Annotated in this window: 52 protein-coding genes and 2 pseudogenes (1 of these 54 only partly in view); 11 read left to right on the top strand and 43 right to left on the bottom strand. The window is 41.5% G+C overall.

Annotation, left to right across the window (positions count from 1 at the left end; genetic code table 11):
• The 20 genes from HMPREF9378_RS03450 to HMPREF9378_RS03355 form a co-directional block, all read right to left on the bottom strand.
• Nucleotides 1-125, bottom strand: the 5' end (the start) of a protein-coding gene (locus tag HMPREF9378_RS03450; RefSeq protein WP_002898943.1) for an ECF transporter S component. The gene continues 358 nt to the left of window position 1, outside the view; the window shows 125 of its 483 coding nt (coding positions 1-125); its start codon is at nt 123-125; its stop codon lies off the left edge, out of view.
• Nucleotides 115-876 carry a bifunctional hydroxymethylpyrimidine kinase/phosphomethylpyrimidine kinase gene (locus HMPREF9378_RS03445; protein ID WP_002902367.1) on the bottom strand — a complete coding sequence of 254 codons (762 nt, stop codon included), beginning with the start codon at nt 874-876 and terminating at the stop codon, nt 115-117. The genes HMPREF9378_RS03450 and HMPREF9378_RS03445 overlap by 11 nt, the downstream gene beginning before the upstream one ends.
• Entirely contained in the window at nt 866-1,615 is a 750-nt protein-coding gene (truA, locus tag HMPREF9378_RS03440; RefSeq protein ID WP_002902366.1) for a tRNA pseudouridine(38-40) synthase TruA, read from the bottom strand. Before truA ends, HMPREF9378_RS03445 begins: the two co-directional genes overlap by 11 nt.
• 256 nt (nt 1,616-1,871) lie before the next feature.
• Nucleotides 1,872-7,610, bottom strand: a complete 5,739-nt coding sequence (locus HMPREF9378_RS03435; protein ID WP_002913999.1) for a ZmpA/ZmpB/ZmpC family metallo-endopeptidase — start codon at nt 7,608-7,610, stop codon at nt 1,872-1,874.
• Nucleotides 7,611-7,930: 320 nt separating this feature from the next.
• On the bottom strand, nt 7,931-9,064 hold the full coding sequence (gene dnaJ / locus HMPREF9378_RS03430) for a molecular chaperone DnaJ (protein ID WP_002905343.1): 1,134 nt from the start codon (nt 9,062-9,064) through the stop codon (nt 7,931-7,933).
• A gap of 198 nt (nt 9,065-9,262) precedes the next feature.
• Nucleotides 9,263-9,895, bottom strand: coding sequence for a DJ-1/PfpI family protein (locus tag HMPREF9378_RS03425; RefSeq protein ID WP_002914000.1), 633 nt, complete (start codon nt 9,893-9,895; stop codon nt 9,263-9,265).
• A 65-nt stretch (nt 9,896-9,960) separates the two neighbouring features.
• A complete protein-coding gene (locus HMPREF9378_RS03420; RefSeq protein WP_023917214.1) occupies nt 9,961-10,161 on the bottom strand; it encodes a hypothetical protein in 201 nt (66 codons plus the stop codon).
• 12 nt (nt 10,162-10,173) lie between these two features.
• Entirely contained in the window at nt 10,174-11,997 is a 1,824-nt protein-coding gene (gene dnaK, locus HMPREF9378_RS03415) for a molecular chaperone DnaK (RefSeq protein WP_002914005.1), read from the bottom strand.
• A gap of 252 nt (nt 11,998-12,249) precedes the next feature.
• Nucleotides 12,250-12,786 (bottom strand): nucleotide exchange factor GrpE, encoded by a 537-nt coding sequence (gene grpE, locus HMPREF9378_RS03410; protein ID WP_002902359.1) that lies wholly within the window; start codon nt 12,784-12,786, stop codon nt 12,250-12,252.
• A gap of 35 nt (nt 12,787-12,821) precedes the next feature.
• Nucleotides 12,822-13,856, bottom strand: a complete 1,035-nt coding sequence (hrcA, locus tag HMPREF9378_RS03405) for a heat-inducible transcriptional repressor HrcA (protein ID WP_032909614.1) — start codon at nt 13,854-13,856, stop codon at nt 12,822-12,824.
• 163 nt (nt 13,857-14,019) lie between these two features.
• On the bottom strand, nt 14,020-14,748 hold the full coding sequence (locus HMPREF9378_RS03400) for an ABC transporter permease (RefSeq protein WP_002902356.1): 729 nt from the start codon (nt 14,746-14,748) through the stop codon (nt 14,020-14,022).
• Nucleotides 14,741-15,580 carry an ABC transporter ATP-binding protein gene (locus HMPREF9378_RS03395; RefSeq protein WP_032909071.1) on the bottom strand — a complete coding sequence of 280 codons (840 nt, stop codon included), beginning with the start codon at nt 15,578-15,580 and terminating at the stop codon, nt 14,741-14,743. The genes HMPREF9378_RS03400 and HMPREF9378_RS03395 overlap by 8 nt, the downstream gene beginning before the upstream one ends.
• Nucleotides 15,581-15,621: 41 nt before the next feature.
• On the bottom strand, nt 15,622-16,194 hold the full coding sequence (locus HMPREF9378_RS03390) for a DUF2812 domain-containing protein (RefSeq protein WP_002914006.1): 573 nt from the start codon (nt 16,192-16,194) through the stop codon (nt 15,622-15,624).
• A complete protein-coding gene (locus HMPREF9378_RS03385) occupies nt 16,194-16,517 on the bottom strand; it encodes a PadR family transcriptional regulator (RefSeq protein WP_002914007.1) in 324 nt (107 codons plus the stop codon). Before HMPREF9378_RS03385 ends, HMPREF9378_RS03390 begins: the two co-directional genes overlap by 1 nt.
• Nucleotides 16,518-16,736: 219 nt before the next feature.
• The gene (locus HMPREF9378_RS03380; protein ID WP_002902349.1) at nt 16,737-17,525 is read right to left on the bottom strand and encodes a M15 family metallopeptidase; all 789 of its coding nucleotides are present in this window, start codon (nt 17,523-17,525) and stop codon (nt 16,737-16,739) included.
• The gene (locus tag HMPREF9378_RS03375; RefSeq protein ID WP_002914008.1) at nt 17,512-18,210 is read right to left on the bottom strand and encodes a histidine phosphatase family protein; all 699 of its coding nucleotides are present in this window, start codon (nt 18,208-18,210) and stop codon (nt 17,512-17,514) included. Before HMPREF9378_RS03375 ends, HMPREF9378_RS03380 begins: the two co-directional genes overlap by 14 nt.
• Nucleotides 18,211-18,309: 99 nt before the next feature.
• Complete coding sequence (locus tag HMPREF9378_RS03370) at nt 18,310-19,011, bottom strand: histidine phosphatase family protein (protein WP_002902348.1); 702 nt, start codon at nt 19,009-19,011, stop codon at nt 18,310-18,312.
• Between the two features lie 136 nt (nt 19,012-19,147).
• Nucleotides 19,148-20,044, bottom strand: coding sequence for a hypothetical protein (locus HMPREF9378_RS03365; RefSeq protein WP_002908012.1), 897 nt, complete (start codon nt 20,042-20,044; stop codon nt 19,148-19,150).
• Nucleotides 20,045-20,176: 132 nt separating this feature from the next.
• Entirely contained in the window at nt 20,177-21,514 is a 1,338-nt protein-coding gene (locus HMPREF9378_RS03360) for a PFL family protein (RefSeq protein ID WP_002902345.1), read from the bottom strand.
• 10 nt (nt 21,515-21,524) lie between these two features.
• Nucleotides 21,525-21,791, bottom strand: coding sequence for an ACT domain-containing protein (locus HMPREF9378_RS03355; RefSeq protein WP_002893729.1), 267 nt, complete (start codon nt 21,789-21,791; stop codon nt 21,525-21,527).
• Between the two features lie 255 nt (nt 21,792-22,046).
• Here HMPREF9378_RS03355 and HMPREF9378_RS03350 point away from each other — a divergent pair, with 255 nt between their 5' ends.
• Nucleotides 22,047-25,145, top strand: a complete 3,099-nt coding sequence (locus HMPREF9378_RS03350) for an LPXTG-anchored zinc carboxypeptidase (protein ID WP_002914009.1) — start codon at nt 22,047-22,049, stop codon at nt 25,143-25,145.
• Between the two features lie 58 nt (nt 25,146-25,203).
• On the opposite strand, the gene HMPREF9378_RS03345 is transcribed toward HMPREF9378_RS03350, so the two are convergent.
• The gene (locus tag HMPREF9378_RS03345) at nt 25,204-26,238 is read right to left on the bottom strand and encodes an NAD(P)H-dependent amine dehydrogenase family protein (protein ID WP_032909487.1); all 1,035 of its coding nucleotides are present in this window, start codon (nt 26,236-26,238) and stop codon (nt 25,204-25,206) included.
• An 86-nt stretch (nt 26,239-26,324) separates the two neighbouring features.
• On the opposite strand from HMPREF9378_RS03345, the gene HMPREF9378_RS03340 reads away from it, so the two are divergent.
• Entirely contained in the window at nt 26,325-27,161 is an 837-nt protein-coding gene (locus HMPREF9378_RS03340) for a MerR family transcriptional regulator (RefSeq protein WP_002902341.1), read from the top strand.
• Nucleotides 27,162-27,311: 150 nt separating this feature from the next.
• On the opposite strand, the gene HMPREF9378_RS03335 is transcribed toward HMPREF9378_RS03340, so the two are convergent.
• The 4 genes from HMPREF9378_RS03335 to HMPREF9378_RS03320 form a co-directional block, all read right to left on the bottom strand.
• Nucleotides 27,312-31,529 carry a GH32 C-terminal domain-containing protein gene (locus HMPREF9378_RS03335; RefSeq protein ID WP_002914010.1) on the bottom strand — a complete coding sequence of 1,406 codons (4,218 nt, stop codon included), beginning with the start codon at nt 31,527-31,529 and terminating at the stop codon, nt 27,312-27,314.
• Between the two features lie 278 nt (nt 31,530-31,807).
• On the bottom strand, nt 31,808-32,746 hold the full coding sequence (locus HMPREF9378_RS11630) for an ATP-grasp domain-containing protein (RefSeq protein ID WP_002914011.1): 939 nt from the start codon (nt 32,744-32,746) through the stop codon (nt 31,808-31,810).
• 14 nt (nt 32,747-32,760) lie between these two features.
• Nucleotides 32,761-34,011, bottom strand: a complete 1,251-nt coding sequence (locus HMPREF9378_RS03325; RefSeq protein ID WP_002914012.1) for a dicarboxylate/amino acid:cation symporter — start codon at nt 34,009-34,011, stop codon at nt 32,761-32,763.
• A 217-nt stretch (nt 34,012-34,228) separates the two neighbouring features.
• The gene (locus HMPREF9378_RS03320; RefSeq protein WP_002914014.1) at nt 34,229-34,672 is read right to left on the bottom strand and encodes a hypothetical protein; all 444 of its coding nucleotides are present in this window, start codon (nt 34,670-34,672) and stop codon (nt 34,229-34,231) included.
• A gap of 413 nt (nt 34,673-35,085) precedes the next feature.
• On the opposite strand from HMPREF9378_RS03320, the gene HMPREF9378_RS03315 reads away from it, so the two are divergent.
• Both HMPREF9378_RS03315 and HMPREF9378_RS03310 read left to right on the top strand, forming a co-directional pair.
• Nucleotides 35,086-35,313: a hypothetical protein gene (locus HMPREF9378_RS03315; RefSeq protein WP_002914016.1), complete on the top strand. Its 228-nt coding sequence runs from the start codon at nt 35,086-35,088 to the stop codon at nt 35,311-35,313.
• Complete coding sequence (locus tag HMPREF9378_RS03310; protein ID WP_002914017.1) at nt 35,313-36,449, top strand: YcjF family protein; 1,137 nt, start codon at nt 35,313-35,315, stop codon at nt 36,447-36,449. Before HMPREF9378_RS03315 ends, HMPREF9378_RS03310 begins: the two co-directional genes overlap by 1 nt.
• A 140-nt stretch (nt 36,450-36,589) precedes the next feature.
• Here HMPREF9378_RS03310 and HMPREF9378_RS03305 read toward each other — a convergent pair whose 3' ends face one another.
• From HMPREF9378_RS03305 to HMPREF9378_RS03295, 3 genes are all read right to left on the bottom strand, one after another.
• Nucleotides 36,590-37,102 (bottom strand): GNAT family N-acetyltransferase, encoded by a 513-nt coding sequence (locus tag HMPREF9378_RS03305; protein WP_002914019.1) that lies wholly within the window; start codon nt 37,100-37,102, stop codon nt 36,590-36,592.
• A gap of 454 nt (nt 37,103-37,556) precedes the next feature.
• Nucleotides 37,557-38,504, bottom strand: a complete 948-nt coding sequence (locus HMPREF9378_RS03300; RefSeq protein WP_002914021.1) for an AEC family transporter — start codon at nt 38,502-38,504, stop codon at nt 37,557-37,559.
• A gap of 76 nt (nt 38,505-38,580) precedes the next feature.
• Nucleotides 38,581-40,206, bottom strand: a complete 1,626-nt coding sequence (locus tag HMPREF9378_RS03295; protein WP_002914023.1) for a malolactic enzyme — start codon at nt 40,204-40,206, stop codon at nt 38,581-38,583.
• Between the two features lie 370 nt (nt 40,207-40,576).
• On the opposite strand from HMPREF9378_RS03295, the gene HMPREF9378_RS03290 reads away from it, so the two are divergent.
• Both HMPREF9378_RS03290 and HMPREF9378_RS03285 read left to right on the top strand, forming a co-directional pair.
• Nucleotides 40,577-40,927 (top strand): helix-turn-helix domain-containing protein, encoded by a 351-nt coding sequence (locus HMPREF9378_RS03290; protein WP_002914025.1) that lies wholly within the window; start codon nt 40,577-40,579, stop codon nt 40,925-40,927.
• 127 nt (nt 40,928-41,054) lie between these two features.
• On the top strand, nt 41,055-41,933 hold the full coding sequence (locus tag HMPREF9378_RS03285) for a LysR family transcriptional regulator (protein WP_002914026.1): 879 nt from the start codon (nt 41,055-41,057) through the stop codon (nt 41,931-41,933).
• 589 nt (nt 41,934-42,522) lie between these two features.
• On the opposite strand, the pseudogene HMPREF9378_RS11550 reads toward HMPREF9378_RS03285, so the two are convergent.
• The 5 genes and pseudogenes from HMPREF9378_RS11550 to HMPREF9378_RS03265 form a co-directional block, all read right to left on the bottom strand.
• A pseudogene (locus tag HMPREF9378_RS11550) lies at nt 42,523-43,844 on the bottom strand (ISL3 family transposase).
• 159 nt (nt 43,845-44,003) lie between these two features.
• Nucleotides 44,004-45,662: a mercury(II) reductase gene (gene merA / locus HMPREF9378_RS03280; RefSeq protein ID WP_001031943.1), complete on the bottom strand. Its 1,659-nt coding sequence runs from the start codon at nt 45,660-45,662 to the stop codon at nt 44,004-44,006.
• A 28-nt stretch (nt 45,663-45,690) separates the two neighbouring features.
• Nucleotides 45,691-46,083, bottom strand: coding sequence for an Hg(II)-responsive transcriptional regulator (merR, locus tag HMPREF9378_RS03275; RefSeq protein ID WP_001863748.1), 393 nt, complete (start codon nt 46,081-46,083; stop codon nt 45,691-45,693).
• A gap of 269 nt (nt 46,084-46,352) precedes the next feature.
• Nucleotides 46,353-46,691, bottom strand: coding sequence for a Cd(II)/Zn(II)-sensing metalloregulatory transcriptional regulator CadX (gene cadX / locus HMPREF9378_RS03270; protein ID WP_011999882.1), 339 nt, complete (start codon nt 46,689-46,691; stop codon nt 46,353-46,355).
• Between the two features lie 11 nt (nt 46,692-46,702).
• Complete coding sequence (locus HMPREF9378_RS03265) at nt 46,703-47,317, bottom strand: CadD family cadmium resistance transporter (protein WP_000615750.1); 615 nt, start codon at nt 47,315-47,317, stop codon at nt 46,703-46,705.
• 28 nt (nt 47,318-47,345) lie between these two features.
• Here HMPREF9378_RS03265 and HMPREF9378_RS11850 point away from each other — a divergent pair, with 28 nt between their 5' ends.
• Both HMPREF9378_RS11850 and HMPREF9378_RS11890 read left to right on the top strand, forming a co-directional pair.
• Nucleotides 47,346-47,519: a hypothetical protein gene (locus HMPREF9378_RS11850; protein WP_002914036.1), complete on the top strand. Its 174-nt coding sequence runs from the start codon at nt 47,346-47,348 to the stop codon at nt 47,517-47,519.
• Between the two features lie 251 nt (nt 47,520-47,770).
• Nucleotides 47,771-48,148: pseudogene (locus tag HMPREF9378_RS11890) on the top strand (hypothetical protein).
• Nucleotides 48,149-48,608: 460 nt separating this feature from the next.
• Here HMPREF9378_RS11890 and HMPREF9378_RS03260 read toward each other — a convergent pair.
• The 4 genes from HMPREF9378_RS03260 to HMPREF9378_RS03240 form a co-directional block, all read right to left on the bottom strand.
• The gene (locus tag HMPREF9378_RS03260) at nt 48,609-48,803 is read right to left on the bottom strand and encodes a hypothetical protein (protein ID WP_000469564.1); all 195 of its coding nucleotides are present in this window, start codon (nt 48,801-48,803) and stop codon (nt 48,609-48,611) included.
• Nucleotides 48,784-49,116 (bottom strand): hypothetical protein, encoded by a 333-nt coding sequence (locus HMPREF9378_RS03255; protein ID WP_001220782.1) that lies wholly within the window; start codon nt 49,114-49,116, stop codon nt 48,784-48,786. Before HMPREF9378_RS03255 ends, HMPREF9378_RS03260 begins: the two co-directional genes overlap by 20 nt.
• A gap of 358 nt (nt 49,117-49,474) precedes the next feature.
• Entirely contained in the window at nt 49,475-50,314 is an 840-nt protein-coding gene (locus HMPREF9378_RS03245) for a phage replisome organizer N-terminal domain-containing protein (RefSeq protein ID WP_002914039.1), read from the bottom strand.
• Between the two features lie 8 nt (nt 50,315-50,322).
• Nucleotides 50,323-50,604 (bottom strand): hypothetical protein, encoded by a 282-nt coding sequence (locus HMPREF9378_RS03240; protein WP_000005472.1) that lies wholly within the window; start codon nt 50,602-50,604, stop codon nt 50,323-50,325.
• A 147-nt stretch (nt 50,605-50,751) separates the two neighbouring features.
• Between HMPREF9378_RS03240 and HMPREF9378_RS03235 the strand changes: the two genes are divergently transcribed.
• Nucleotides 50,752-51,270, top strand: a complete 519-nt coding sequence (locus HMPREF9378_RS03235) for a helix-turn-helix domain-containing protein (RefSeq protein WP_000181350.1) — start codon at nt 50,752-50,754, stop codon at nt 51,268-51,270.
• A 51-nt stretch (nt 51,271-51,321) separates the two neighbouring features.
• Nucleotides 51,322-52,476, top strand: coding sequence for a site-specific integrase (locus HMPREF9378_RS03230; RefSeq protein WP_002914042.1), 1,155 nt, complete (start codon nt 51,322-51,324; stop codon nt 52,474-52,476).
• A 131-nt stretch (nt 52,477-52,607) separates the two neighbouring features.
• On the opposite strand, the gene rpsI is transcribed toward HMPREF9378_RS03230, so the two are convergent.
• The 5 genes from rpsI to rlmB form a co-directional block, all read right to left on the bottom strand.
• Nucleotides 52,608-53,000, bottom strand: a complete 393-nt coding sequence (gene rpsI, locus HMPREF9378_RS03225) for a 30S ribosomal protein S9 (RefSeq protein ID WP_002902303.1) — start codon at nt 52,998-53,000, stop codon at nt 52,608-52,610.
• 19 nt (nt 53,001-53,019) lie between these two features.
• Nucleotides 53,020-53,466 (bottom strand): 50S ribosomal protein L13, encoded by a 447-nt coding sequence (rplM, locus tag HMPREF9378_RS03220; protein WP_002893769.1) that lies wholly within the window; start codon nt 53,464-53,466, stop codon nt 53,020-53,022.
• Nucleotides 53,467-53,646: 180 nt separating this feature from the next.
• A complete protein-coding gene (locus HMPREF9378_RS03215) occupies nt 53,647-54,510 on the bottom strand; it encodes a DegV family protein (protein ID WP_002914043.1) in 864 nt (287 codons plus the stop codon).
• Complete coding sequence (locus HMPREF9378_RS03210; protein ID WP_002914045.1) at nt 54,500-55,021, bottom strand: NYN domain-containing protein; 522 nt, start codon at nt 55,019-55,021, stop codon at nt 54,500-54,502. The genes HMPREF9378_RS03215 and HMPREF9378_RS03210 overlap by 11 nt, the downstream gene beginning before the upstream one ends.
• Nucleotides 55,018-55,746: a 23S rRNA (guanosine(2251)-2'-O)-methyltransferase RlmB gene (gene rlmB, locus HMPREF9378_RS03205; RefSeq protein WP_002914047.1), complete on the bottom strand. Its 729-nt coding sequence runs from the start codon at nt 55,744-55,746 to the stop codon at nt 55,018-55,020. The genes HMPREF9378_RS03210 and rlmB overlap by 4 nt, the downstream gene beginning before the upstream one ends.
• Nucleotides 55,747-55,897: 151 nt before the next feature.
• Between rlmB and HMPREF9378_RS03200 the strand changes: the two genes are divergently transcribed.
• Nucleotides 55,898-56,854, top strand: coding sequence for an aromatic acid exporter family protein (locus tag HMPREF9378_RS03200; RefSeq protein ID WP_032911302.1), 957 nt, complete (start codon nt 55,898-55,900; stop codon nt 56,852-56,854).
• Between the two features lie 124 nt (nt 56,855-56,978).
• Here the strand turns inward: HMPREF9378_RS03200 and HMPREF9378_RS11855 are convergent, their stop codons facing one another.
• Nucleotides 56,979-57,401, bottom strand: a complete 423-nt coding sequence (locus tag HMPREF9378_RS11855; protein WP_002907990.1) for a hypothetical protein — start codon at nt 57,399-57,401, stop codon at nt 56,979-56,981.
• Nucleotides 57,402-57,671 lie beyond the last annotated feature (270 nt).

Genomic DNA, 57,671 nt, shown 5'->3' on the forward strand with positions numbered 1-57,671 from the left:
ATCCCTGCATCCAGCAGTGTCAAAAATCCTGTCGGAGTTGGGATTTTTAAAAAATTCCCCAAAACCACTGATAGAGCTGTGATGAAAGCTAAGATAACTAATTTTTTAACTTGATTATTTCTCATACTGAACTACCCCATATTGATCTGAGCGCTGAATCGCTCGGTAAACAAAATCTTTAGAAATTTGAACTGCTGCAAGCGGAGACTTGCCTAGAAGCAGCTGACTGGCAATGCTGGAAGCAAATGTGCAACCCGCTCCGGTATTGTTGCTGGCCAGCACTAGCGATTCCATGACCTCAAAATCGCGTCCGTCATAGTAAACATCCACCGCTCGCTCCTTACTTAAGCGATTGCCGCCCTTAATCACCACATGCTTAGCTCCCAAATCATAGAGCTCCTTGGCTGCAGCCCGCATATCCTCCAGAGTTTTGATTTCTTTTTGGGTCAATAGCTGAGCTTCTGCCAGATTTGGCGTGATGATGCTGACATAAGGGAAAAACTTGATGATTTCTTCTCTAAGTGCACTGACTTCCAAGTCATGATTTTCCTTGCAGACCAGAACAGGATCCAGAACTACTGGTATATCCGCATGCTGCCTGACAAAAGCCAATGCCTGCTCTGCTATTTCCAGATTGGGTAAAAGTCCTATCTTAATAGCAGAAAAAGGAACATCTTTGAGACTGGCTAACTGCTGGGCAAAAACCTCTTCCTCAACTGGAATGACCTCAAATCCCTTATCAGTCATGGCTGTCAGGCAAGTCACAGCTACGAATCCATGCAGACCATTGACCGTGTAGGTAGCCAAATCAGCGTGCAGTCCGCCGCCGCTGAAAATATCATTGCCCGAAAGGGCTAAAATCAACTTATTCTTCATAACGAATCTCCTTTAGATAGAGGCCGTTTGGACCGGCTGTTGGTCCTGCCAGATGGCGATCTTTCTCCGCTAAAATCCTCTGAATCTGCTCTACCAGCATGCGCTTATTGCCAATCTTGAGCAGGGTACCGACCATATTACGGATCTGCTTGTAGAGAAAGCCATTGCCCGAAAAAGTAAAGACTAGAAAATTCCGCTCTGCATCATAGCGGACCTTGGCCTCGGTGATGGTCCGAACCTTGTCTTCCACGCTGGTTCCCGAAGCCGTAAATCCTGTAAAATCATGCGTCCCCTCTAGCTGAGCAATCGCTTCTTCTATCAGACCCAGCTCCAAAGGATATGGATAATGCGTGGCATAATGGCGCATCATAGGATTTTTAGGCCGGCCGATGTCCACCAAAAATTCATAGGTTTTGCTGTGCTTATTGTAGCGAGAATGAAAATCATCTGATACCTGCTCCACACTAATAAAATCAATATCTTCCGGCGTCTGGGTATCCAAGGCGAAACGTAATTTTTCTTCATCCCGCTCTTCCGGTAAATCAAAATGCAGCACCTGGCCCAGGGCGTGAACACCGCTGTCGGTCCGACCCGCTCCATGAATCACCACAGGCTGGCCTTTATTGATACGGGTCAGGGTCTTTTCAATCTCTTCCTGAACACTTCTGGCATGGGGCTGTCGCTGAAAACCAGCAAAGCCATAACCATCATAGGATATAATCGCTTTATAACGTGTCATGTGTTTATTTTAGCAGGAAAAAAAGCCCCCAGCAAGCCCTAAAAGCAGGAACTGTCCGGGGACAGATTTTTATGAAAATACCGTATAAGAATTAGGGATAATCGATACTGTTTGTTGCCGTTATGCAACAAAAAAACCCATCTGAATCATACTGTCAGTGACGACACAAACAGAACAAATTCAAATGGGTTATTGATTACATATTGCTAAAGGTCATTATTTGCAGCTACTCATGTAGGCAATTAAACACTTTTTCTTAGGAACCCCAAATGGAGTTTTCATCCATAAAGCTGTTGGTGTTCTTGAGCAACTGCGTAAAGACAGCATACTTGAAGTCCTTGGTTGCACGTTCATCGACACGAGACTTCTTCAGATCCTTGTCAACAGCTTCTGCAAAGCCAGCTTTCAGCTCTTCATAAGTACTATAGACTTTTCCGTTGACAGTCACTGGCTTAATACCTGAGGTTTGTGCTTTATCTACAACTTTTCTGAAGTAAGCTTTCTTGAAGGCTTCCATTGTTTCAAATTCGCCTTCAGAAATTTGCTTGATGATAAAGTTATCGCTCAAACCAGTCACCCCTTGCTCATTGGCTGTCTTACGGTGTTTATTGGAAGCATAGCTTACAAAGCCTTTTTCATAGCCATAGTAACCCCAGATTCTGAAGGTATTATGCTTGAACATCAAGGCACCCGGCGCTCCAGTATTGTTTTGACCACCACCATAGATACCTGTCATAAAGTCGATCGCAATGTAACTAGAGTCATAGTCAGCAGGGTTATAAGTTCGATTGTCAACCGCACGGTTAGACAGCAAGCCTTGGTCAACCAAGTCCTCTACAGAAGAGACTGACATGGCCGCTTTCTCCTCTGCCGTTAACTCTCTCACGACATCATATTGAGTCCGAGCATCTACAACCTTCGGCTCAATCTTCTTGAACCATTTAGCTGCGGCTTCATTTCCTCTATCCACAACCGCTTGGCCCTCAAGGTAATCCAGCAGCATGAGAGTATCATTATACCCCTTCATGTAATGGTCGATGTCTGCTCGGTTCTTGAAGAGTCTTGGCGAGCTATTGAAAATGAGACTGCCATCATTTGGACGATCAAAGGCCATATTGAGACCCAGAGCACCCCAACCTGGCTGACCAGGAACAGGTGATTGGAGCAACCCTTGGGCATAGCCTTCTGGTCCGATACCTTGTCGTCTGCCATGTCCGCCCAGATAAATATCTCTATCGTTGACGTGGGTGAGCTCGTGCGTGAAGACGGACACACCGTATTCCGTCAAGAGGTCAAAGGCCTCGAAGTTCACACGGATTGAACCGGCAGCGTGGGCACCATAGCCATTTGACTTGTACCAGCCACCAGCTCTTCCTCCAACCAGGTTAAAGAACTCACGTGATGGAGCATAAGGATTGCCCTTATTATCATTTCCGTTGACATCAATCCAGCCACGTCCTTCGACATCAAAACCATCCCATACAGCCGTCACATTTTGCTTTACCATTCTGGACTTGATATCATCTGAGAGCAGTTTGTACCAAGTATCTACGTGATTTCGATGCTGGGTCGCTACTTCCTTGATGCCCGCATTAAATCGTTCATCAGACCATGACCGGCGCTTGTCTCTGTTGACAAAGGCCATCGTGCTATAGTTTGACAGAATGGCTAAGCGCGTATTCTTCAAGGTTAGAAGCGGGAGGATATAGTTGCTGAAATATTCAGAGTTGAGGTTATCAAAGACGCGATACTTAGCAGACTTAATCTCCTCGACTTCTGATTGGCGTTCTTCAAACTGAATAAAGCCTCGGGTTGCGTCCTTGAACCAAGAATCCATATCAGCAAAGTCAGTCAAAAGACGACGGTTGTAATCCAAGTAAGCGACCAAATCACTAGACTTGGACTCAGCCTTCAACTGACGCGCAAACATATTGACATTGTCTGCCCCTTTCAGTTGATTTTCTGTCGAACGACCAATCTTAATCAAGCGATCCAGCAATGACACTTTTTCACCATAGAAGTCAGGTTTGAAGAGTACTAGCTCCTTGAGGTTATAGTCGCCAAATTTGAGATCGTAATAACGGTTGAGGTAGGTCAGACCGAGCATGATAGCCGTCTTGTTCTCTTCGATTTTAGCTTTCAGAGCTTCGTTGGCTGCTGGATTATCAGCATGGAATCTTGTCCATTCATTAGCCAAGAGCTTACCAAGCATATCCTGCAAGTTGGCTTTCACTTCAGCCAGAGATTCATCTAGGAAGAGACGCTTCACTTTGTTGACCTTGTCATTATCATTAGGCAGACCAACAGAACGATAGACTTCATCACTATACAGTTCAAAGCTCTTCAAGCTCTCAGTCAGCTGAGTCAGCAAGTCTTCTTTGACTGCGGTTGAGTGATTTGGAGTATAGACCGTACCAAGCTCTGCGATTTGATATTCTGGCAGGGCAGTCTGCTCAAATCGTGCTTGATTTTGAAGATTGAAGATGGTCTTGCTTCCGTCTGCAAAATGGACTAAGATCTTATCTGCATCCGTTCCGCCAGTAACAAATTGGTTGCCTTTCAGGGCTTGAACTGATAGAACTTTCTTAGTCAACAGGTCGCCCGCCTTACCAGCATCCACCAGCTTATTGGCCTCATGAATCAAGAACTCTTGGTTGTAGAAAGGCATAAAGCGCTCGAGGTTCTGATAAAGCTGTTCATTTTCTGCCTTGTAACCTGGCTTATCTTGATAAGTACTTGTTCTCAGGATAGCAGCATTTAGCTTCTCAGTTGTTACTTCATTTGCGCTGGTTTGCTCAAGAGCCGTAATCTGATAGCTCTTGACTTTTTGCTCAGCTTCTGCTTCTGTCAAGCGACGGAACTTAGCATCTTTACCTGTCTTGGTTCCAGAGCTTTGTCCCTGAACACCAAAGAGGTTTTGGAGTTTTTGTCCCATCCAAGCATCGGTAATCTCATTATCTGAGCTAAAGAGCTCTTTACCGTTCACTACCGTTGCATAGCTGACAGTGTCATTGATGGTTCCATACGGCCAAATGGAAGCAGCGATACCAGCTGAATTTCTTGAGCCTGCATCCTCTAACTTACCTTTGGCAACTGATTGCATCAATCTGCCCCAGTTACCCCAGCCTGAACCTGAATAGTCAGTGAAGTTTTGAGCGACCAGCATACCTGCATTTTGGCCACTCTTAACCCAAATATCCGCTTCAACGTAGGCACGTTTCACCAAGGACATGGCGTTGGTTCCAGCGATACCAGCTGTTACAGAATTTCCGCCTTTAGACTTAATCTGACCCTTAAAGGAGACATTTTCAACTCGAGATTGGCCTTCTATATTGTTAACCAGACCGGCTATATGGTCTCTTCCTTCCAAGTATCCTTGTACATTGACGTTTTCGATTACTCCTTTATTCTTCAAGCGGGCAGCAATTGTCGCAATTGTATCGCCCGCTTGCGAATCTGGATAAACCATATTGACCCGCTTAAAGTCAATATCCTTGACCGTTCCGCCAGTAATCGTATCAAATAAAGGATGCGCCAAGTCTAAAATCGCATGGCGCTCGCCATTTTGACCGCCAATCAGCTGACCTTTGAACTCACCTGGCAAGTAAGATTTGCTGTTGGCAGGTTTGTCAATCAGCTTGGCACTGATACTGCGGCCCAAAATAAAGGTTCCAGAAGGATCTTCCTTGATACCGTCCAAAAGATCTTGGAAGTCATAGTAGACATTTCCTTCACGCTTCTTAGCCTTTTCCAGATAGAAATCAAAGCTGTTTTGAAGACCAGTTGCGCTTCTTTGCAGCAAGTCTGGCAGCTGAGCCTGAATCTTGAAGACAGGCTGGTTATCAACGACCACTTCCTCAATAGAGGTAACTGGTAGGACAGTGTCCTTGAACTGGTCGGATGTAAAGTGCAGATAATATTGGTCCAGATTTGCTGGCTTTTCAGCCAGAGTAGGCATCAATTTTGTCTGGCCATTTTCAACCTTCATCAAAGCGACATTAGTGATGGACTTGAGTTCTACCTTCTTCAGGTCAAGCTGGACTGTCTCTTGAGCTAATTCCTGACTTTCAGAGCCATTTCCTAAGTCATAAGACAGAGTCGTCTCAATCTTATATGGTGTATAGTAGTCCAAACCACTGAAGCTAGCAGTCAACTGGCCTGCCGCCAAGTTCTGCTCTGCTATCAGCTGGCCATCCTTCTTCAGACGAACATGAGCACTAGTAAAGGCTTGATCCCTGTCCGTCAGCTGGTATTGAATCTGAACTGATTTCTGCAATTCATCCTTCTTAACCGCTGAAACAGTCAGAGTTGGTGCTGCTTTAAGGGCCAATAAGTCGGACAAAGCTTGCTTAAGTTGGTTGACACCCGCATCTATTTCATCTTGACTTGACGAAGTTTGATAAACCGTCGCAGCCATATTCTTAATTGCTTGCAGCTGCTGATAGGATTGATTGGTGTAAACTCCTGGATCTACAGCCGCTGCTAAAGCTAGCTGCTTGCTCAATTCTTCTTTATTGATGCGAGCCTTGCTACCCCGAGTGACCACTGTATCAACTGCTTCATGCAAGATTCTTTCAGTTATTTGCGGCTCTGATATGCGATTACCACCCAAGACTTCATAGCTGGTAACAATTTCTTTTTGTCCTGGAGTTCCATCGACAGTGGTCTCCTCATCAAGATACTTGCTATCATCTGTCTTGTTGACAACTTGAGGTTCAATCGTTTCTAGCTTGATGTCTGTATGCAGACTAGGCTGTTCTGGCTGAACTGTTGACTCACCATTAACGCCACCTGTGTATTCTGGCAAAGCTGGCTCAACTGGAGCCACGTCACTAACTGTAGCTACTGGAGCATCATAGACTGGATTGTCTGCTTGAACTGCCGATTCGCCGTTAACGCCGCCTGTATATTCTGGGAGGGCGGGCTCAACCGGAGCCACGTCACTAACTGTAGCTACTGGAGCATCATAGACCGGATTGTCTGCTTGAACTAGCGATTCGCCATTAACTCCGCCTGTGTATTCTGGGAGGGCTGGCTCGACTGGGGCTGTGTCTCCAACTGTACCAACTGGAGCAGTATAGACTGGAGTTTCCGCTTGAACTAGCGACTCACCGTTCACAGCACCGCTGTACTCTGGCAAGGCAGGTTCTTGTAAACTTTCCCCTTTTGCCGTTTCTATAGGTGGATTTGACGGCTGAGGAGCTGGACTAGGATTTGGAGTTGGAGCTGGAGTTGGAGTTGGAAGATTCCCTATCTGGCCAGAATCACTTTCATCAGGATTCAGCTGATACTGCAACCCTGCCTGAGCAGCTCGATCAATAGAATCAGAATCCTCTTTTGCAGCTTCTGATAATTCTGCTTGCGCTTGAGCCTCTTGACCAGCCGGCAGAGAGGTTGTCTTGGTCTCTGTCAAAGTACGCAAATCAGAAGCTGTAAAGTAACCGATATAGTTATAGCCTGCAATGGTCACATCCGCTTCAGAGACTGTTGACGAAACCGCAACTTGACGGTTATATGAAAGCAATTCCCGATTTTCTAGCGCAAACGCTTGAGGAGACTGTAACACAGTTTGTCCCAAACTACCTAGCAAAAGCACTCCTAGTAACTTACCAGATTTCTTTCGTGAGAATACCAAGACAGCCAAAATAGCCGTTCCCGCAAATAAGCCGAGAAGCGGCTGACCGTTATTTCCTGTACTCGGCAAGACAGTTTGCCCATCTTGCTTCCGATAAATCAGGTAATAATTTTCCCCTGTTTGCAGATTTTCAGGCAGACCTTTCTTAATCAGCCCTTTTTCCTGCTCTGTTAGCTCTTGCTCTTCAACATAAGTATAGTGAGCAGTCGCACCGCCTCCAACTTCATCCGCAGCAACAGTCGAACTGGACAAAGAGCTCCCAAAAATCAGAGCTGCAATGGCAACTGAGCCCACACCGACAGACAATTTGCGAATCGAATATTTCTGAATTCGCTCCTGCACTTTTTCAAAACGTTTCACTTTATAAATCCCCTTTTTCCTAAAATGTATAAAGTTAATCTCCCATTATCTTCCTAACCAACTCCCCAGCAGGCTAAAAAGATGCGTTTTATACATATAGTATTATCATATATCTTTTAGGAAATTTTTACAATAGATTTTACTTAAAAAAACAATTAATTTTTGTAAAAGTAAATAGAGAAAATCTCTTTACGCTTTTTATTGTGAATTTCTTTTAATTAAAAGGCTGATTAGAGCGGCTCTCTTACTTGACTACATTTGCCAAATGTCCTTCTAGAAAACATAAAAAGAACAGCATTAGGCTGCTCCTTTTTATATGATTACAAATCTTCCAAGGCATCTTTCATTTTGTCGAAGAAGCCTTTTTTCTTAGGATTGACCGAGATATTGCCAGCTTCCGCAAATTCTTTGAGGGCCGCTTTTTGACGGTCGTTGAGGCCAGTCGGCGTCACAACATTGACAGTTACATACTGGTCACCCATGCTTCCACCACGCAGACTCGGTGCTCCCTTGCCACGCAGACGGAAACGCTTGCCAGTCTGTGTTCCTTCTGGGATATTCAGCTCCACATCCCCGTGAACAGTTGGAATATCCACACTGTCACCAAGAGCTGCTTGGACAAAGTTGAGATTGAGCTTGTAGTAAATGGTAGAGCCATCTCGCTCAAACTTGTCACTCGGCTCAACTTGGACCACAACATAAAGATCACCATAAGGACCGCCATTAAAGCCTGCTTCACCTTGACCAGACAGACGGACCTGCTGACCAGTTTCCACACCAGCTGGGATTTTTACCTTAACGCTGTGAGCCTGTTTTTCATGACCCGTTCCGTGACAGGTTTCACAAGGACTTTTGATTTCTTTTCCTCGGCCATGACAGACATCACAGGTCACTTGCCGACGCATCATGCCAAGCGGTGTTTGGGTATCAACATTGATGACACCTGAGCCATGGCAGCGACCACAGGTAACAGGGCTAGTTCCTGGCTTAGCACCAGACCCGTCACAGGTACGACAAGTCGCTTCGCGGTTATACTTGATTTCCTTCTCAGCTCCGAAAATCGCTTCTTCAAAGCGGAGATTTACACGATACTGAAGATCATCCCCTTGGCGCGGAGCATTAGGATTACGCGAAGCGCCACCACCAAAGAAGCTGGAGAAGATATCTTCAAAGCCGCCAAAGCCGGAGCCATCAAAGCCACCGAAGCCGCCTGCACCACCGCCAAAGCCACCATTAGCTCCCGCTGCACCGTATTGATCATAGGCTGCCCGCTTTTGCTCGTCGCTCAGCGTTTCATAAGCCTCTTGGACTTCTTTATATTTGTCCTCCGCCCCAGCTTCCTTATTAATGTCGGGGTGGTACTTTTTAGATAATTTCCGATAGGCTCTCTTGATCTCATCCTGAGAAGCATTCTTAGAGACACCTAGACGGTCGTAATATTCTGTATTGTTCATGTAAGATACCAAGACCGTAAAATTCGACTGAAAAATAGGAAATCAGGCGACGGAGCGATGCTCCTAGACAGACTTCTCTCTTTTCCGAGAATTTAGGTCGGGTTCAGTTCCTTTCTTTTATATTGAGTCAGAATTTTTGGAACCCGTGTTCAGTTGCGAACACCCATGTTCCTTTCTTTAAATTTTAGAAAATATTGATCAGAGGGTATTTTCAAATTCATGCTTCATTTCAGCAAACTCTTCTTCTGATAAAGTGAATATCAAGTTCTTTTCTGAATACTGATTCCGTTCTTTAAAATAGTCGTCAGCATTATCTACCAAACCTAGACTAAGAAGCACTTTTCTCGCAAACGCTTGATGGGCAAAACCGATAGCCGTAATGATTTGTTTATCTTGCACAAGGACTTTCAGTTGGAAATTTTCACGTGGAAGAAATTCAAAATAGTCAAAGAAGTTTTGCCATATTCCACCTGTAAATTTCGTGTCCTTCAACAGACCTGCTTTCGCTAATAAAAGAGGCGCTGAAGAAATGGCTGATATTAAGATATCTTGCTCACCAAGGTCCCTCAAAAACGAAATCAATTTCTCATCCTGTAGAGCAGGTCCTATGTTTACCATTCCTGGCAAAATCACACAAGAATACTCTTCTATACAGATTTGATCTAGTGTTTTGGTCGGTTGACAGAGCAAGCCATCCTCAGAGCCCACCATCGAATGATCTGAAGCGACATAATCAATCGTGGCGTCAAAAGACAGAGCTAAAGTACTCGTTAAAGCAGTTATCTCATAAAGAGAAAAATTAGGATAAATCAAACAAAGTACTTTTTTCATACGCAACATCCTCTATTTTACCGAAAAACAGAGGTTGGTTTATCAACCCCTGTGATTGGACTCATTTAACTTAGTACATTTACTAGAATACCTATAGCAATGGGAAATGCCATTAGTTCTAGAAATTTTTGAAGTAAATATTTTGGTTTCATACCCAGTAATGTCTTATCTCCACCTTCTTTAACAGGATAGGCAATAAGAATCAAACTTCCGTAGATAATGACATACCAAAATAACGTTTTCATGATATCTGCTACGTTATCCAAAAATAACTCCTCCTATTTCTCCGTAAACTCACCGTCTACGACATCGTCGCCTGAGTTATCTGCTGCTTGTGCGCCTTCTGCTCCTGCTTGGGCTTGTTGAGCCGCAGCAGCTTGCTCATAGAGTTTCACTGCCAACGCTTGAGCTTTTTCGTTGAGAGCTTCCAATTTCGCTTTCATGTCGTCCAAGTTATTATCTTCTTGCGCTTTCTTAAGTTCATCAAGAGCAGCTTGGGCAGCGTCACGCTCTGCGTCGAAGCCTTTGCCTTCAGTTTCCTTGATAGTCTTTTCAGTCGCAAAGATAGCTTGGTCAACTTCGTTACGAAGATCAACTTCTTCCTTACGTTTCTTATCTGCTTCAGCATTTGCTTCCGCATCCTTCATCATGCGGTCGATTTCTTCGTCAGTAAGGCCGCTGTTAGATTGGATGACAATGTGTTGTTCTTTTTGAGTTCCAAGGTCTTTAGCCTTAACTGATACAATACCGTTCTTATCAATGTCAAAGGTTACTTCGATTTGAGGGATTCCACGAGGAGCAGCTGGAATATCTGTCAATTGGAAACGTCCAAGAGTCTTGTTATCTGCTGCCATTGGGCGTTCACCTTGAAGAACGTGGATATCAACGGCTGGTTGATTGTCTGCTGCAGTAGAGAAGACTTGTGATTTAGAAGTTGGAATCGTTGTGTTGCGGTCGATCAGCTTAGTGAAGACACCACCCATTGTTTCGATACCAAGTGACAATGGTGTTACGTCAAGAAGGACAACGTCTTTGACATCACCAGTGATAACACCACCTTGGATAGCTGCTCCCATAGCAACTACTTCATCAGGGTTCACTGATTTGTTTGGCTCTTTACCAGTTTCAGCCTTAACAGCTTCTACAACAGCTGGAATACGAGTTGAACCACCAACCAAGATTACTTCGTCAATTTCTGACAAGCTCAGACCTGCGTCAGAAAGAGCACGACGAACTGGTTCTTTAGTGCGCTCTACCAAGTCACGAGTCAAATCGTCGAATTTAGCACGAGTCAGAGTCATTTCCAAGTGGAGAGGTCCAGCGTCGCCAGCTGTGATAAACGGCAAGCTGATTTGAGTAGAAGTCACACCTGAAAGGTCTTTCTTAGCCTTTTCAGCTGCATCTTTCAAACGTTGAAGCGCCATCTTGTCATTTGACAAGTCGATGCCATTTTCTTTCTTGAACTCAGCTACCATGTGGTCGATAATCTTTTGGTCAAAGTCGTCACCACCGAGTTTGTTGTCACCAGCAGTTGCCAGTACATCAAAGACACCATCACCCAACTCAAGAATTGAAACGTCGAAGGTACCACCACCCAAGTCAAAGACCAAGATTTTTTCTTCTTTATCTTGTTTGTCAAGACCATAAGCAAGGGCTGCTGCAGTTGGTTCGTTGACAATACGTTCTACTTCAAGACCAGCGATTTTACCAGCGTCTTTAGTCGCTTGACGTTGTGCATCGTTAAAGTAAGCTGGTACTGTGATAACTGCTTTGCTTACTTTTTCACCAAGGTACTCTTCTGCATAGCCTTTCAAGTATTGCAGAATCATAGCTGAGATTTCTTGCGGAGTGTATTCTTTGCCATTGGCAGCTACTTTTTCAGATGTTCCCATTTTTGATTTGATGGAAATGATTGTATCTGGATTTGTCACTGCTTGACGTTTTGCCGCATCACCAACGATGATTTCACCATTTTTGAATGACACTACAGATGGTGTTGTACGGTTTCCTTCTGGGTTTGCAATGATTTTGCTCTCAGTTCCTTCAAGAACTGCAACTGCTGAGTTTGTTGTACCTAAGTCAATACCGATAATTTTAGACATGTGTTTTTCTCCTTAAATTTTATATTCTATTTTCTTTTTGATACTCTTATTAGGCTGCGCCACCGTCAGAGTTTGACTTTATCAATCTCTTTGACTAAACTTTGAGCCTAAGGTCTCAAAGTTTGCGCGAATAGCGCCACGGCGAAGAGTATCGTCTTTGGTTCGTTCGCTCATTAAAAGCAAAGCTAAACGAATGTTTTCTTTCTTCATAGTTTATTGTCGTTTCGGACAAGATTTTTCAAGTTTTCTAGCCTAGTTATAGACCACTACCATTGCTGGGCGCAAAATACGATCATGAAGTTTGTAGCCTTTTTGGAAGACCTGCGCAATAGTGTCAGCTGGGTGCTCATCGTCGGCTGGAACTGTTTGAATGGCCATGTGATAGTTATGGTCAAAAGTTCCGTCAGCTGGGATTTCTTCGATGCCCTCTTCTTTGAGAGCATGAATCAAGCTTTCCTGCACCATTTCCAGTCCTTTTTTGACATCATCTGTCAGACCTTCAACGGCAAGCGCGCGCTCCAGATTATCTATCGAAGGCAAGATAGCTTTTGCCAAGTCCTGGCTGCGGTACCTTTGCAGCTGCTGGCGTTCTTCATTTGCTCGGCGCTGGATGTTCTGCATTTCTGCATGAGCACGGAGATATTTGTTTTCAAAATCTTCTGCCCGCTCATTAGCTAGTTCTAATTCTGATTTTTCAGGGCTTGCTGATTCAGCTTGCTCAGCTGTTTCTACAGCTTCCTCTTTTACTTCTACATCTTCTGGATGTTCTTCTTGTTTATGTTTTGCCACAAGGCACCTCCTTTTTAGGAATATTTATACTATATTTAGTGGACTTCGTAGTGATTACTGCTAAGGTATCGATAGAAGTCGGTCAGTTTCATGGTCAGCACGCGGTTGACGACATTCATCTGACTGACCAGCCGTTGGTAATCAAGATTGACCGGACCGACAACTGCCAGCACCCCAAAGCCTCGATAAGGAATCAGGAATTTGCTGGAAATTAGTGTCAAATCAACCAAACAGCTTTCTCTACTGTCTGCCACGCGCACGCTTTGCATCTGATCTTCGGCCAAACTGTCGCGAATCTCAAAAGCTACTTTCTGCGGGTCATCAAAAAACTGATAGGCCGTCAGGTCTGAGAATTCCAAGAGCTGAACCTTGCCAGACAGAATCACATTTTCCTTGAAAATATCACCAAAGATATGCTCAAAAAGCTGAATGACATTGTCCGTCGTAGTGAAATAGCGTTGGATAATCTGCGGAATTTCCGTTCGAATCTTGTAATGGATGTCCAGCACTGTCTGTCCCAAGAACCGCTCCCTTACTAGGCCTTTAAGCCTGTCCAGATCTTCTCTTAGGAAGTTGCGCGGAATCATAAACTGACTGGTAATGGTATTGGACTCATCCAAGGTGAAGACCGCCAGAGCCGTGTGCTGACTGAGCACAACGATGTCAAAAGCTGTCAAACGCTGCCGACTGGGTTCTACATCCAGTGCAACAACCGTGCATCCACTGAGCTTGGTCAAAAGGTCTGCTGCCTGTTGAAGAATGTCCTCCAAGTTGAAAAACTCATGGTCAAAGGCTTTGATAACCTCATAAAGTTCATTCTCAGCGAGACGATCAAAGGACAGAGAATGCTTGACAAAGTACTGAAAACCAGCCACGCTAGGCTTACGGCCGCTGGACGTATGCGCCTTTTCCAGAAGCCCCTGCTTTTCCAAAGCTGCCATATCGTTTCGGATAGTAGCACTACTGGAATTGATGGAATCCTGCAGGGCTTTGGAGCCGACCGGCTCGTGAGTCTTAGTAAAGATATCAATAATCAAATTCAAAATCTCATTTTGACGCTCCGTGACCACGGCATCACCTCCAATCAAGATTCTGCTGTCAATTAGCACTCAATCACCTCGAGTGCTAACTCATGATTCTATTATACACTCTTCTACTCCAAAGTCAAGACAAAAACTCAAAAAATTAGCACTCTTTTTACAAGAGTGCTAAAAATCAGTCTAGCGACCTAGATTAGTCGTCCAAGATTTGCAAACGGCGCATCAAATAGAAAGAAATTCCTGTAAAAAGAAGCAGCCAAAGTAGCAGAGCCAAAAATTCTCCGCTCCATAAATGGAAATGAGACCAATCTTTCATATAACTAGTAAAGAGGCCCATAAAGCTATAACGCAGCACCTTAAATAAATCCTCGCTCATATTTGAAAACATAGGAATAAATGCCGCCAAGAGCATGGCTGGAACACTAAGAGATTGTGCCATGACCTGATTTTTACAAAACAGACCAACCATTAAAAAGAAGAAAATTAAGACCAGCATGGTCAATAAGAGTACCAAACTATAGCTAAATACATGATTAGAAAGCTTAGCTCCTACCAAAAGTGGGGTAATGACGATATAAAAGCTCCCAATAATCGCTGGCCAGATTAAGGCGGAGAGAATGTATTGACCCGCTGTCACACCAGCCAAGCGCAAACTTTGCAAATTATGTTTTTCTCTTTCCTCAGCTAGGATGATGATGATAGGTGTCCCAACTGACATGGCTAGAGAGAAAGGCAGAGAGATCGTAAGCAACATAATAGCTAGTTTATCCACTCCAATTTCCTTACCTACTCCATTCAGAGAAAAAATAAATTTATAGAGAAAAACAAGGAAAATCGGCATAAAAACCTGCAATAGAATACTTTTATTAGCTAGTGTCACTTGACCTCTCAGCCAAATCATACCTTTGAATTTATTAGACATTTAAGGTACCTCCTGTCAACGTGATAAAAACATCTTCCAAAGTTGGTTCGCAGGAATGAATACTGATAACGTTGGACAAATCCAAACCACCTTGCAGTTCATCAAAGGTAACTGTCTTCGTCGTCAAATCTTCATATTCTAAACGAACCTTCTTATCTGTATTATACTTTTGGATTATCTCATGCGGACTGCCCACTTCGACTAATTTTCCTTTACTTAGCAAGGCCAAGCGATCACACAAGAGGGTAGCTTCTTGCATATCATGAGTCGTCAAAAAAATAGTTGTCCCCTGAGCTTTTAGTTCTAGCAGTAGTTCATGAATGGTGCGAGAGGTTGACGGATCCAAACCACTGGTTGGCTCATCCAAGAAGAGCAATTTAGGTCGATTAATCAAGGCGCGAACCAGTAACATGCGCTGCTTCATACCGGTAGATAGTTTTTCAGCCACCTTGTTGCGGCTATCATAGAGTCCCACTTTCCGGAGAAGTTCATCGACTTCTGTCATCTTAACACCAAAGAGCATAGCATAGGCCTTGAGATTCTTATAAAGTGACATCTTTTCATAAAAACCACTGCCATCGCTGACAATCCCAATCTGCTCCAGGACTTCTACCTTTAAATCCTCAACCGGTGCAGACAGCACATGAGCTGTCCCAGCATCTGCAGACAACTGACCAGTCAAAATATTGATAGTCGTGGTTTTACCAGATCCAGATGGTCCTAGGAAGCCAAAAATCTCTCCCTCTTGGATGGAAAAATCGATTCCTGCCAAGGCTTCTTGTTCCTTGAATTTCTTTTTCAAGCCTTGCACTTCAATAATGGTCTTTTTCATTGTTTTCCTCGCTTTCACAACAGTATTTAACAAAACTGCAATCAATCTTTCAGTTCCTGCCTCATTTTCCAAAAACGCAAGGCAATATGGACCAGTTGACAGAACAGAATGAGCAATATGACACAGTCTATTGCTAAGATTGATTTGAATAATAGACTTGCTTTCAAACTTTTCTGGGAAATATCTAGAATGAGATAGGTAGTGACACACAAAACCATGATGGCCGGCAAAAATCGCCATACAAGTAAACGCTTGACCATTTCTAGCTTAGACCATGCGTCATTATAGATTTCAAGATCGCTGTCTGCATCAAGCTGAGAAAACGGCTTGCGGAAATAAGAAAATTGATTAAAGTTTGCAATATGCTCCCAGCCACAATCCTCAAACAGTTGATAATAGGATTCTTGCTCCGCCTTCTTTATGGGGCGAAAATCTAATTGATAGGCCACGTCCTGAGGCGGACAGGATTCAAATGTATAACGAACCGCAACAAGAAAGGGAGAATAACTTACTTTTTTCAATTTCCAGCCTTGGCTGTGCATTTGTTTAAAATAAGCTGCTTCTCTGTCATAGTCTGCAATGGTAAAGATTTTATAGACAATTTTCTTTTCCATCAAACTTCCTCCTTACTATTGCGGTAAAGGCGCTCAATCCGCTGGATTTCCAACTCTAAAATCTGCTTCCCAAGCTCCGTGATAGAATAGAGCTTTCTCTTTTCTTCCTCACGAACAAAGGCAATCAGACCATCTTTTCCCATCTTTGCCAAGGTTCCGTACATGGTTCCAGGGCTGATAGATAGCTGTCCTTCTGTCAGATCCTTGACTTTTTGAGTAATACTGTAGCCATGCCTTTCTTTCTGAAGACAGAAGAGGATATAAAAACCTGTCTCTGTCATTGGCACATAGACTCTCCTAAGCTTTTCTGTCAGTCCACTCATCTTTTTATCTCACTTTCACCTCGATATATCGAACCTTGATATAAAAATTATATCGCAGTTCGATATAGTTGTCAAGGATTTATAAATATTTTTTTACAAAAAGTAATTCATTTTTATCTATCAATACTTGCAGCTGATTTGATCAGAAGCTAAAAGGATTAGAGACCTGCATCCTGATAAATCAGCATAAAAAAAGCCAGGAACACCTGACTTACTTATTTATTTTCCTGCTTCCTTGAGCAGGGCGATGTATTCTTCCAGAACCAGATTGTGCTTCTGCATATACTGGGCATTCTCCACACCGACATAGCGGTAATGCCAATTCTCAAAGTCAACTCCGGTAATATCACTCTTGCCATCCGGATAGCGAAGGACAAAACCATACTGGGGAGCTAGCTCCGCAATCTTGGCAGCCAATTCATCCTCCTGACCTTCTGGTGCGCTCATATCAATAGCCAAGCCCGTTTGATGCTCGCTGGCTCCTGGAAGCTGCACCTGCTTCAGCACGATGCTGACTGCTTCTTCATTTGACAAGCCTTTGGCGACTTCCCCAGCAACTTTTTCGTTATAGAGCTCCTCCTGCTCCGCTCGGCTGCGATAGCCAGAGATTAGAGTTTCTTCAGGAGCTATCGCCTGGGCTGCTGCTAGGAATTGCCGAGTATTTTCAGCAATGCGGCTGTCCACCTGCACCTCTCCAATCTGAGTCAGTTCAGGTGTCTTTTCTTCTTGCTGGTTGTCTCGATTGACCAATATCAAATTCCAATCAGTAGAAGAAACCTTGGGCAAATCAGACTGCGAGCTCTCTGAGCCAGAAGAGCCTTTCGTAGCAGAACTGCTAGATGAACCCGAAAACTGAATCTTTGCAAGCAGATCTTGTAACAAGGACGGACGGAAATAAATCACCGTCCCTCCAGCTACTAGACACAAGACGATTAACAATAAAAACGTTAACCCAATCTTCTTAGACTTCGATTTTCTCTTTTCTTTGCGATGTTTAGCGCGCTTCAACTTCTTCCTCCATTACTTTGGCACCGGCCTCTCGATAAGACATGTCTCCGACGCAAGCTACTGTGAATTTACCGTCTTCATAGTCTACAACCGTCACACTGCCATTGTCCAAACCATGAGGCCGAGTTCGATTGATTAGATAGACAAAGGTTCCGATGGTCATGCCGTGGCTGACTACAAGAGCATTGCCACCACCAGTAGCTTCCAACTCCTCAGCTATGGCTGAAAAGCCTTCCCAAATTCGGCCGCTAAGCTTTTCCCAATTTTCTGCCCAGCCTGCTGTATCGACTTCTACAAGGCCTTCTGCCAACTCAGCATAGCTAAGCTGATGAACATGCTCAATATTGAAAACCCGGGGCATCACACCCATAAAGAGCTCTCCATCATAACCACCATCAAAACTGCCAAAGCACCATTCGCGAATCCGTTTGTCAAAGGTATAAGGAATCTGATCTGTCAGGCCCAGTTCCTCTAGAATAATGCCCATGGTCTGAATAGTCCGGCCGCTGTCGCTGGAGCGGGCCAATTTGAAATCAAGTCCAGCTTCTCTCAAGCCAATGCCCAACTCATGAATGCCACGTTCCCCAACTTCAGTCAAAGGGGTATCAGACCAGCCTTGAGCTCGACCGATAGTATTAAACATGGTTTTGCCATGACGAACCAAGTATAATCTTGTTTTTGCCATTTCATTTCCTCCGTTGTTCTTTTCACATTATACCATTTTATGAAGAAATTGGCGCCATCTGGCTTTCAAAGCAAAAAGCAGGAGTCTCAAAACTCCCGCTCATTCTTGATTTTCTCGGTCCAATATAGCTGCGCCGATCTGACGGTAAGACACATCGCCCAGAGCTTGAATGCTGAAGCGACCATTTTCATACTCCAACACTGTGACACTGCCATTGTCGACATTAGGATTTTTCGTGATATTCTCATCAACCAGATAAGCCAAAGTACCAATGGTCATGCTGTGGCTGACGACCAGAGCATTGCCACCGCCAGAGGACTCCACCTCTCTAGCAATGGCTTCAAATCCTTCTAAAATCCGACCGCTAAGCTTGTCCCAAGGCTCAGCCCAGCCAGCCGAATCCACTTCTACCAGACCATTCGCCAAATCCGGCCAACTGAGCTCTTTGTAATTATCTGTCTCAAGAACTCGTGGGATAACGCCATGAAAGAGCTCACCCCCATAGGCACCATCAAAACTTCCGAAACACCACTCCCGGATGCGCTTGTCATAGCGATAGGGAATCTGGCCAGTCAAACCCAGCTCCTCTAGGATAATCCCCATGGTCTGAATGGTCCTGCCGCTATCACTGGAAAAAGCCTTGATAAAAGGCAAGCCAGACTCTCGCAATCCGATACCCAGCTCACGAATACCGCGCTCGCCTTCGGCAGTCAGCGGCGTATCAGACCAGCCCTGTGCCCGGCCGATAGTATTAAACATGGTCTTGCCATGACGGATAACATAGAGTCTTGTTTTGGACATAGTTTACCTCTTTTATTTTTGTTTGTTGTAGTAAATTTTGAAAAAGGCCTTCGAATTCTTTAGGATAAAGAAGAGGGAGAAGTCAGTTCTCCGCTATGATGGACAGCGGCTCACCGTGAAGCCGGCATCTAATCAACTATAGAGACTTAATATGAACTTTGACGGCACTGACACACCCAAGAATAATGTACAGATAATGGAGCCAATAATTAAGACCAAACTGTCCGGATAAAGCGGCTTTATTAATAGCGATAACGGCTTGCAAAATATGGCCTTCCCCCTGATAAAAAGAATTAGCATAACCGATTTGAACAGCTAAAAAGCTCATCGTTAAAGTAAAAAAGAAACTTGCCACAATGCCTAAAACAGAAATCCCTTTTACAAACTTTTCATAGCAAGCAATGCTAAATAGCAGTGTAAAACCTGATATGAAGCCCATGGCCAAGGATGCACCTGTCAGGAAGAAGACAAGGCATGCACCAAACAAACTAGTCAAGAAAGCCCCGACAATCCCCAGGAAATAATGTATTTTCTGCGGACTTTGATGAGGAAGGGAGCGCTTTGTCACCTTATCCTGTGAGATGGAAATCATTCGCTCATAGCTAGATGGCGTGAGATAGAGCCAATCTCCTTTGAACTGATACAGGTCCACATCTCCAGTTTCACCGGTTTTCTCACAGGCGCTGACCAGCCCTTGTTCCTCAAAGTAGCGGGTGCAATCTTCGATAGCCTCCTCCAAAATATCCGGCAGCAAATCTCGGTCTTGATTAGCCAAAATCTGACAGGCTAGGCTATAGCCAGCTCTCTCAAAATCAATCAAGACCTCGGAATCGTTGATCAGAGCTTCTAAGGTATCTCGACCAATATAACCCTGCTCACATCTGACTGAAAAGAAAATCGCAAATTCATCGCCATCTGTTATGGTCTCTAGATAAAAAGCATAATCTCTTCTACAGCCATATATAATTCCGCTCTCTTTATCAAAATCCAAACCTAAATCAAGGGCCAGCTCAGCTAGCTCTCTTTTATTCATAACCTAAACAATCTCCTTATAATCTCCTACATTTCAAGCATCCAGCTAGACTCAATCCCGCAAACCCCTACTCGGAAACTGAATAGCTGTCCTTTATAATGCTTTCTTAAAAGCTGTTTCAAATCTAGCTTTTTAATTTTTAAAGCTGTGAATAGGCGCTGGAATTTGACCGCCCCGCGCGATAAAGGCTGCTGACGAAGCCTGATTGACCTTCATGACCGGAGCTGTTCCCAAGAGCCCGCCAAATTCAATCATATCACCTTCCTTGCCCTTCGGAATAATCCGCACAGCTGTCGTCTTCTGATTGATAACGCCAATCGCTGCCTCATCCGCAATCATGGCTGCGATGGTTTCAGCTGGTGTCGTCTCTGGAATGGCAATCATATCCAAACCTACCGAGCAGATAGCTGTCATAGCTTCTAGCTTTTCTAGATTGAGCGAGCCGTTTTGCACAGCCGCAATCATTCCCTCGTCTTCTGAAACAGGAATGAAAGCACCAGATAGACCACCAACCTGATTGCAGGCCATAACACCGCCTTTTTTGACTTGGTCATTGAGTAAGGCAAGCGCCGCCGTCGTACCATGAGTACCGACTGTTTCTAAGCCCATTTCTTCTAAGACACGGGCCACTGAATCCCCGACCGCCGGTGTTGGAGCCAGACTCAAGTCAACAATCCCGAACTTGACGCCCAGACGCTGGCTGGCCATCTGACCGACTAACTGACCGATACGGGTGATTTTGAAGGCTGTTTTCTTGACTGTTTCAGCCACCACGTCAAAGCTCTCACCACGGACCTTTTCCAGAGCTCGCTTGACAACACCCGGCCCAGAAACACCGACATTGATGACCACATCTGCTTCACCGACACCATGGAAGGCGCCCGCCATGAAAGGATTATCCTCCACCGCATTGGCAAAGACGACTAGCTTGGCCGCACCCATGTCAGAAAGCTGGGCCGTTTCCTTGATAATCCGCCCCATATCCGCAACCGCCGTCATGTTAATACCTGTCTTGGTCGAGCCGATATTGACAGAGGAGCAGACCTTATCCGTCTCAGCCAAAGCACGTGGAATAGAATTAATGAGGATTTCATCCCCTTTTTGATAGCCCTTTTGAACCAAGGCAGAGAAACCACCGATAAAGTCAACACCGATTTCCTTGGCTGCCTTGTCTAAAGCCTTGGCCAACGGAACATAGTCACTGCTGTCTGTCGCTGCCCCAATCAGAGAAATCGGAGTCACTGAGACCCGCTTATTGACGATGGGAATCCCAAGCTCTGCAGCAATTTCATCCCCAACTGCCACCAGGTCTTTCGCTTTGGTCGTGATTTTTTGGTAAATCTTCTCCGCTGCCCGTTCAATATCTGTGTCGATACAGTCTAAGAGTGAAATGCCCATGGTGATGGTCCGAATATCAAAATTCTGCTCCTCAATCATGGCAATGGTTTCTGTTACTTGTCTAATATCCATCCTTCACTCCTTAGATATTGTACATGGCATCAAAAATAGCTGCGCTTTGAATGTTGATTTTGACATTGAGCTCTTGTCCGAAAGCTTCAAACTCATTGCGAAGGGCCGTAAAATCTTGCTTTTCATCACTTGATACCAAGGCCATCATGGTAAAATATTCCTCCAAAACGGTTTGGGAAATATCGTCAATATTCAGCCCCAGCTCCGCAATTTTAGTGGAAACTCCGGCTACAATCCCTGTTTTATCTTTTCCGACAACGGTAATAATTGCTTTCATGCTTGGCTCCAATCATTTTTAGTTTGTCTCATTGTAGCATAAATTCGAGGATTTTGTATACTATTTCAGAAAATAAAGACAGAAGGTTCGGATATTGCAAATAGCGCTCGAAACAAGGAAAATTCTCCTACGCTCAGCAATTCATCTGAGAGACCATTTTGGGCAACTTTGTATGTTTTTTCTATTTTCATTTGAAAGCGCTTTCGATATTTGTTATACTAAATATAGAATATTTTACACAAAGGAGATTTCCTAATGAACGATTCATACAAGAAGCGTCTCTATACTCAGGTCTTGAGTTTATCAGCCGCTGTATTGATGGCTGTCTTAGCTCAGGGCAAGGCCGCAGCTGACCAGCAGAACAGCACTGAGTCACAGCCAGCCGCCAATCAGATAGAGGCTGTAACTCCTGCGACAGAAGCTGCTCCAAATCAGACAGGAGAAAAAGAGCAGGCTCCTGCTCCTGCAGCGGACAATCCAGCTGTCTCTGCAGCAGCTCAAACAAGAGCAGCTGCTTCTGAAGAAGCCAAGACACAGCTAGCTGACAGCACTGTCTATATGTCCGAGCCTGCAGAGCTCAAGGAAACCGTCCAAGGACAGGCTTCTCAGGCGGGCAAACTGACCTGGACTCTGGACAATAAACCGATTGCCGACTGGAAAACCTGGAACATGGACAGCGGCACCTTTACCGGCCAACCCTTTGTCACAATTGAGGAAAAGGCTGACGGGAACAATCTTCATCTGAATCTGCAGTTTCAAAAGCTTTTCGGAGACGATCTCAGCCTGCGCTCTCCCCATAATATCCGCCGGACCTATCGAAACTTCATTGGCAGCCATGAACTGATCGGTACGAGCCAGGACTTGAGCTTGACCATTCGCAAAAATATCGTCTTGCGTCCTTATGAAGACTTTCACAGCCATGAAGAGATGCTGGCATCTATCGAAAAGAGCAGACAGGACGCCAAGACCGATCGCTTGGTACAGATTGAGAACATTGGAAAGAGCGCTCAGGGCCGCGATATCAAGCTGGGTATCATCAGTTCTGACCAAAAGAGCATCGACGACTACCTCAGCACAACTAATCCGCAGGCCTTGACCAAACCAGCAGAAATGCTGGCAGCTCTCAAAAATGGCAACTTAGACTATAAACTGCCTGTGCTCATTAACAACACCCACGCCGATGAACAGCCTGCTATTGATATTATCACAGGTCTCTTTAAAACTTTTGCAACTAAAGACCAAGTCAGCTTCAAAACAACCGCTGCCGATGGTTCTGAAAAACTTGTCACTCTCAAAATCCAAGATTTACTGAAGAAGTTTATCTTTCTCTTTGACTTTACGGAGAATCCTGACGGCGATGTCCTCAACACTCGGGCTCTGGCCAATGGACTTGACCCTAACCGTGATACTGGCTACCAAGCCAATCCTGAAACCCGTACTGTTGCTGGATTGATTAACAAATGGAACCCAATTGCCCTCTATGATATCCACGGATTTGTCAAGGAATTCCTGATTGAGCCGGCAACCCCGCCTCACGATCCTAACTTTGAATATGACCTTTTAGCTGACCTCATGCTGGACAATGCCCATCATATGGGACGGGCCGGCGTTGCCAACTCTGGCTACGACAAATACATCATTCCAAAACTGGACTGGGGAGACGGATGGGACGATTCCTTCTCCGGCTACACAGCGGTTTATTCTATGTACCATGGCATCCTGGGACATACCATCGAAATTCCGGAGGGCAATCAAGAGTCCTACAAGGCTGGATATTATGCAGTTCTAGGAGGCCTTGACTATCTAGCTCAGAACCCAGATAAACTCATGGAGATGCGTCTCAACTTCTACCTGCGCGGCATCAATAAAGTCGAAGATCCTAAGGCAGAAAATGAACTCGTCGGACCTGATGGTCAGGTCGTAGGCCGGATTAAAAAAGGCCAGGAAAAATTCTTCCCAGACTACTATGTCATCCCAATGGGAGTGGACAAGGACAACGATACCCAAGAAGCCTTTAATATGATTGACTATTTCAAGCGCAACGGTGTCCTGGTCAAAGAACTCAAGGAAGACAGCGGCAACTATAAAAAAGGCGATTTGGTTGTCGATATGGCGCAGGCTAAGCGTGGCTATGCCAACCATGTCCTCTACAAAGGCTCAAATGAATCCAAGTGGGCTGCCATGTATGCGGAATTGGTCGTCAATTTCCCTGATATGAAAGGATTCAAAGCCCAGCCAGTCTTTGGCGACAAGCTCTTTGAAGGCAAGTTAGGCGACGTGACAGCTCTCCGTGCTGCACGTACCAGTCAGGTTGATTATAAAGCGCCTTATTACGTCATTGCCAATACGTCTGAAAGTGCCGTTAAGGCCGTCAATCAAGCTCTTGCAGAAGGCAAAAAGGTCTATCTGACAGACGACGGCTATATTGTTGATACGCCGACCTTTACCAGCCTTCTGGATCACTATGCCATTTACGGTGATGCTCTCTATAAGATTCCACAGGGACCAACTCTGAAGCCTCTCAAGGTCTACGCACCGCCACATCAGTTTTACTGGGCAGGTATGGACTCGCCAGCTCACACTGCTTTAGCTCTGAAAAATATGGGCTTTGAAATCGTTGACAGCCCAGAAGAAGCGGACGTCATCGTCCTTGAAAGCAACAACTATGACAAGTCTCTTGTCGGACTTAAGCCAACCATCGTCGTCGGAGGCTCTGCTATGCAGCGCTTGGAAAAACTAGGAATCCTAGATGGATTTGACGCTGAGCGCTTCAAGAACGGCAGTGACTACGAGGGCTTGATGAAGGCCATTATACAAGACCAAGACCCGCTGACCAGCGGCTACAAGAAGGATGGACTCTTTTACTCCAACTCTGGTAACTGGATTGCTAAGATTCCTGCCAATTTTAGGACTCTTGCCAGCATTGCCGGAAGTGACTTCTATATCGCTGGCTGGTGGCCTGGCAATGAACAGCTGGCCAACAAAGTCGTAGCAATTGCCGGTACTTATAAAGAACAGCCTCTCTTTGTCTATGCTGGCAATCCGACTAACCGCCTTCACCCTGTTCATTTCTACCGCTGGATTTCCAATGCTATCTTTGGCAGCCAGTTGGCCGAGCTGACTGACTTGTCAAGTCCTGCGACACCTGACCCAACCTACCAAGCTCCAAGTCAGACTGTCCTTGACTGGAAGCCTGCTACAGTGAATCCACCAGCTCAAACGGTAGTCCTGACCTACAAGAGTCAGACTCTGCCAGAGACCGGAAACCAAGAAACAAGTGCTAGCTTCGCGCTAGCTGGACTTCTGGTTGCAGGAGCAGCTGGACTCTTCCTCTTAAAGAAAAAAGAAGACTAATACTAAAAAACACACTTCCCAAACTAGATGGGAGGTGTGTTTTTGTATATAAGCTCTGCTATTTTTCAACATAGGTATGAAGCGGATAGGTCGGATAGGCCAAGTCACGCGCCAACTCTGAAGTTACATAACCTGCTGGTGCATCTAGCACAGAAGGGATTCGATTGACGATAGTGGCACAGGTCAAGGCGACGGTATCAGGCTTGCTGACTGAGAAGACTAGATTTGGCTCACCAGTAATTTCCCAATCACACATATCTCCGTCATTTTCACGATAGACCTTGCCAATACACTCTACTTCCAACTCAATTCCCTGATGGGTATGAATGGTTGTCACAGCTGACATACCCGTTACTTGCCCCGCCGGAACTGTGCGACCCAGCGTTTCAGAATAAACATCTTCATCCAAAATATAAGGCACGCTCTTTTGCGAAATATCCTGAATAGTCCAGTTCATCTTAGAGCAAATAGCTTCAGCAGCATTCCACATATAGGACGGCAGGCTCTCAGCACTGGCAATTTCCTTTTCAAATCGCTCTGAATCGTAACCAGCACCATGCGCTTCTGCCAAAGCCAGACCATAATCTTCCACATTATAGCTGACAACCCCTTTCACCTTTTGAATGCGATTAAGGCCAGCCATAGCCAAGCAAGGCATATTAATCCAGTAAATATCCTGCATACCAGATCCCATTACAGTGACACCATATTCTTTCGCCAGCTTGTCCAAGCGGTTTGTTTCAGATGGCGACGTCGTCCAAGGGTAGATAGCTTCCTCACAGGTCGTGATGATATTCACCCCATGCTTGATAGCTGTTTCAAAAAAATCATACATTTCCGGCATATAGGAAGCAATGGTGACAATGGCAATGTCTGCGTCACACTCTCCAAAGACATGTTCAGCATTATCAGAAATCAGGACACCAGTCTTATGGCCTAGCTCTGCAAAATCACCAACATCCTGTCCTACTACAGCAGGATTGTTATCAATAGCTCCGACGATTTCCACACCGTGATCCAGTAGGTACTTGAAAATCACTTTAGACATCTTACCGCAGCCATATTGGACAGCACGAATTTTTATATTTCTCATAGCAAACCCTCCATTAATTGTTATTATTTTCACAATTATAGTATAATATCTCTAGTAACTAGAGAGTCAATAGAGGGTTTTAAAAAATGAAAAAAATTTTGCGTATTGGAGAATTTTCCCACATAAACCAGATTTCCATCCAAACTCTAAGATTCTATGACCAAATCGGTCTTTTAAAACCCTATAAAGTCGATCCAGAAACCAACTATCGCTACTACCACATCAATCAATCTTCTCTGGTTGACTCCATTCAGTACCTGCGTCAACTGAATTTTTCTCTAGAAGACATTAAAGAAATCCTATCTGAGAAAGACCATTTTCAACTGCACCAGCTTATCGAGGAGCGCTATCAGCGCCTTCTAGAGGAAAAAGAGAATTTAGAAAAACAAATCCAAGAAATCGAAATCTTTCGGTCTGGTGCCCGTATCTATGGCGAAAAACAGAGCGAGCAAGAACTAGAAATCCAAACTTTTCCTGAACGGCAGCTGCTTACTTTTGAAATCGATCAAAATATTTATCAAATGAAAAGTGAGGAATACGAACTTGCTCTCCGCTGCTTCAAACAAGAAATCCTGCGTTACAGTCCTTTTTTCACTCATTTCAGCCGTGTTGGCTCCATTATGAAACAAGAAGATTTCCAAAAAGAAAGATGGATTTCCAAACAACTCTGTCTCTTCCATCATACTCCCAATGAACTCCCTCACTTAAATCGAATATTGCTGCCGGCAGGAACTTATGCTGTTGCTTACTGCTCTTCCTTTGCAGATGAACTTAAAGCCCTGCCGCATTTTCACCAAGCTCTTATCCAAGCTGGATATACTCCTGTGGGCGATTATATCTGCGAGGTCATTCATGAACAACCACAAATCCAGGAACAGCACCGCGATATGTTCATCCGGATGCAAGTTCGGATAGAGGATTAAGAAAGGAGGAAAGAGGATGTAGCGAAATTTCTTACCAAATACTGGAGCATGCTCAGCTAGAAACGAATCATTTCGCAAGCCATAATTATATCAAAAAAGGACGGGAAAACACCCATCCTTTTTATGTGCCAATAACCATTGCTTGGCATCTTAGTCTCCTTGTTTCTTCCTTCCAGCTAGAAGACCCATTCCCAGAAAAGCTAAACCAGCCAGAGGCAAAAACTTATCTTCTTGAGTGCCAGTCTTAGGCAGAGCTGAGTCGGGAGCTGGCTGCAATCTTGGCGTCGGAATAACTTTTCCTTTCTCACCTTGCTTCAGAGCTTGTGGCTGGGTCCTTGTCAAAGGCTGTTTAGCACTTTCAGCCACCACCTTGCTGCCAACTTCTACTAGTTCGTCAACTGCTAGAGAGAGCACTTCCTGACCGAGGATGGTTCGCTGACCGTTCAAGACTTCTACAAAGACTCGCTTTTGACCTTTTTGGCCGGCTACAAGTATCCGCCGCTGCCCTCTTTCCAGTTCTGGATTTTCCTGTTCTTGAGTCTGATATGCAATCTCTTCCATTACGACTTCTAAGAACGGCTTTTCTTCCACTAGGTCCTTTATCCCTTCTTCCGGAGTGACCTGATGACTTGGCTTCAGAGCTAGGGCTGCAAGAGCTGTCTTCAGATCCTGCTCTGCTCTATCTAAATCTGCCTGCTCCGCTTTTTCATTTGCCAAAAGAGATTGAGCTCGAGCCAAGGCTGACTGGTAAGCCTGAACTGTCTCATCTGTGTAGAGGCTCGGATCTAGACTAGATGTACTGTCTACCACTTTCTGCAGAGAAGTCTTATTAACCGCTGGCGCATGAAGATTGGTCACAAAGAAATTGCGCGCTTCCAAATCTCCATCCCAAAGCCCCAGACCGACGTAGGCATCATTATAATAAGGCTCAACCGTATCAAATTGGTGGTTCAGGTATTCTACACCGTCCACAGATACACTGACACCATTTTTAGTTTTCACTAGCTTAACATGGTGGAACTGGCCGTCATTAAGATGCTTGCCATTCATGCTACTTTCTGCAATCGTTTCTCCCATAAAGCGGTAAAGTCGAATCTTATCATTATCGCCAAATTGAATAGAATAAGCATTGCGAGGGTCAACATTTTCAGACGCATAGAAGATGTTAATCAAGCCTTTTTGATACTTGAGATCCACATCCAAGTTATACTCAGGGAAAGGTATCTTCTGACCTCCCATATAATAATCATTGGCGCTGGTATTCTGATTATAGAGGCTTTCACCGTCAACATACCATTTACCGGAAACAGCTTTTAGATCTGGAACATTGGTCTTAAAGTCATTACGGCTGATATTGATAGTGAAGACCTTGGAAAGGCTTGGATTTTCCTTAGAGGCCGCCGTTACCTTAACCACACCCCTTTGCAGAGCAATCACTCGCAGCTTATTGCCTTCTTCCGTGACAGAGACCAGGTCTGGCTGATCCACACTCCAGCTGACCGCTTGAGAGACACTTGCTGGCATGACATATGCTTTCAAATCCAAACTATCACCGACATAAATATTATTTGTTACAGGAGAAGCCTGCACCAGTTCCAGTGGTTTGGTCACTGCCTGCTTGTCTTTCCAGATGCCCTTCAGCGGATAAAGAGCAATGTCAGCCTTAGCAGCACCACCTTCTACAAAAACACTAGCCGCAAGGCTATTTGGCGCAGGGAAAATCTGATTGGCACCCGCCACAGTATATCCTTTTGCAAAGACTTCTAGGCTGGAACGATCCACATAGAGATGCAGATCTATGCTGCCATCCGCATTGCGTTTGACGGACTGACTATCCACCTGAACAAATTTATTACTGAGAATAATGCCGGACCGGCTGCGGTCAATAGAGAGAGTTTCCTTTTCTAAATCATAGATAACTCTAGTCACTTCTCCATCCCCAACCCGCAGGTTAAAACCGACTTTCTTGGTCGTTTCACTCGGCCGGAAAGTAGAGACAATTTCATACTGAACACCGGAAAAATCTTTCAACAGCCCATTCTTCTCACTAACTTCTACGTCTTTATACAATACAGCCTTGTCTTCCTGACGCAGAGACTGATAAGCTGTAATTGGTGTCTGAGTCAGCCGATAACTACCGTCTTGCTTGATAAGGCCTAGTTTGAGGTTAAGGTTGAAGGTGCCGTTAAACTTCTGACCGACGGTATCGGCTACCAGATTGCAGTAGTCTTCCCAGGTATTCATCCAGTTAGACTCAATAATGTCGGGCAGGGTTGGATTAGCCTTGCTGCCAAAGTCCTGAACGTAGTAAGTCATGGCCGCATAAGAGTCTTTACCAAAGTTCATGACCTGATCAGCCTGAACAAACTCAGCATCTGGGACGAAGGTCCACTTGCCCTCCACCTGTCTAAAATCACCGACCTTATAGGAGCGCCCGCCACGAGACAGGACCCATTTTAGGCTACCATCGTCTGCCAGTAGAGGATAGAGATCTGGGCACTCCGTATGGAGATCCGCATAAGTTGACTCGACCTTCCAATTACGCAGATTATCAGACGAATAAATTCTCAGCGGTCCGCCTGCAACGACCATAAACCATTTACCCTCCCAACGGAAGACCTTGGGGTCACGGAAATCCTGAGATTGCAGTGGATCATCCGTCCAGTCAGCTGCAATTTGATTAAGCTTCGTCCAAGTCCGGCCCTCATCCTTACTGTAGGCTAGCTTAATGCGCTGACCGTTTCCGTCGGCAGTAATCAGTGCGACTAAACCGCCCTGGTCATTGTCAAATAAACCAGAGGAATTGGTTGTATCTGCTACAATAGAGCCTGAGAACATAGCCCCATTAGCATCCGGATAAAAGGCAATCGGCTGTTCTTCCCAATGAATCAAATCCTTGCTGGTCGCATGGCTCCAGTGCATAGGCCCCCACTTGGTATCGTCATAAAACTGATAGAAGAAATGATAGACTCCCTTGTAATAAACCAGCCCGTTGGGATCATTGGCCCAACCGTCCTTGACCGAATAATGATACTGACCGCGATAGAGCTCATTGTAGTATACCTCATCTGCCTGCCGACGATGGACATTGAGCCGGTAAGTCAGGCTGACCTCCTGCCCATCCGCATCCGTCACAGTACTGGTCACAGTCAGATAGTTTGCCCCCACTGCCAGCGGGATACTCTTCAAATCACTATAAACCCTACCCGCAGCATCGGTCACGCTTACCTTGGCAGCAGGATTTTTCGCTACGACAGTCAAGTCTACAGTCTCAGCATCATGCTTGACATACTGGATAGTGATAGGAGCAGTAAACTGACCTTTCTGCTCCACTTTCCCAACCGAAGAAGTCACACTTATATCCTCCAACTCGGGATTAGACTGAGGAGTGATTTCTTTATAAAAGGTATTTTGAAAAAGCAGCTCGCTATTCCAGTTAAGTAAGCCAAAATAACCTTCTGACAGATAAGTATTCTGCCCCTTATCATCTCTCTGGAGCGTGTAATCTCCTGAGCTGGCCACTAGGATATCATTGACATAGTAGGATACCCAAGAGCCGATAGAAACAACCTTGAGCCGATATTTATTATCATCCGTTGGCTCGATATGTTTTTCATTGATAAACTGATAGTCCCGACCGCCTTGCCAACGCCAAAACTTCACATTGTTGCTGCCACCATCAATATTAACTGCATAGCTGCTCTTGTCATCCGGATTATTATTACTGCGGAAAATGAGGGCTGCCGCCCCTTCCTTACTGAGGAAGGTTACATCCGTTGAGTAAACAAAATCCTTGCCCTGACTTTGAGAGTAAAGGAAACTATCACCTTTGCCTCTGGCATCACTATAAAGTCCTTGCTCCCGGACTTCCCAAACTCCATTTTTGTCTCCCTTGGCTTCTGCCAAATTAGTATTGAAGCCTGACTGTTTATCTACAGTCTCTGCGGCAGGGAGTTTTTCCGAAACAACTTCCTTCGCTGCTGTCTGTTCGTCTTCTTCCTGCTTGGTCTCTCTAGCATTTGCTGTGACTTGATCTTCCTTATCAGCCTTTTGATTAGCTGACTCTACTGCTGCATCCTGACTACCCACTTCCGTCGTTGCAGTCTCCCCGGCTACAGAGTTTTCTACCTTATCGGCATTCATTGTAAGAGCAGCTGTTTGCCCACTCTCAGGCTCCGAGACAGCTGATGAGTCAGTCTGCAAGACCTGAGCAGGAGCTGGATTAGCCTTACCCTCATCCGCATAAACCACTCCGCCGCCATCTAACAAGAAAGCCCCAAAAGCAAGCAGAGCACACCCAAAAACCCAACGCTTGCCACTTTTTCTCATAAACCAATTTTTACACACTTTTTCCTGATGATTGTTCATGACACACCTCAATATTCTAAAAATAAAATCAGACTCCTCACAACCAAATTACTGCTACATAACGCACTCCTTTCACCTTTTCTTGTTCAAAATGAACACCTCGTTTAGCACCTAACTCCTTTATAAAAAAGAAGCAATCTCAATAATCTAAATATAACAAATTTTTGTAAGCGCTTCACCTAACGTTTGTCACAAAAACAAAATGACAGATGTCATATTTTGGAAACGAAGTAAAAACAAAAAGCCTCCAAAACGGAAAGCTTTTGTTTGTTTTAAATTTATTCTGAATAGGATGCTGCCAGCTCGTTCTTTAGATATTCTGCCAAGTGCTGATGAGCAAAAATTCCTGCTTTTTCTTCTGCTGTCGGATTATAGTTGGTATTAGTGTTCACATCATAGACATAAATCTGACCTGCCTCCGACTCTACCCACTCAATAGCTGCCACATCAATACCAGCTTGAGCTAGAAATGTCTCGTAAGCCTGTCTTTGACTAGCAGGCAGTGGCTCCGTGATTTGAAACTTATCCGATGTTTCCAACTGAGCAGGTCTTTGTCCAATCTGACACCCATCTGCCGGGCAAAGCTGAAAGCCTTCTGATGAATCGATGGACACTGTATAAAGAAACTTCTGGTTAATGAACTCCGAACGACGAATGCGACCATCCGCAGGCTTGATATAGGCCTGAAGCAGGGTAATCCCATCCACAGAAGGTTCAAAAGCAGGACTGTCTACATAGGCTTCCAACTCTTCCTCACTATTGAAGAGCTGCACTCCCAAACCTTTCCCAGCCCGATTATGTTTGGTAATCAGAGGATAAATATTAAGCTTTCTAGCTGCCTCAAGAATATTCTCCTGTCCCAAAACGGCTACTGTATCCGGATAAGCAATTCCAACTTCAGAAAGCTTCAAATACTGTTTAATTTTGCTGATTTCCAGATTAATAGCCCCACTTCCGTTGATGACCTTGCGACCGTGAGCTTCCAGCCAAGCTAGAACTTGTTCTGTAAATTCCGGTGCATAGCGGTGTCCACGCGTATGAGAAGAAGCAGACATCCGATTGTAGAAAATTCCTGTTGGGGGCGGACTCTGCAGATCTAGGATCCCGCTGGACAAATCCCACAGTTCATAGGGCACATCTTTTTCCTCCAGCCACTTGACCAAGTGCTGCGTCCACTCCAAATTTTCATGAATAACGTATACTTTTGCTTGACTCATAAGTCTTCTCTCCTTTAGGAATACCGAACAGCCAGCTTGCTGCTTTTCGATTCTTCTACTACATTGCCTTCCGTCTTTTCAATAACACTGACGGCCAAGACTTGACCTAGAACATTGAGGGCAGTTCGACCGGCATTGACAAAGAAATCAACCGCAAAAATCAAAGCAACGCCTTCCACCGGTAGGCCTAGCTGAGGCGCAGCTGCCAGCAAGACAACAATCGCTCCTGAAGGCACAGTCGCAGCCGTTTTACCAATCAAAGTCAAAAGCAAAACAGTGAAGAAGAGTCCTGACACAGAAAAAGCAATCCCATAAGCATGCGCAATAAAAATGGTTGCTACAGAGAAATAAACAGCAGCCCCTTCAAGATTAAAAGTGTAACCCAAAGGCACAACCAAATCTATGACATGCTCATCATACCCCTGCTTCTTTAAATCCTTCAACAGTGGCGGCAGGACAACACTAGAACTGCCAGAGACAAAAGCCAAAGTCAGAAGGCTCCAAATCCGTTGTAAACTTGTCAGATAAGGAACTCTAAAAGCAAAAGCAATCAAAGGAAAAATCACTAAAGCTAGAACCGCATAAGCCAGATAAGTTCCTGCTACAAATTGCCCCAAACCGACCAACTTGTCAACTCCTGTCGTCGCCACATCCTTAGCAATAAAACCAAAAATACCAATCGGAGACAGCTTCACAATCACACCGACAATTTTATAAATAGCCTCAATCCAAATCTGCAGCAGCTCAACAGCTTTCTGAGTCTTTTCTTCCTTGAGACTTCCAAGCCCAAATCCTAAAAATATAGCAAAAACAATAATAGGAAGCAGAGCTCCTTCTGAAAGCGACTTGACAATATTGGAGGGAATGAAGCTAAGCAAGAACTCATCCAGCTGAATACTTTTGGCAATCCCGTCAATGCTGGCTCCCGCCTGACCGATATTGACTCCCTTACCAAAGCCCAGATAATAAGATGCAAAGACAAAAATAAAGGTAATCGCCGTCGTGACCCCAAAGAAATAGAGCAGACTCTTTGACAAAAGCTTCCCGAAAGATTTCTTACCAATCACACTGGCTACTGCTACGACTACAACCGGAAAGACCAGCGGAATAATCACCATATTAATCAAACTGATAAAAGCTTGACCCAGAAACTGGTAAAAAGCCGAAAACTGCGGCCAAATAAGAGCAACAAGAACACCCAAAATTAAAGCAATCAAGAGTTGTAAGCCCAGAGAAACCTTTGACCATAAAGAAACGATTTTCATTCCAAACTCCTTTAGTCTATTTTGATAGCTATTTTACTATGATTGCCCCTATCTGGCTAATATATATTTTCTATGAAAGTAATAGAAGAATTTTATAGGTGAGTTGAATAGCGTAAAAAAGCCATCCAAGAAATAACTCCTGAATGTCTATTAGTTTTATCCCTATAGAATGATTCCTCTAACGAAGCATATATTATTAAAACTTTTCAAATTCCAATTAGTCAATCGGTTCACCTCCGACACTTATGTAATTACCTATAATCATTTCTTCAAGATTTACACTTTCATCATCATTAATCGGTATATCCACTCCCCACCCCGATTCTTCAATATTATTGATACGCCCAAAAACATTAATATAATACTCGGGATTTGTAAGACCGCCATCACTCCATTGCGTCTCTTCCCAATCAATCTGAACTGATTCGACTTTTGGACTTTGAGCTTTCACCAAATCTATAATTTCTTGCTCATGCTTTTTTAGATAAGCGAGCTGTTTTTGCTTGATAGCTTCTTTATCATCTTTGATAGCCTTTTTTGAATAAGCAACTTTCTGATTTTCTTTATTACTTTCTTTTTGGGTAAGGGTACATCCTCCCAGACTTACGAGCGCCACTATTGATGAAATTGTTGCAATTATGCTTTTCGTTCGTTTTTTCATAACGTCTCCTTAAATTTTTTGATACCACACTAATTTTCTAAAACAGCTAGTAACATCCATACTAATTTTTCAATCACTCAAAACCCAATGTTACACATCTAGTTTACTATATAAATTTTTAAAAATCTATAAATTACTAAATCTATGAACCACACCCGCAAGGCAGGTGGTTTATTTTTCTTGTACCTTGGAGAGTGAGACAAGCTGAAAGCCACATAACTACTTTTCTATCTTCAATATCTTTGCCCCCTCTTCATTACACCTAATAGATCACTGCTAACATTACTTCAATTTCTATCAAAGAAGTTGTTCTAAAATCTTTAAAACAAAGAGATAAGCAAAATCATTAAATTGACTCTTTTAATTTCTTATATGATATAATTATTTAAAAAAACATATTAGTGAGAAATATTATGTCAAAGACAAAAGGTAACAAAAAAAGAAATTCTTCTAAAGTCAAATATATCTTAGGAAGCGGAGCTTTAATTTTAGCCTCTACAGTTCTTCTGCCTAGAGTATTGAAAAAAACTAGAAATTATGTATATAAAAAACAAGTAACACTAACCAATCATCTAAAAACTAGTTTTGATGGGAAGGACATGTTAGTTAAAAAATCTGACTATAACAAAGGTAGAAGATAATGCAAATCAATACAGATAATATTGCGCAGCAATGTCTCAACGCGATTAATGATAAAATTAATAATTTAAAAAGATTAAACATCATCGTCATTGGCAAATCAGGTGTTGGCAAAAGCACACTAATTAATAGTTTGTTTAGAGGGAATTTTGCTGATACTGGACTAGGCCGACCAGTAACTCAGGAAATTCGCAAAATTGAAAAAAATGGATATCCTTTGGCTATCTATGATACACCCGGCTTTGAATTGTCATATACCCAACAGGAGAGTGTCAAAGATGAAGTCATTAAACTAATTAACAACGGTTACTCTTCTAATGATATCAATGAGGTCATTCACTGCATTTGGTATTGTATTAATGTTGGTTCAAACCGTACTTTCGATAGTTCGGAAGTGGAATGGCTCAGAGAGTTTTCTGAGAAGAATAAAACGTCTAAGGTGCCAATCATCGTTGTCCTTACTCAATCTGTACCTAAAAAGAAAGCACTAGAAATGAAAGCTCATGTTGAGCAGGAAAACTTAGATGTTTGTAAAGTTGTGCCAATTTTAGCTCAGGATATGGATTTTGATGAGGAATATGTCGCTAAAGCTTTTGGATTAGATACTTTGATTGATGTAATGTCTGAGGTCTTGCCAACTGAACTACAGGATACACTGCAAAACATCCAAAAAGTATCTCTGGAATCTAAAAAAAAACATGCTAGGGCAGTCATTGCAACTGCAGTAGCAGCAAGTTTTGGTGAAGGTTTCGCTCCAGTTCCTTTTGCGGATGCCTTCATGCTTGTGCCGACCCAGATAAGCATGATTACTGGCATTACTGTAATTTTTGGGCTTGATATAAATAAAACTTTTCTAACCGCCTTTGTATCCTCAACTTTAGGATCAGGGGGAGCAACATTCCTTGGAAAAACAATTGTCTCTAATATACTGAAATTTATCCCAGGAGTAGGCACAGCAGTTGGCGGAACGATTTCTGGAACCACTGCTGGATTAATTACAACAGCTTTGGGTGAAGCTTACCTGTTTTTAATGGAACAAATATTTAAAGGAGAAATAAGCAAAGAAGCACTATCTACTCCTGCCGGACAAAAACAAATGACAAAACTCTTTAGAGAACGATTATCTAAAAAAAGATAATACACCAAGATTTTGAATCTTGGTGTATTTTTAGGTTAAATTCCTTTTTACATAAAAAAAGACATCCAAGAGAAAACTTTTGAATGTTAGTAAAGTTTGATAACTCCATTGATTCTACCAGTAAACTGGGAATGATAATACTATAGATTCCTTATCTCAAATACTGCTGTATGCACCCACTCATTATTAATTTGTAAATCATTTTCTATAATCCTAATAAAAGTGAAACCATTTTTCAAAAGCACTCTCTTAGAGGACAGATTATCCGTTGCTGTTCCCGCAATGATTCTATTTAAACCATAAGTATGAAATGCCTTGTCTAAAACGAGTTTAACCGCTTCGCTTGCATAGCCTAAATTAGTAACATTTTCTCCAATCCTATATCCAAGTTCTGCTGTTTTTCTATCACTCCCTAAAACACTTAAATTGATCCTTCCGACCATATCGCCTTGCACATCTCTAATAAGATGCATGTATACGTTATGATTATCTTGTTCAGCTAACAATTCTGCTGTAATTTCCTTAAAACTTTCTGGATCAAAAAAGTTACCTGGTCTAGGAGGTAAATTTCGCTCAAAATACTCCCGATTTTCTTTTTCAAAAGAATATACATCTATACTATTTTCTTCAGACATCAGCTCTAAACTTATCATTGTAAAACATCTCCCATCATTATCTACATTCAAATTTTCTTATCTTTACACAAAATGAAATTTACAGAATTCAAACAAATACTTTTATTTTTTCATATCGTTTTTACATTATAACACAAAAGACTATTAACAAAATAATATTCAAGATCAAGGTAAAACTAAGGTGTATTTTGAGGTGAATTTTTCAAAAAAACATGAAAAAAGCACCCCGTATGTTGGATACGAAATGCTTTCAATAAATGTAAATAAGTTTTAACGTTTACTAAATTGTGATGCTTTACGAGCTTTCTTAAGACCTGGTTTGGAAAGTATGAGTTTCAGTTGGACTAAAAACAGCGTAATATCAAGGTTTTTCAGAACGATATCTACTGATTAATTTCATAAAATTTGAATCAATATTTTTTAAATAAGGAAATTTCTTAGCGCATAACTTTCAATCCTATCCTCTTCCTTCTTATCCTAATAAAGTTTGTAATATTGGAATAACAACGATAAATAGAACCGTACTTAGAGTCACTACATTCGTAGAGAATTCCACATCTCCTTTTCCTTGATTAGCAAGGATCGGGAGAACGGCTAGAGCTGGTGTCGCGGACTGAATCATAAAGGTCTTAAATTCTACTGTTGCCATATTTGGGGAAAAGAACTTCAATACAAGAAGCATGATCAGAGGAGCTAGGATAAAGCGCCCAACCAAAGTGACAATTGTATCTTTATCAAAAGCAATGGTATTCAAGCCTGCCTTAGCAAGAACGATACCAATATAAATCAGAGATAGGGGAGTGACGATATTTCCAACATAGGTCAAGGTATTCGTTGCGAAATCTGGAATAGGAATTCGGAGAATCAAAAATAGTAGGGCGACAAGAAAACCTACAAGCGGAGCTGGTAGCAATTTCTTCCAGTCAAATTTAGTTGTCTCCTTGCTTTGACCCGATTTACTGTCGCTCGTCATCAAATACACGCCCAATGTCCAGGTGGAAATCGTATTGGTGATATAGTAAATTAAGAAATAAGGAAGAGCCTGATCCCCAAAAAGAGCAACGTTTAATGGTAAACCGATAAAAATAGTATTGGCATTCACAAAGGTATTAATCATGGTCCCTCGCCGTCCTGGACGGACCTTGAAAAGTATAACTGCAATATAAGCTACCATATATCCTAAGATAAATGCCACAAAAGTATAAAGGAGGCCTCCAGAAAGACTGATTAGTTTATCTAGTGTTAGGTATTTCATCACCGACACAAAAATTGACGCTGGCAAGGCTACATTCATGATCAAACGAGACAGATTGGGACCAAAGTCATCTCCAAACCATCCCCTCACCTGAAGAATATACCCCAAAACAATAATAGCGATAATCGGAATGATACTCGTAATCGAGGTTAAAAAGAGTGACATAGGTATCCTTTCTAAATTTCTTAAGTCCACAGCCTATATAAATCTGTCGGTATAGAAGGATAGCAGCAGAAATGAATTATTTATACTCTGGATACCACTTCAAATCACGAACTGCTTTGGCCATATCTGTTTCCTTAGCGCGTGCAAGACCTTGCTCTTGCGCTTTTTTAGCGACTGCTTCCGCTACTTTAATAGAAACATCTGCTACATATTTGAACGGCGGCAAAACAGGAGCTCCTGGTTGGCCTGGATTGACAATACCACTCAATGAATGAGCCGCTGCTCCAATCATTTCATCAGTCAAAAGACTTGCTTCAGAAGCCAGCATACCTAGACCAAGACCTGGGTAAATCAAGGCATTATTTGCTTGACCAATCACATAGTCTACACCTTTATAAGAAACCATATCAGCAGGAATTCCCGTTGCAACAAACGCTTTGCCATCTGACCATTCGATCAAATCTTTGGCACTTGCTTCTGCCAATTTGGTTGGATTTGACAAGGGGAAGATCATTGGACGTTCTGTGTTTTCACACATAGCTTCTACTACTTCTTTAGTGAAGGTATTAGGTTGAGTTGACGTTCCTACAAGAATGGTTGGCTTCACAGTCTTCACTACTTCAAGCAGGTCAGTCAACTTGTCTGCGTTAGTAAAGTCAACACGTTTCTTAGCAAACGGTTTTTGCTCAGGAGTTAGGTCATCCATGTCATCAAAGAGAAGTCCTTGCTTATCAACCATAAAGAAGCGCTTATAGGCTTCTTCTTCAGAAAGACCTTCACTAACCATTTCACGAAGAACACGAGAAGCAATCCCTGCACCAGCTGTTCCCCCACCATAGCAGAGATAAACTTGATCTGTTAATTTTTCGCCACTAATATCTAGTGAACCAAAGATGCCACCTAAGGTAACGATTCCTGTACCTTGAATATCATCGTTAAAGGTTGGAATTTGTTTTCGGTATTTTTCAAGAATATTGGCAGCATTCAAGCGACCGAAGTCTTCCCAGTGAAGGTAGAGTTTAGGAAAGAGACGTTCTGCTGTTTGAACGAATTGGTCAATGAAGTCGTAGTAACGATCTCCGCGAACCCGTTCGTGACGATTCCCTAAGTAATTAGGATTGTTACGAAGTTCTTCACGGTTAGTCCCTGCATCAATGACTAAAGGAAGAACCATAGAAGGATCGATTCCAGCAGCACCCGTGTAGACCATTAATTTCCCAACAGAAATATCGACACCATTTGTTCCCCAGTCTCCAATTCCAAGGATTCCTTCTGCATCTGTTACAACAATGAGACGAATCTCGCGATCACCAGCAGCATTTTTCAAAGTGGTTTCAATATTTTCAGGATGATTGATATCAAGATATCCCGCATATTGTGGATCTACAAAGAGGTCACTATAGCCTTCAATGGTATCTGCAATGGTTGGATCGTATACAATTGGATTGAATTCCTCCAAATGTTGAGAAAAGAGGTAATAGAAAAGAGTCCGGTTGGTATTAAAAATTTCCATTAGGAAAAGACGCTTTTCCAAATCATTGGCTTTTGTTTGCATTTGCGCATAAGTTTGCGCCGCTTGTTCTTCAATGGTTTGAACATAAGGTGGCAATAAACCAATAAGACCAAGTTCCTTCCGCTCCTCTAAGGTAAAGGCAGTCCCTTTATTAAGGAAAGGATTGTTTAAAATATCATGTGCAGTCATAGTGCAACCTCCTTTTTGATAATATTATACCACTTAATATGTATCTTGAGACGAACTTTGTTATTTAAAAAATATAATCCTTGGTGTATATGTTATAATGAGTCTAGAAGTAAAGTGTTATTGAAAACTCTTTATTCTGTAGATTATTACTCAAAGCACCATTTTGTGATTCTTTAACCTCTTTATGTTATAAATTTCTATACTCATAAGATTTTCGGTAATCGCTCTTTACCATCGGACAAATAAAGCCATACTAAAATATAAATCCATAAGGCAAATTACAATAGATAAATATCATTTAAGTTTTTTATACAATACTTCGTATTTTTTAAGGTGTTTTTTTGTCATACAAAACTTGTATTCTATTTATATGACAACTAAAAACTATTTACAACAATATATTTCCAAAAAAGTGAAATATTTTCGAACACAAAACAAAATGAGCCAGGAAGAACTTTCGGAACAAGCGGGACTTGGGCTTAAGTATATCAACCAACTCGAAAACCAAAATGTGAATCTGACCATTCACAGTCTTGAAAAAGTGATTGACGCCCTAGAGATGACCCCAGAGGAATTTTTCAATTTTGATAGCCTTGAATCAACCTCTGATAAGACCGACAATCTTTCACTCAAAAGAATCAACATGAAGATTAAACAGCTCCCTATTGATAAACGAGAAAAGATGTTGGTCATTTTTGAAAGTATCTTAGATAACCTTTGATATCCCTGACTCACTTACATTTTAACCGGTGAATACTCGTATAGTCAAATTGTAGGATACGGATAAAAAGTATTTATCTGGTGATTTCCACTTATTTTCCTTCTCCAACTAATGAAAGTGAGCCCATATGAATTTAAAAGATCTACAATATTTTTATGACCTCTGCCAGCTTCAATCCTATACGGAAGTAGCAAAACAACATAAAGTCAGCCAACCATCTATTTCTTATGCCATCAAGCGCTTAGAGGAATCTTTTAATTGCAAATTGATTCACCATGATCCTTCACATCGCTCCTTTAAACTAACTAATCAAGGACAAATCCTTCTGAAGCATACAGAACTGATTTTACCTGAGGTCATTTCTACTCGCAAAGAAATTAATCGCTCTTTGGCGCATTGCTCTACTGTAGGATTCCCTCCTATTATCATTCAGTATCTTTTCTCTGTCTTAAATAAAGAAACTGAATTTGATTTTTTAAAAAAGGTACGTCCTATTCGTGGTGGATCCGTAGAATTATTAAACCTTCTCCTTAAGGGAGAACTAGATGCGAGCTTACTCGGATTGATTGAACCACTCAATCATCCTTCAATAGAGACACATGAACTCTTTCATAAAGAACTGTATGTCGTTTTATCTAAGAACCATCCTCTTGCTACTGCTCTTTCCCTCACTTTTGAAGATTTAGTAGATCAATCCTTTATACTTTTAGACGAACACTTTGTTCACCTGAAAGCTTTTGAACTACTTAATCAAAAGCATCAAAACAAGGCAGAAATATTCTTCAAGAGTGACGACATTGTCATCATTAAAGAACTTTTAAAGAAAGGGATTGGCGTTAGTTTACTGGCTGATATCGCACTTTCTGATGAAGATGATGATTTAATAAAAATCCCTCTAATACCGGAGGACCAGATAACATTTACAGTTTATTACGCTTATCTCAAATCAGCTACACTGTCATCAGAAGTAGAAGCCTTATTTAATCTCATTAAATCATATGAATAGAAAAAGACTCTAACTATCAACTACCTGATAGCTAGAGTTTTTTACATTATAGGTATTAGACTAAAGCACGAAGAAATAGAATATGATCGCCGAATTTTTCATTTACCTGATACCATTCAACGAGATTCCCAATTATAAATCTACAAAGTGTCGATAAAAAAGAACACCCCGAAAGGTGCTCTTTGTATGTACTGTAATTCTCTCGAATTAACGTTTACTAAATTGTGATGCTTTACGAGCTTTCTTAAGACCTGGTTTTTTCTACATTATGATATTTATGGTAAATTATCACTAAAATCAAGTAATTTTAAGAGATAAATCCTCAATATTTACATATATAATCCTTTTGAAAATCGAGAGGTTATCAAAGGGTTATCACATTTTAGTTTTCGGAGCTTATGTTGTTGAGAAATACGAAATACCGTATCATAAAGATGATGTACAGTTTAGCAACAAATATACAGTTTCTTCGTGCCTGGACAATTTCTTTTTCTATCCTGAAGATATTTAAACAGTTCTATATATTATTTCTTGTGAGTAATTTTCATCAAAAAATTTCGGGTATTCGGATTTTATGGTGGAAAAGGGCTTATAAATCACCCTTCTCCAAATTCTTAATAAGTGTGGAAAAATCGACACCTAAGTTGTCTGTAATGTCGTGATCATTCACTTCATACCAATTGAAAGTATCGTATAACATAGCTTTATTGAAAGCACTTGAATTAAATCGTGGCTTACGCTTTTTATGGAGCTTCTCATTGAAAAGGATTTTGGCTCGTAAGGCATCAAACGAGTAACCTCTACCCATTCGCTCTACCTGCCTAATAATGCTGTTAATTGACTCCGTATAAGCATTAGTGAGCCTTTTATCAAAGTAGTTGAATATTTCAACATGCCAGTTGTCTACGGCTCTCACGAGGTCTTTATATGCGTCTTTAGAGTTGCTGAATATACAACGGTGTCTCCATTGACTATAACGAAGATGACCTTCATCTGGATCAGGAGTATCCCATATCCAGTAAAACTCTTCTTTGAGTTCATAGGCTTCTTTTAAAGCAGGAAGATTACCTAACCAAGTATCTAAGAGGAATGATTCACGTTCATTTAGATCGTGTTTACGCTTTAGAAGGATAAACCTTTCACGCATAAGGTACGTCTTTCTTTTTGGCTCATATGGGCTTTCAAAGACTTTCTGACGTTATCTAAGGCTTGATTAGCCATTCTAACTACATGAAACTTATCTACGACAACTTTAGCGTGTGGAAGGATAGTGTTCACTGCGTCTTTGTAGGGCTTCCACATATCCATTGTGACGTACTCAATGTAAGTCCTGTCACTGATTTCTGAAAGACGTTGGATGACTGTTTCCTTGTTACGGTTAGGCTTGATGTCATAAATAGTCCTGCGTTCAATATTAGTCAATACAAGCCGAGGTCTACGGATAATATGTATCTCGTCTATCCCAAGCCACTTAGGAGTTTCAAACTGGTATTCACGTTCTTTGAGTGCCACATAGTCCTTAAAAACGTTCCTAATGGTTTTTTCGTCAACACCAACGCTTTCTGCGACTTCTACAAAGGTCTTAGACATGGATTGCTCTTGAATGGACTTTAAAAGCCTTTTGGTCATACTACGCTTTTCATCTACAGATATTAGGCGTTCCCAGAAGGTAGATCCGCATTCACGACACTTGTATCGTCTACGGTTCAATTGTAAGCCCACTCGCTTTAAACGAATGGGCAAATCCATAATTAGTTGATTTCTTGAACTGTGTTTGTACAACTTGTCAAAACCACATTCAGGACAACATTCAGGTGGTCCGACTGCTTCAACTTTAAACATCATATCGGTTTCATTTTCTTGTGGCGGTTCTATTGTTTTAATGTCTGGTAAGGATAATAAGTCTGACATATTATTCATCCTTTATTACTCTGCGGTGTTAAGGTATCAATTATAGATTTGATGTCGAAATCATCAGTGTTAAATTATTTTTGTGACCACAAATGCACTTAGAAAATCCCTTAAAGCATTAGCTGGTTCACTTGAATAGGGAGTTGTAAAAAAGTTCCCTTAGCCTGCACAGCAAGATAATTTCGAAACATCTTTATCAAAAGTTAGGACAGCCAGCTTCAATCCTTCTGCCATTGTTAGATATGGAGCCATCGTTTCTCTCAGATCTCCAACAGTTAAACCGAATTTCACAGCTAATGTTGCTGCATAAATTACGTCTCCTGCGTTTTCTGCCACTACATGCGCCCCTAACACTTTCAATGTTTTCGCGTCTGCCACTAATTTGAAAACACCTGTTGTTTCCCGATTAACGAGCGCTCTTGGAACAGCATCCAACGGCAATACCGATGTTTTCACTTCATATCCTTTTTCTTTTGCCTGTTGCTCCGTTAAACCAACCGTTGCAATCGATGGAGAAGTAAACGTAACGCCTGGAACCACTTCTAAATTGACCTTTTGATTTAGTCCTCCGATTGCATTACGAGCAGCAAGTCCACCTTCATAAGCAGCTACATAAACAAATTGGGGACCGAGAGTGACATCTCCAGCTGAATAAATTCGGGAATTGGTCGTTTTAAGATAATCATCAATGACAATTTCACCACGGGAACCAACTTCAACGCCTGCTGCATGTAAGTTTAATGATTCTGTATTTGGTTTTCTTCCAGTGGCAATTAGCAATTGTTCTGCTTCAATAATTCGCTTTTTACCATTTATCTCAACATGAACTTTTTTAATGTCTCCATCTTGCTCAACTCGTTCATAGGTTGCACCTGTTACTAAATTAATTCCCTGTTCTGTTAAGGCCTTAGTAATGGCTTCTGAAATTTCAGGATCGTATTCTTTTAATAGACGCTCGCTTCTTTGAATCAAAGTGACTTCTGACCCGAGGTTATGAAATAGTTGTCCTAATTCCATGCCGATATATCCTGAACCAATTACGGTAAGACGATTTGGAACCTTCTTTAATTCCAATAAGCTAGTGCTTGTTAAATAATCTACTTCATCTAATCCGGGAATATTAGGTGCAGTTGAAGAAGCACCTGTAGCTATTAAAAATCTTTTGGCTGTGATTTGATTGCCATTTACTTCAACTGTATTTTCATTTACGAATTTTGCTTCACCTTTTATTAATTCAAAACCATAATCATCAATTAAATTCACATATTTTTCATTTCGCATCTCGGTTACTAAATCATTCTTTTGTTTTACTAATGGCGCTAAATCAACATTTGAAGCCGAAGTGTGTAATCCCACAAATGGATTATTTTTTGCTAGATGATTGATTTCCCCTGCTCTTAATAAGGTCTTAGAAGGAACGCATCCGACATTAACGCAAGTTCCACCCACCGTTCCACGCTCAATCATAGCCACTTTTGCGTTCAAAGTAACGGCTTCAATGGCAGATGAAAAGGCAGCTCCACCAGAACCGATGATGATGTAATCATAATCATAGTTACCTTCATCATTTAAACTTACATCTGTCCTTTTTTCCGATTGCACTTGTATTTCTTCTGCTTCGCCCGGGTGATAATTTGCGTCAGCAATCGCCTTTATTGCACTTTCAACCTCAATATCATCGGACAGTTCAAATACTGCTTCACCACGACGATAACTAGACTCAATATTTTTAGCACCTATCTTTTCAAGTGCTGATTCTACGTGTTTTTCACAACCCGTACAAGTCATTCCTGAAATGTTTACCTTAAATTTATTCATAAAAAAGCTCCTTTCGTTAATTAATCTCTCATGTTAATGTTTCTATTATTGGACACGAATGTAATTGCTTTTCATCTGGACATCGTTGTTTTAAGTCGTCTAACATAGTTTCAATTCGTTTTAAATCCTCTATTTGTTTTTGCACTTCCTTTTGTTTTTTAGAAACAAATTCGAACATATCTTGACAACGAACTTCATCTTTATCTACAACACCAAGTAATTTATAAATCTCGCTTAAAGAGAAACCAAGTTCCTGTATTCGTTTAATAAACCCAACACGCTTAACGTCATCATATGAATATATCCGATAACCAGCTTCCGTTCGGTGAGGTTCTTGTAATAAATTTTTTCGCTCGTAATATCTGATCGTTTCTTTATTAACTCCACATTTATCTGCAAACTCACTAATGCGATAAATCATCTTATTTCACCCCCTGAATATTATAAACCATGTACCATAGTACACGGTCAAGTAAATTGGACTATTTTATTTTTTTCCCAAAGTATCACTCGTATGTGATTGATACTTTTATATAATACTATTGATTATCCTAACATCCCACCAGAAAATCCGATTTAAACACCAGTTGTTTTTAAACTATTAAGAAAGTAATTCCACTATATATTCCGAAGACCCGAAATTTCATAGAGTAGCTCCCTAGAATCATGGAAAAGTAGTAAAAATAGTTGTTATCCTAGTTGATTAAAAAAATCCCTGATTTCCTCATCTTTTATAAAATAATATATAATTTTCCCCTCTCTTCTAGTGCCCAAGATGTTTTGATTGGCTAGTTTACGAAGATGGTGGGAAGTAGATGCCATACTGAGATCTAGTAAACAGGCTATATCACAGACACAGAGTTCTTCAACAGCAAGAAGATAGAAGATGATATTTATCTGTTTATTATCGGTAAATTTTGTTAAAATGCGAAGTGATTTTTGGACTTTTTCCTTTTCAAGGTAGTTCGTTGCGGTTGTAACATTTTGTTGATTTATAATATTCACTTGGCATATACTATCTTTTTTCATAATATTTTCTCCTAGCCTAATATAGTCCATAGTATGTCAAAACTGTTATTTTCAATCAGGATATATATCCCCAATCCTAAATAAACAACGGCAATAAACCATCTGCTATATTTTTCCAAAATTTCTCCAACAGAAGAGACTTGTGCCAATTTTTGGGCAGAAAAAACCAAGAGATAAATCATGACTAGAAAGGTAAGTAAAGCTACTATCAAATTTGCTAAATTTAAGGTAGTAAAATATGGAACAAAGACACCAATATTGTCAGCACCACAACTTGCAAAAGTAATCATAGCGACTAGAAATATCAGGTTTTTATTATCTTTGCGCAAACCTTCTTTGGCAATAGCTTCTCCATCAGAATCTCCTAAAAGCAAAACTTTGAGACCTAGGAAAATTGGAATCAAACCGAGTAAACCTAAAATCTCTTTACTAGGAATATAATTTAAGACAAATGCAAAAAGCAAACTTAGCAATATTAGACTAACAGAGCCTAGAAATTGTCCTAAATAGATGTTAATGATGTCTTTTCTGCTTTTTCTTTTGGCAAAAAATAACATTAGGATAATAAGTAAGTCTACGGCTGTCCCAGAATACAGGATTATTGAAGTAACAACATTTTGAATCATAAAACACCTCATTCAAATATATTTTTGAATGTATTCTAACATTAAACTTTGTAGATGTCAACTTAAAATCCACCAAAATATAGATAAGAAGTTAGTGTACCAAATATTAAAAAGCCCTGCCATCGAAATGATAGCAGGGCTTAACTTCAATATCCAGATAATATATTTATCTAAAAAAGGTACAGTTTTTATTGATTTGTAGTGCGATATAATGAGTTTCCAAAAATCAAAAATCGCTTAAAATCAATATTTTGACATCTATTGGCGTGTACTGAAACCCTTACTTAACCTCTGTAAGGATATAATTACGGTACCAGTATATCATAAATAATAACAAAATCTTGACTTTCCGAAACATAATGATTTTCCCGAAAGAAAGAGATCAACCTAAAAAATTACTTTCTTACTTATGTAATGTTTCTTTAATATAATATAGAAATAAAAAGTATGTAAATGAAAAGATTTATCACATTACTTTTAGTGTCTCTATCTACAATTTTATTAATTGCATGTTCTAACCAATCAAGCAATTCTTTAGATGGCGAATACCGTTGAATAAACGAGAGTAGAAATGAAGTTGCCTTTACCATTTCAGGTAACAAAGGAAATAGCAACAAAGGAGAGGCCGACACCTTTACAATTGATAAAGACAGTGCAACAATCGAACCGACTGGCTCTAATATCATAAACCGAAAAGAGAATTATACCTTCAAGGATGACGTATTCACTGTAGATATTTCAGGAACAAAGCAGGAGTATTACAAAAAGGATAGTGAAGAAATACAGCGACAAGTAAAACCCTCAAACTATTTGATATTCTTTATACAATAAAAACGCTTTTGTACTGACCCCAAAAGTTAGATTTTTTCTGTCTAACTTTTGGGGGTCAGTACACACCCGCATAGCGGGTATTTTTTTGTCTCGTACCTAGCAGAGTGAGACAGGCTAATAGTCACATAATAAAAAATTTACTTAAAGTCAGATTTTAAATACTGTAGAATAGTTCTTTCTAAAACTTACTCCCAAATTTTTTTGCTCGTATAATTCATCAGGGGTTTGGGGATTCCCCAAAATTCAAATCATCCCAAAAAGTACATACACTTTGTGTATACAAATTTTGGGATGATTTTGGGAGTGTGTGTATACAGACTCTGAGCTCGCAAAGTCATATTATGAGAAATCTTTCCTTCTCGATAAAATAATCCCAAAAATCAATTTGACTGTCATTTGTGTGTACAAATATTTTAAGAAGATATATAAAAAACGCTGCAAAATTTTTAACAGCGTTTCCTTATTTTAAAATTCTCATATGTCTTTCTTTTTTATGGTTAGCATCATAGTATTCCAGCATCGCATGATACAAACGAGCCTTCGTTTTATCTTGTTGTTTAATTCCATGAAGAAATAATTCTGCTCGCTTTAATTTCAATATGTATTCGCATATCTGATCAAAATCCTTATCCATATTACTTTTGAAAATAAACATCTTTTTCCTCCATCACATCAACTATTTTTTGCATCAAAATAGACATATCCATTTTGTTTTCATAGCTTATTCTCCCAACTACAGTTGCAAGACGGGCTATAGAATTGATATTCTTTCCGACTTGTTCCAACTCTTCTGTTAAAGGAACTAAACCTTCAAAAGAGACTTTTTGGATGTTCAAATCTGTTCGTATTAATTTTTGTCTAGCAAACTCAGAAAAATTACGAATATTTTCCTTCCTCATACAATCATTTAATTTTTTATTTTCTTCTTCCGTCAAAAAAACCTGTTTCAACACAGATTTTATTCTCATGTCCTATCACCTCGTTTTCTTATTTAGTCGTTTTACAAGTTCTTTCACTTGTTTACTTGTCTTCTTTTCATATTCTATCATCAGCTCAACGCAGTAGTGAAATATCCTTACATTATCCAAATCCTCACTTTGTTCTGCTATTCTTTCTAACTGACGTAAGTTATTGATAATTCTTCTAACTTGAAATATAAAGTCATGATAAGATTCAAAATCAAATTGAAGATAAATAGGCGAGCTCTTAAATAACATTTTTCTGGCATAAGAGGAAAAACTTAGATGATTTGTCATTTCAATCAAGTTATTCACTATTTCATTTTGCTCCTCAGTGATGTAACATTTCTTTAGAACAGTCCTATATCTACTCATTTATCATATACTTCTTTCGGGCATTTTCATGGGCAATAGCTTTGCACTCCAGCATACGTTCCTGCTTTAAATTCTCCATAGACTTAAATAAATACGCCAAAGGAGACGTCGCATCCTCAGGAATCCGTTCAATCATGCTAATGACTTCATCACTAGTTACATACCCACTAACCAAATACTCGCCTATCTTCATCTTCTGAGCATGTGTTAAAGTGTAATTGTTAGGATACAAAAATCTATCATTGTACTTATAAGAAATGGATTCTAACAAAGAATAATATTTGGGTGGAATATAAGTTTCAGGCTTTCTAGAACTATTATCCAGTATATTCTCAATCTCTTTCTTATTCTTACTCTTGTTCTTAATCTCTTGCGTTACATTATCATTTTCATCCGTTACTGTAACGTTACAGTCTAAAACGAGTTGTGGCTCGCCTGTAATTAGTGCTTTTTGTTTTTGTCTATGACGAGCAACACGTTCCCTAGTTTGTTTTCTAATCTTTTCTAGTCCATCTATATTCTGATGTTTCTCCCATTTTGGAATGGTAATAGCGCCATCTATGATTTCTATCATGCCAAATTCTTCAAACATGCTGAGAGCTAATTTTACAGATGTAGCCTTTCGCCTAAACACTGTTGAAAGCATCTCTTCTGTGTAATAAACCTTGTTCCCTAGACTTAATATGCCACTATTGTTTTGCTTTCCTGCAAGCACCAGAATTTTAAACCATATTACAATAAGAGTATCTCCTTCTGGCATTGATTCTATTAGCTGAATTTTTTCATCATCAAATATATCTGTTGTTATCTTGATCCACTGAACACCATTCATACGAGTACCTATCTTTCATATTGCTTCAACCATCGTGTTACTGCTCTTTTATCGTATAAAGTCACTCCATCAATCACCATGGTTGGCATTCCTTCTTTCGTCCATTTTTGGATTGTTGTCGTAGATACATCTAACCACCTAGACAAACCTGACATACGAACCATAGGTTTATAAAGTTCTTTATCTTCAAATACTCTTGCTACAGCATTTGAAATCATCTCATCATAGTGAGCACGTAATTGCTTCTCTAATTCTTTAGGAAGCTGGACAACTAAAGTAGTTTCCGACATAAATTCACACCTCATTTCTAAATTAAATAAGCTCCGAAACCATTTAATTTGTTATTCATTTTGAATTATATATCCTTTTTGAATTTTTGTCAAGCTTTTTTATTCAAAAAGAATAAAATGTGTTATAATGATAAAAAGGAGGTTCTTATGACGAATCATATTACTAAACTGATAGAAAATAGCGGAAAAAAATTGACAGAAATTAGCGAAGCTACAAATATAGCCTATCCTACACTTTCTGGATACAATCAAGGAATCCGCAAACCTAAAAAAGATAATGCTGAAAAATTGGCAAAATACTTTAATGTTTCCGTCGCTTACATTATGGGACTTGATAGCAACCCACACGCTCCATCAAATCTTAAAATTGTTACAGATAGTTTCAAAACATCTAAAATTGGTTCTGTGACACCTTTTAAAAGCGATATGGAGAAGTTAAAGAAGAGTATCGAATTTGGCGAAAGGGCATTAACACTACCACTTGATGATAGTTTTTCAGATGAATTTCGTCATATATTCTCAGAATACCTAGCTGAGAAAAACAAACGTTTTATGTCTGAGTTTATAGATTATATGAATCACCAAAATAAAGATTCTAAAGTTTGGCAGAGCTGGATTAAAACAGACGAATACGCTATCCGCCAAGAAGATAGAAAAAATAGATAGACACTCATTTCTCAATTACATAAGCTCCGAAAACTTAGATACGGAGAAAAAATGTCTATACACAAATACAAAACAAAAAAAGGAATCCTATACTATGTCAGCTTTTACATTGGCTTAGATGCTTATGGAAAGAAAAAAAGGCACTTAAAGAGAGGGTTCAAAACCAAAAAAGAGGCAAAATTGTACGAAGCTCGTTTAGAAGCTGGTGTCGTTGCCCCCACAGTAAGTACCGACAAACCTAACCCCAAAGTCACTTATAAAGAACTTTATCAAGAATGGTTTAATGCCTATGTTGGTACCGTTGAAGAAACAACTTCTTCCCAAACTAAGAATATCTATCGAATACATATTCTACCAATATTTGGCGATAAATTTATTGACCAAATCAGTCCTTTAGACTGTCAAAACTTTATTACACAAAAATCTCAGACTTTCAAAAATATCAAACAGATAAAATCCTATACCTCAAAAATTTTTGATTTTGCAATCAACATGAACTACATTGATCGAAATCCAATGAAGAATGTTATCATGCCTAAAATCAAAAAAACTAGATCAGATAATTTTTGGTCTCTGGAGGAATTACATCATTTCCTTGATATAGTGAAAGAAACTGAGCCATTTAAACATTTTGCTTTATTTAGACTGCTTGCATTTAGTGGACTACGAAAAGGGGAGTTATACGCTTTAAAATGGGCTGATATTAACTTTGACAGCAATCTATTGAACATAGATAAAAGTCTAGGAAGAATTGACGGTAAAGCGATTGAAAAGAGCACAAAGAATGAATCTTCAGTTCGTACAATCTATCTTGATGATGAGACAATCGATCTTATTAAGCAATGGAGAAATTTCTATCTGAAAGAACAATCTCAGCTTCCTCTTACAAAGCTGAATATTAGTGATGAATATATGTTCTCTTACATATCAAGTAATGACAAAATTGAACCTTTGCATGCTGATTACATTAATAACGTACTGAATCGAATTATTAAAAAGCATAAATTAAAACCAATTAGCCCACATGGGTTTAGACATACACATGCAACACTTATGTCTGAAATTGGAATCGATCCTTCTAATACATCAAAACGTCTCGGTCATGCAAGCAGTCAGGTGACATTAGATGTCTATACTCACACCACAAAAACTGGTGAGAAAAACTCTATTGACAAATTTGCAGACTATCTCAATAAAGCAAAATAAATCATGATTTTAAAAATTTAGAAGAGGTTATCAGAAGGTTATCACAAAGCTATTTGAGCTCAAAAATCGACAAAAAAGCACTTTGCAAAATTTTTGCAAAGTGCTTTGAAACGTTGATATAATCGTATTGATTAACGTTTTGAGAATTGTGATGCTTTACGAGCTTTCTTAAGACCTGGTTTCTTACGTTCTACCATGCGGGCATCACGAGTAAGAAGGCCTGCGCGTTTCAATGAATCGCGGAAGTCAGGGTCTACTTGAAGAAGGGCACGAGCGATACCGTGACGGATAGCGCCTGATTGACCAGCGTAGCCACCACCATCAACGTTTACGAAAACGTCGTATTGACCAACAGTTGAAGTAACTGCGAATGGTTGGTTGATAACCAAACGAAGATCAGCGTGTGGGATGTACTCTTCAACATCTTTTTTGTTTACAGTGATTTTACCAGTTCCTGGAACAAGGCGAACGCGTGCAACAGCGTTTTTACGACGTCCAGTACCTGCATATTGTGCTTGTGACATAGCTTATTTGTTCCTTTCCTTAGATAAGTCCTGAAATATCAAGAACTTCTGGTTGTTGTGCAGCGTGAGTGTGCTCAGCGCCTACAAATACTTTCAGCTTCATACCTTGAGCGCGGCCAAGAGTATTGTGCGGAAGCATACCTTTAACAGATTTTTCGATCAAACGAACAGCGTTCTTAGAGCGAAGCTCACCTGCTGAGATTTGTTTCAATCCACCTGGGTACATAGAGTGAGTGTAATAGATCTTATCAGTCGCTTTTTTACCAGTCAATTTTACTTTTTCAGCGTTGATAACGATTACGAAGTCACCTGTATCAGTGTGAGGTGTAAAGGTTGGTTTGTTTTTTCCGCGAAGTACGCTTGCTACAACAGCAGAAAGGCGTCCAAGAGGGACATCAGTAGCGTCCACTACATACCATTTGCGTTCAACTTCACCTGGCTTAGCCATGTATGTTGTTTTGTTCATGATTTCTCCTATGAATATCGTTTTTGTTTACAGGGCGGATGTTCCAGTCCGCGAGTTATTTGAAAGGTTCCGGGGCCTTACAAATGGGGTAAACAATACCGCCTACTATCATATCAAAAATAGTAGGCAAAAGCAATAGATTTGAAGCAATTATTTATGAAATAGCGATTTCATGTTTTCTTAGTCTTGAATGTCTTGGGCAATACTAAAGAGTCCCAAAGTTCCAGGACCAGTATGGGTAGAAATGACAGGTCCCAGAGGCATAAGGAGAACTTCCTCCACTTGGTCGCTTTCCAGCAGCTGGACTTTTAAACTCTCGGCAATCTCTTTTGCACCTGCATAGGCGATGACCACCCGCGGGTCAGCAACTCCCTCCAGAGTCATGTGGACAACTTCAGCCTGTGCCTTCTTCTTGCCGCGAACCTTAGCGACCGAGTCCAGAGTCCCATCTCCCTTGACAGCGATAATCGGCTTGATATTGACTAAGGTCCCCATAAGCGCAGCAGTTTTGGAAATCCGACCGCCCCGCATGAGGTGATTGAGGTCATCAACCAGAAAATATGTCTTGACCTTAGGCACCAAACTCTCAATCAAGTCCGCTGTCTGCTCCAAGGTCTGGCCTGTCGCTCTAGCTTCTGCCGCCTTCATGACTAAAAGTCCTTCCCCCATAGAAGCCGCTTTGGTATCAATGATACGAATCAGTGCACCTGGAAAATCTTCCAAGACTATCTCCCGTGCCATGACTGCACTCTGATAAGTACCCGATAGGGCTGAAGCAAAGGCTACATAGAGAACCGGCGTCCCTTCCTTGGCATAGCTTCGAAAAACATCTTCAAACTGGCCGACATTGATCTGACTAGTAGTTGGCTTACTGCCGGACTCCATCTTATCCAGAAGTTCTTGGCTAGTCAGTTTGCCTGCACCTACTGTCTCATGGGTTTCTCCATCTAGCTGAATGGTCAGGCCTAGGACCTGCACATCATTTTCCTGAGTCCAGTTTTCTGGCAAGTCTGCTGTTGAATCGGTTAAAATTTTAAAGGTCATCTTTTTTCTCCATCATTTTTTGTAAATCGCGCAAAGATTGGCTGTCCATCGGTCGCAAGGGTGGTCTTTGCAGGTTGATTTGCCCGCTCAGTTGATTGAGGTCTGATTTGGTAACAGCCACTCGCTTCTCTAGCTCTCTAGCGGACACTCTCAAAGCCCCTTGGGCAAAGACAGTCCACTGCTCATTGAGATCGCTGGTCGCAACCGACACCTGATTTTTGGGTGTATTGAGCTTAGCTGCTAAGCGCTCGATATAGTCATCCGCCGTTTCCTCCTCCTCAGTGAAAACGACCGTTACATTAAACTCCTCATAGGTCTGCCGAACTCCCGGCATATACTGGGCATCAAAGACGCAGATAACTTCCAGTCCTTCAAAACTGGCATAATTACTGAGCTTCTGAAGCAGAATTGTTCGCGCTGCATCTAGCTCTCCGCGGTTAAAGTAAGGACGAGTCTCCCGCCAAAAGGCCGTCATATTGTAGCCGTCCACCAGTAAGATTTTTCTTTTCATAGGCGATTGCGAAAGACTTCATACATGAGAATAGCCGCTGCGACACTGGCATTGAGGCTCTGGACATGGCCATTCATGGGAATGGAAATCATCTCATCCACCTGCTTTTTAATATTGCTTGAAATCCCCTTACCTTCGTTACCAATGATGAGGGCTAGCTTGCCTGCTGTATTCCACTTATGAGAAGGCGTCCCCTGCATATCTGTACCGAAAATCCAGAAACCAGCTTCCTTGAGCTTATCCAAGGTCTGGCTGAGATTGGTCACACGGGCAATGGGAATGTGCTCAATAGCACCCGTTGAAGTCTTGGCCACGACTGGTGTCACACCGACTGCCCGGTGTTTGGGAATGATGACTCCTGCCACGTTTGTCGCGTCAGCCGTCCGCAAGATAGAGCCTAGATTATGCGGATCAGTCAGTCCGTCCAAAATCAATAAGAGCGGATTGTCTTCCTGCTCTGCTTTTTTCAACAGCACCTCGAAGTCAGTATAGGCGAACTCAGCCACCCGCAGAACAAAGCCCTGGTGAACAGCTCCATCAGTCATCTCCTGCAAGGTCTTCTTAGGTGTCCAGGAGATAGAAACCTTCTTTTCCGCTGCTAAATCTTTGATTTTATCGACCTTTTTACCACGCAGGTCGTCTTGAATGTAGAGTTTATTTCCAGTGTTAGCTGCGAGAGCCTCTGTCACCGCATGCACACCGTAGACAATATCGTTTTTTTCCATAGGACTAGTATAACACAAAGGCGAAAAAATGGCGGCAGGATTTACTCGGGCGAGACAGAATTCTGCTCTGATAAAAAGCAATCAGCAGGCCCTAAGATTCCCCGCTAGTCGTGCTATAATAGAAAGAAGTCTAAAAAAGGAACTCTTACTCATGTCTCTCCTCCAACGCACCATCAAGCTAGTACTAGCTACCTGTCTAGCTGCTTGGCTGGCTGACTTTTTAGGTCTGGCCTACTCAACTTCAGCCGGAATTATTGCCATCCTCAGCGTGACCGATACCCGCCGCAGCACAGCAAAGCTAGCCGGCAATCGCTTTTTATCTACCCTGCTGGCTCTGGCTATCGGAAGCCTAGCCTTTCACTTTCTAGGTTTTCATCTCGGAGCATTGGCCATCTATATCGCGATCTATGTGCCTCTGGCCTTTCGGCTTGGCTGGGAAATCGGCATCACACCCAGCACCGTCCTGGTCACCCATCTGCTCTTAGAAAAATCCACCTCCTGGTCTCTGCTTGGCAATGAGCTAGCTCTATTTCTCATTGGAACTGGCTTTGCCCTCCTAGCCAATCTCTATATGCCCTCGCGTCAGCAAGAGATTGACAGCTACCACAAGCAAGTGGAGGAACAGCTGAAAAAGATTCTTCTGCGCTTTGAATATTTCTTAAAAGCTGGAGACGGTCGAAATGATGCAGCTCTGATCAAGGAGCTGGACAAGATTTTACAGCAAGCCTTGGAGCTGGTCTATCTGGATTACTCCAACCACCTCTTTCACCAGACCAACTACCATATCCACTATTTTGAAATGCGGCAGGCCCAAAACCGCATCCTGCAAGACATGGCTAGCAATATCAACAACTGCCATCTAGCAGCCAGTGAAAGCTTGATTTTAGCCCGCCTCTTCTCTCAGACCGCTAAGCAACTAAGCCAAGAAAATCCCGCCCGAGACCTTTTGGACGAGATTGACAACTATTTGACCGTATTTCGCGAGCGGCCACTCCCTAAGACCCGCCAGGAATTTGAAACCCGCGCTATGCTCCTGCAGCTCCTGCGAGACTTGGAAACCTTTATTAGAATTAAGGTAGAATTTTACGAAAATTATAAAGAAGACTAGCGGCTTTGTTTGGTAAATAAAGTACTAAAACTAAAAAAGAGATAAAGACCTTTGATCATCTTTATCTCTAAATTAAAATAATTTGTTTGGATTTTATGACATCACCTATATAGCTGATGTCTTTTTAATTTGGTTCCTTAGTATCATAAACCTTGTTTCCCTTAAAATAGACGTAATAGTCCTTATCATCCTCGTCCGCCCAAACGAAGCGAGTAAACATACCTGTCACATCCAGTCCTCGTGGTTTACCTAGTTTTTTGACAACGTCTTGGGCTGACATCCCTTTAGAAATACCGCTTAAACTTTCCACCTGCTTGGAAGAAGTGAATGTAATCAGCTTATTCATGACAACAGAATTTTCATCATAAGCAATAAGGATAGTATAATTATCCGACTTCCACAGGTCACCTCCACTACTTAGCTCTGAAGTTGGCTGACCCAGCTTAGCACGTACTTCATCCTTTTTAGTAGCAACCCGATCAGACTCCTCTTCAAAATAAATGAGATTGATTGATTTAAATTCTTCCCACTTATCAATATCTTGCATATCAGTAAGGGCATCCAAAGATTGACCAAAATCATTAAAGAGAGTATATGGATCATCTTCAATTGCAGAAGACGAACTAGATGAGCTATAGTCATAGTCGTCATCAGAGTATTCTTTTTTCGAAGATGAACTCTGTTTTCTAGAGTAGCTAGAGCTAGATGAGGACGAAGTATTGCCACTTCGTCTGAAAAGAGGGACAAACATGCAGGCGCTAAGTGTCATCAGACTAAACAAGCATACTGCAAACAATATAAATTTTTTCATAAGATT

Origin of the sequence: Streptococcus sanguinis SK1 = NCTC 7863 (assembly GCF_000194945.1) — a bacterium.
Taxonomy (GTDB): Bacteria; Bacillota; Bacilli; order Lactobacillales; family Streptococcaceae; genus Streptococcus; species Streptococcus sanguinis.

Coding starts and splice junctions, on each gene's coding strand:
- HMPREF9378_RS03340 (WP_002902341.1), top strand. CDS start 26,325: ATGAAAAAAATTTTGCGTATTGGAGAATTTTCCCACATAAACCAGATT.
- HMPREF9378_RS03390 (WP_002914006.1), bottom strand. CDS start 16,194: ATGGAAAAGAAAATTGTCTATAAAATCTTTACCATTGCAGACTATGAC.
- HMPREF9378_RS03345 (WP_032909487.1), bottom strand. CDS start 26,238: ATGAGAAATATAAAAATTCGTGCTGTCCAATATGGCTGCGGTAAGATG.
- HMPREF9378_RS03235 (WP_000181350.1), top strand. CDS start 50,752: ATGACGAATCATATTACTAAACTGATAGAAAATAGCGGAAAAAAATTG.
- rpsI (WP_002902303.1), bottom strand. CDS start 53,000: ATGTCACAAGCACAATATGCAGGTACTGGACGTCGTAAAAACGCTGTT.
- HMPREF9378_RS03355 (WP_002893729.1), bottom strand. CDS start 21,791: ATGAAAGCAATTATTACCGTTGTCGGAAAAGATAAAACAGGGATTGTA.
- HMPREF9378_RS03230 (WP_002914042.1), top strand. CDS start 51,322: ATGTCTATACACAAATACAAAACAAAAAAAGGAATCCTATACTATGTC.
- HMPREF9378_RS03210 (WP_002914045.1), bottom strand. CDS start 55,021: ATGAAAAGAAAAATCTTACTGGTGGACGGCTACAATATGACGGCCTTT.
- HMPREF9378_RS03315 (WP_002914016.1), top strand. CDS start 35,086: ATGTCAAAGACAAAAGGTAACAAAAAAAGAAATTCTTCTAAAGTCAAA.
- HMPREF9378_RS03395 (WP_032909071.1), bottom strand. CDS start 15,580: ATGAAAAAGACCATTATTGAAGTGCAAGGCTTGAAAAAGAAATTCAAG.
- HMPREF9378_RS03320 (WP_002914014.1), bottom strand. CDS start 34,672: ATGAAAAAACGAACGAAAAGCATAATTGCAACAATTTCATCAATAGTG.
- merA (WP_001031943.1), bottom strand. CDS start 45,662: ATGAATAAATTTAAGGTAAACATTTCAGGAATGACTTGTACGGGTTGT.
- HMPREF9378_RS03295 (WP_002914023.1), bottom strand. CDS start 40,206: ATGACTGCACATGATATTTTAAACAATCCTTTCCTTAATAAAGGGACT.
- HMPREF9378_RS03265 (WP_000615750.1), bottom strand. CDS start 47,317: ATGATTCAAAATGTTGTTACTTCAATAATCCTGTATTCTGGGACAGCC.
- HMPREF9378_RS03335 (WP_002914010.1), bottom strand. CDS start 31,529: ATGAACAATCATCAGGAAAAAGTGTGTAAAAATTGGTTTATGAGAAAA.
- merR (WP_001863748.1), bottom strand. CDS start 46,083: ATGATTTATCGCATTAGTGAGTTTGCAGATAAATGTGGAGTTAATAAA.
- HMPREF9378_RS03325 (WP_002914012.1), bottom strand. CDS start 34,011: ATGAAAATCGTTTCTTTATGGTCAAAGGTTTCTCTGGGCTTACAACTC.
- HMPREF9378_RS03365 (WP_002908012.1), bottom strand. CDS start 20,044: ATGAATAAAAGAGAGCTAGCTGAGCTGGCCCTTGATTTAGGTTTGGAT.
- HMPREF9378_RS03290 (WP_002914025.1), top strand. CDS start 40,577: ATGACAACTAAAAACTATTTACAACAATATATTTCCAAAAAAGTGAAA.
- HMPREF9378_RS03285 (WP_002914026.1), top strand. CDS start 41,055: ATGAATTTAAAAGATCTACAATATTTTTATGACCTCTGCCAGCTTCAA.
- HMPREF9378_RS03425 (WP_002914000.1), bottom strand. CDS start 9,895: ATGAAAAAAGTACTTTGTTTGATTTATCCTAATTTTTCTCTTTATGAG.
- HMPREF9378_RS03215 (WP_002914043.1), bottom strand. CDS start 54,510: ATGACCTTTAAAATTTTAACCGATTCAACAGCAGACTTGCCAGAAAAC.
- HMPREF9378_RS03305 (WP_002914019.1), bottom strand. CDS start 37,102: ATGATAAGTTTAGAGCTGATGTCTGAAGAAAATAGTATAGATGTATAT.
- HMPREF9378_RS03400 (WP_002902356.1), bottom strand. CDS start 14,748: ATGTCTAATAAATTCAAAGGTATGATTTGGCTGAGAGGTCAAGTGACA.
- dnaK (WP_002914005.1), bottom strand. CDS start 11,997: ATGTCTAAAATTATCGGTATTGACTTAGGTACAACAAACTCAGCAGTT.
- HMPREF9378_RS03240 (WP_000005472.1), bottom strand. CDS start 50,604: ATGTCGGAAACTACTTTAGTTGTCCAGCTTCCTAAAGAATTAGAGAAG.
- rplM (WP_002893769.1), bottom strand. CDS start 53,466: ATGAACAAAACAACATACATGGCTAAGCCAGGTGAAGTTGAACGCAAA.
- HMPREF9378_RS11855 (WP_002907990.1), bottom strand. CDS start 57,401: ATGCAAGATATTGATAAGTGGGAAGAATTTAAATCAATCAATCTCATT.
- HMPREF9378_RS03300 (WP_002914021.1), bottom strand. CDS start 38,504: ATGTCACTCTTTTTAACCTCGATTACGAGTATCATTCCGATTATCGCT.
- cadX (WP_011999882.1), bottom strand. CDS start 46,691: ATGAAAAAAGATAGTATATGCCAAGTGAATATTATAAATCAACAAAAT.
- HMPREF9378_RS03245 (WP_002914039.1), bottom strand. CDS start 50,314: ATGAATGGTGTTCAGTGGATCAAGATAACAACAGATATATTTGATGAT.
- HMPREF9378_RS03310 (WP_002914017.1), top strand. CDS start 35,313: ATGCAAATCAATACAGATAATATTGCGCAGCAATGTCTCAACGCGATT.
- HMPREF9378_RS03385 (WP_002914007.1), bottom strand. CDS start 16,517: ATGAGTGGACTGACAGAAAAGCTTAGGAGAGTCTATGTGCCAATGACA.
- HMPREF9378_RS03200 (WP_032911302.1), top strand. CDS start 55,898: ATGTCTCTCCTCCAACGCACCATCAAGCTAGTACTAGCTACCTGTCTA.
- rlmB (WP_002914047.1), bottom strand. CDS start 55,746: ATGGAAAAAAACGATATTGTCTACGGTGTGCATGCGGTGACAGAGGCT.
- HMPREF9378_RS11850 (WP_002914036.1), top strand. CDS start 47,346: ATGTATTCTAACATTAAACTTTGTAGATGTCAACTTAAAATCCACCAA.
- HMPREF9378_RS03255 (WP_001220782.1), bottom strand. CDS start 49,116: ATGAGAATAAAATCTGTGTTGAAACAGGTTTTTTTGACGGAAGAAGAA.
- HMPREF9378_RS03375 (WP_002914008.1), bottom strand. CDS start 18,210: ATGGCAAAAACAAGATTATACTTGGTTCGTCATGGCAAAACCATGTTT.
- HMPREF9378_RS03360 (WP_002902345.1), bottom strand. CDS start 21,514: ATGGATATTAGACAAGTAACAGAAACCATTGCCATGATTGAGGAGCAG.
- HMPREF9378_RS03445 (WP_002902367.1), bottom strand. CDS start 876: ATGAAGAATAAGTTGATTTTAGCCCTTTCGGGCAATGATATTTTCAGC.
- truA (WP_002902366.1), bottom strand. CDS start 1,615: ATGACACGTTATAAAGCGATTATATCCTATGATGGTTATGGCTTTGCT.
- HMPREF9378_RS11630 (WP_002914011.1), bottom strand. CDS start 32,746: ATGAGTCAAGCAAAAGTATACGTTATTCATGAAAATTTGGAGTGGACG.
- HMPREF9378_RS03260 (WP_000469564.1), bottom strand. CDS start 48,803: ATGTTTATTTTCAAAAGTAATATGGATAAGGATTTTGATCAGATATGC.
- HMPREF9378_RS03370 (WP_002902348.1), bottom strand. CDS start 19,011: ATGTCCAAAACAAGACTCTATGTTATCCGTCATGGCAAGACCATGTTT.
- dnaJ (WP_002905343.1), bottom strand. CDS start 9,064: ATGAACAATACAGAATATTACGACCGTCTAGGTGTCTCTAAGAATGCT.
- HMPREF9378_RS03350 (WP_002914009.1), top strand. CDS start 22,047: ATGAACGATTCATACAAGAAGCGTCTCTATACTCAGGTCTTGAGTTTA.